A 47,569-nucleotide genomic window follows, 5' to 3' on the forward strand; every position below is an offset into this window, starting at 1 on the left:
GATGGCGGCAGTGAAGGCGGCACGCAGGTAGTAGCCGCGCGGGTTGGTGAGTACGCGCTCGCCATCGAGCCCCACGGTGTGGCGCAGGGCGCGGCTGTTGGCGGCCTTGGGGCGGATCTGCAGCACCTCGCCGTGGCGTGCGCTGATCTGTTCCAGTTCGCCGAGCAGGATGCGTTCGTTCAGTTCCTCCCAGTCGCGGCGCAGCAGCGCCTCCTCTGCCGCTGACGGACTCCATAGCAGGGCGCTGCCGACGTGCCGTTCGGCCAGTGGGATATTCTTGTCCGCCTGTACCGGCAGCCACAGCACGCGTGCCAGTTTGCGCCGCAGCCAGCTGTGTTCCCAGTCTTCCCCCGCCGTTTCCAGCGGTACGGTACAGACATAGGTGGATTCGCGCGGCAGGCCGCGGCCGTCTACCGGCAGGGTCTTGAGTTCCACACCGATGGCCTCAAAGTCAGGGGCGGCGAGCGAGCCGGCGCTGGCGCCGAGGGCCTGTTCGAGGAGCTGTCCCACCCAGCCCTTGTGGCGGCGCAGATCGGCCGGTACCGTTACCCCCAGTCCGGCAGCGATATCGCCCAGCGTGCGGCCGGCAAGGCGGTGCGCGCGGGCGAGCAATTCTGTTTCGTCGCGGGGAGGGGGTATGTGGGGCATGGCGTGAGTATGCTCAGCCGCCCCGTTCGTGTCGAGCCGTCAAGCCCGATACACTGTCATCCGACGCATCCGTCCGCAAAGGAGAACCCGCAATGAATGAACCTCTGAACGATACGGCCCTGGACACCCTGTTCCGCGCGGCCCGCAGCTTCAGTCACTGGCAGGACCGCTCGGTGAGCGAGGCGCAGCTGCGTGCGCTGTACGACCTGATGAAGTGGGGGCCGACCGCCGCCAACAGTTGTCCGGCGCGCATCGTGTTCGTGCAGAGCGCGGCGGCCAAGGCGCGGCTCAAGCCCTGCCTGGCGGAGGGCAATGTGGACAAGTCCATGTCCGCCCCGGTGGTGGCGATCATCGGCATGGACCTGGAGTTCTACGAGAAACTGCCGTGGCTGTTCCCGCACACCGATGCCCGTTCCTGGTATGCCGGCAAGCCGGACAAGATCGCCGCCAGCGCCACCCTCAATACCGCGTTGCAAGGCGGCTATTTCATCCTCGCCGCGCGCAGCCTGGGGCTGGATTGCGGCCCGATGTCCGGTTTCGACAACGCAAAATTGGATGCGGAGTTCTTCCCCGACGGCAAGGTGAAGTCGCTGTTCATCTGCGCCCTGGGCTATGGCGTGCGCGAGAAGCTGTATCCGCGCGGGCCGCGCCTGGCCTTTGAGGAGGCGTGCCGCATCGAATGACAGGCACGCGATGCGGGGTGCGAGCTACGCGCCGGCTCATCCCCCGCGCCTGGCATCTTGTGCCTCGTGTAAGGCCCCGGCGGCAAAGGAAAGGTGGCGGTTTCCGGTTGCAGGGTGACGTGGTCGAGGGCAAAGCGCTCGTGCAGCAGGCTCCCAAGCGGCGAGACGGGCGGGCACGATTGCATGCGGCCAGCGTGGTCGTGGCGGCAGGCAGCGAGTAGCTGTGGCCGGGACGGGTCAGCCGATCACCTGGCCACGATAGATGCGGCGCACGTCGGCGGATTTTCCTTCCGGCGCCTGCGCAGCGGCTGTCACCGGGGCGCCACGGTAGCGCGGTGCCGCCGGCGCGGCGGGTTCGGGAACCGCTTCCGTCGCCGTCAGGCTCTCCAGTTCGCGTCCCATCTGCCGCAGCAGGGTGTTGCGGGCGCGGGCGGCAAAGGCGATCAGTTCTTCCGTGGCATCCGTCTCGCTCAGCAGCACGGTCACACCGAACTCTTCGCGCACCATGCGCCGCATCATCAGCATCAGGCGGATGCGTTCGCGGGACAGTTCGTTGCCTGGGGTCGGGCGTGGGGTCTGCATCGTTCACTCTCCTTGGGGGCAATACCGATGACAGAGCAAAAGACGGGCCAGCGCGCCGACGCGCACCGGCGCGGCAATTCCGCTGCCGGGTGAACGATATCGGGGCAGCGGCGCCGCGCTGTGCCCTGGGGTAGTGCAGCGGCACGTCAGCTGCGCCGCTTGGCGCCGTTACGGTTTGGGCTTGAGCATCACCAGATACATGCCGAGGCCGGCCACCGCGGCCCACAGCACCATGGCGAGGGGGCCGAAGGTTTCCCACATCGAACCCATGAACAGCAGCATGACGAGGGCGAGGCCAAGGACGGCGTTGCCGAGCCAGAAGTTGGGGCCGAATTCGTTGTCGTTCATCGTGGCGCAGTTTCAGGCAGTGGGTTCTTCGCGCTGCCAGTGGCCGGACTTGCCGCCCTTCTTTTCCAGCAGACGCACGTTGTCGATGGTCATGCCGCGGTCGACGGCCTTGCACATGTCGTACACGGTGAGCAGGGCGACCTGCACGGCGGTGAGCGCCTCCATCTCCACGCCGGTCTGGCCGGCGGTTTCGCAGGTGGCGCGGCAGTGCACGGCATTGTTGCTCTCATCCAGTTCGAATTCGATGTCGACGTGGGTGAGGGCGATGGGATGGCACAGCGGGATCAGTTCGGCGGTCTTCTTGGCGCCCATGATACCGGCGATACGCGCCACGCCGAGCACGTCGCCCTTCTTCGCCGTCCCCTGCTGCACCAGCGCCAGGGTCGCCGGCAGCATGGTGATGCGCCCGGCGGCGACGGCGGTGCGCGCGGTGATTGCCTTGGCGCCGACGTCGACCATGTGGGCCGCGCCGGCAGGGTTGAAATGGGTCAATTCGCTCATGATCGTCGCCAAGTGGTTCGCTTCGGTCAACCATGATAGGCTCTCGGCAGTTTGGGGCGCAATTGAGCGGAGGCCATGACCATGACTGTCGCGGTGAAATTTTTTGCCAGCCTGAAGGAACAATTGGGCTGCGACGGCGCCACGGTGGAGATCGGCGAGGTGGCGACGGCGGCCGATGTCTGGCTGCAGGCCGCGGGTGGCAAGGCCATGCCAGGCAACGTGCTGGTGGCCATCAACATGGAGTATGCCGATCAGAATGCCACCGTGCACGACGGTGACGAGGTGGCCTTCTTCCCGCCGGTGACCGGAGGCTGAGATGAAGATCGAGGTGCGTGCCGCACCGCTGGAGCCCTGGCGCGAGGTGGCGGACTACGAGCAGGCGCAGAGCGCGCTGCACGGTGCCGCCGGGGCGGCGGCGGTGTTTGTCGGCACCATGCGCGACATCAACGAAGGCGCCCCAGTGACGGCGATGACCCTGGAACATTATCCGGGGATGACCGAGCGGCACCTGGAGAAGATCTGCCGCACGGCCGCCGAACGCTGGACACTGCTCGATACCCTGGTGGTCCATCGCGTCGGCGAACTGCACCCGGCCGATCCCATCGTCCTGGTCGCGGTATGGTCGGCGCACCGCAAGGACGCCTTCGAGGCCTGCCGCTACATCATGGAAGACCTCAAGTCCAATGCCCCGTTCTGGAAGAAGGAACGGCTGCCGGAGGGTGGCCACCGCTGGGTGGAAAAGAACACCGCCGGATATTGACCCCGAACTCTGCCATTCACCGGGAGTGCCCGGTGCATAGGAATCATCATGACGCGTCTGAGCGACGAACAACTGAATACTTTGCAACATCTGCTCACAGCGGAGCGCGCGCGCCTGCGCGGTGAAATTCGTGATCATCTGCTCGCCACCGACCGCGAGCAGTATGGCGATCTGGCGGGCCAGGTGCACGATGCCGGCGAAGAATCGGTCGCCGATCTGCTCGCCGACGTGAATGTGGCCGTGCTGGGACGGTTGATCATCGAACTGCGCGAGGTGGAGGCGGCGCTGGAGCGTATTGCCACCGGTGGTTACGGCCTGTGCGAGGATTGCGGCATCGATATTCCCTACGCCCGCCTGCAGGCCTATCCGGCGGCGCGGCGCTGCGTCGAGCACCAGGCCTTGCACGAAAAGCAGTATGCCGAAGAAGGCAAGCCGACGCTCTAAGGAAGGTCTGAATAAGTCCATCCTGGACTTTTCAGGTCGCTCCCGCCCCTCCCTGGGCTGCGCGACATAAGTCCATCCGTGGACAAAACCACGCCAAGCGCAAAGTGTGATTTTCGCTTGGCTTCATTTTTCAACGACTTATCGTCGTTGAAAAATGGCGGCACATCCCTGTGCCGCGGAAGCTCTGAACTTATTCAGAGCTTCCCTAAACAAAGGTACGAGATACAAGGGGCGAGGGGATGAACTCGCTATGCTCGTGTTGTTTTTGAACTCAAACAACGGTGCACGCCGCGCACGCCGTCCTCGTCCCTCGTATCTTGTCCCGCGTACCTTTTATTTTTTCCATCCCGGCACGTCGCGGATCTCGAACTCCATCGTTTCCAGATCGCCGAAGATGTAGCTGGCGCGCGGGCCGACGCCGGCGACGGTGCCGGGATTGAGCAGCAGGGTGGTGCCGCCCTTGACGTTGGCGATGGTCTTGATGGCCGGCCGGTGATCATGGCCGCAGCAGACGATGTCCCAGTCGCCGGTGAGGGCGAGGGCCTGGGCGTAGTGCGGGTAGTGCACCAGGAAGATGCGCTTGCCGCCCTGCTCGAGACCGGCGTCCTGGCCGTGATAGAAGATTACGCTGTTGGGTTCCTGCGCCAGCATGAACATGGCATAGGTGTCGCCCATGTTGTTGCCGTGGATGACATGCACCGGCAGGCCGAACTGCTGCAGCGGCCGCAGCGCGGTGGGCGCCACCACGTCGCCGCAGTGCCAGACCACCTGGGCCCCCAACTCCCTGGCTTCAGCCACGGCGGCGGTGAGCAGGGAGCGGTTGTCGTGACTGTCGGATACGAGGCAGATCTTCATGATTAGGGGGCATTGTCAGGCGATTGTGCGCTTAGGATACTCCAAACGGTAGGCACGGGGGACGAGGTCAAAGAAACGAGGGATTGAGTGCGCTGCGCGCGCAGTTTGAACAGCACTGCCTTCCTCGCATCTCGTATCTTGTCCCTCGTCCCTGGCGCCCGCAGGGCGCCCTACGGGCGGCGCTGACTCAGTCGTTCCAGCCACAACTCGATAAATCCCCAGAAACGTTCCTGCAGACGCCGGCGCCATGAGCGCTGGCGCCATTCGCCGGCGAGGAATTCACGGCTGTGGGTGAAATCGGCCTCGAACAGGGCGGCGACCTGCTCGGCCAGCGCGTGATCCTCGACCTCCTGGTTGGCTTCCAGATTCCAGCTGAAGTTCCAGCGGTCGATGTTGCTGGAGCCGATCGACACCCAGGTGTCGCACAGCAGGATCTTGGCGTGCAGGAAGCGCGGCTGGTATTCGAAGATGCGCACGCCGGCGGCGAGCAGCTTGGTATAGTAGCGCCGGCCGGCATGGCGCACGCCGGGGTGATCGGTGTGCGGGCCGGGTAGCAGCAGGCGTACGTCGCAACCCTGGCGCGCGGCCTGGTACAGCGCGCGGCGTATTTTCCATGACGGGATGAAGTAGGCGCTGGCGATCCAGATGCGGCGTTCGGCGCCGCGCAGGCGCTTGAGCAGGGAGCGCTTGATCTCCATGCGGATGGGCTCATTGAGGGTCACGCGGCCGGCGCTGTGGCCGGGGGCGGCGCCGGCCGCCGGGGGCGGCAGCGGCAGGGGCGGGGTGGGGTTGCGGCTGTTGCCTTGGTTGAGATGCCACACCTGTTCGAAGGCCGTGTGCCAGTCTGCCACGCAGGGGCCGCGCACCGCGAGCATCACGTCGTGCCAGTGCAGCGGTTCGGTGGGGGCAAACTCATCGGTGATGCCGGCGCCGCCGGTATAGGCCACCACGCCGTCCACCAGCAGCAGCTTGCGGTGATCGCGCCACAGGTTGCGGCGCAGCTTGCCGTAGTGCAGCGGATTGTAGAAGGCGAGGTGCACGCCGGCGTCCAGCAGGCGTTGCCGATCGGACGGCAACAGGCCGCGCGCACCGAAATCATCCAGCAATACATAGACTTGCGCGCCACGGCGGGCCGCGCTAGTGAGCGCATCGATGAACTCACTGGCTATCATCCCCGATTCGACCAGGTACATTTCCAGCAGTATGTATCGTCGTGCCGCCTTGATGGCGGTGAGCATGGCGGGAAAAAAATGGCTGCCATCGACCAGCAGGTCGAAGCGGTTGCCGCCGCGCCAGGGGAAACGTTTGCGGTTGAGGGGCAGGGGGGCCTGCATGGCGATCAGGGCGTGAACTGGCTGATCTGCAGCCGGCCGTCAACCACACGCAGCAGCAGCTCGCCGCGCAACAGCCGTTGCAGGTCGTGACCCACCAGTTGCGCGCGCCAGCCGTGGCGCAGTGCGGCATCGGTATCGTCGCCGAGCAGGCGCTCCACCTCCCGGCGCGGCGCCAGCGTGGGCACGCTCACCTGCTGCTCCATGGCGCGCAGGCGTACCAGTGCCATCATCGCATCCACCAGCGCCTCCTGTGGCGGCGTCAGGCGGACCACCGGTTCCAGTTGTGGCCAGTCGTCCTGCGGCATCTTGCGGCCCTGCTGGATCAGCTCCAGCAGGCGTTGACCGTTACGTTCCAGGATGCCCTTCTCCAGGCCGCGGATGCGCCCCAGCTTGTCCAGGCTGTCCGGCATCAGCTTGGCCATGTCGAACATCACTTCATCCTTCAGCACCCAGCGTCGCGGCCGATCCGAGTCCTGCGCCACCTGCTCGCGCCAGGCGGCGAGCTGCTGCAGCACGGCGAGCTGCACGCCCTTGAGGAAGTTGACGCCCTTGATGCGGCGCCAGGCCTCCTGCGGCGGGTTGTCGTAGGTGTGCGCATCGGACAGGGCGGCGAAGTCCTCCGCCAGCCAGGGCAAGCGGCCATTCTGCTCCAGCGCGGCGCGCTGCTTCTGGTACACCTGCACCAGGTAGCGCACGTCGTCGGCGGCATACTCCAGTTGCTCCGGCGTGAGCGGGCGCAGGCTCCAGTCGGCGCGGCTGTGCGCCTTTTCCAGTTCCACGCCGAGGGTTTCCTTCACCAGGGCGCCGTAGCCGATCTGATCGCCGTGACCGAGCAGGGTGGCGGCGAGCTGGGTGTCGAACACCGGCGCCGGCGGCGTGCCGCGCATGACGTGGAAGATTTCCAGGTCCTGGCGCGCGGCGTGCAGCACCTTGAGGATCGCCGGGTCGTACAGCAGGTCGAGCAGCGGGCCGAGGTCGTCGATGCCGAAGGGGTCGATGCACACGGCCCCGTCCGGGGTGGCGATCTGGATCAGGCACAACTGCGGGTAATAGCTCTTCTCGCGCATGAACTCGGTGTCGAGGGCGAACCAGTCATGCCGGCGCAGTTCGGTGCAGTAGGCGGCGAGGTCGGCGGGATTGTCGATATACGGTACGGACATGGGCAACTCGTGGTTTGCGGAAGGTGTGTCAAGTATACGGTCAGCCCTCGTGCATTGCTGCGGTGTCGGCGCGAAAGGTATCATGCCCGCCACATGCCGGATGCCGGATAGGGAAGCCATGCCGCAATTACTCAAGGTCTTCGTGGATATCTGCCTGCTGCGCGCCGGGCCGCAGGATCTGCCGGCGTCACGCTTTCTGCTGCTGCTGACCCTGGCATTGCACGTGCTGCTCGGTTTTGCCTTCGCCCTGTTTACCGTGCCGCTGCCGCAGGCACTGCTCGTCGCCGTCATCGGTACCGTCCTGCTGCTGGCCGTGGTGCAGGGGCTGCTGCTGGCGTACCGCAAGGCGGCGCGCCTTACACAGACCGCTACCGCCCAGGCCGGCAGCGAGATCGTACTCGGGCTGGCGGCCCTGCCGCCGACCGTGTGGTTCTATGCCGTCGAGGGTGCCGAGGCGCGGCTGCTGCCCTCGCTGCTGTCGCTGCTGATCATCGTCTGGAGCGTGATGGTGACGGTGCACATCCTGCGCCATGCGCTGGAGGTCAACCAGGGCATCGCCCTGTTGCTGGCCCTGGGCTACACCTTCCTCACCTACAGCGTGATGGGGCTGGTGGTTTAGTCACGGCAGGTACGAGGGACAAGGTGCGAGATACGAGGGAGGCGGGCGCGGTGCGCACGGTTGTTTTGCTACAGAACACCCGGGCGTAGCGGGCTCATCCCCTCCTCCCTTGTCCCGCGCATCGCGTACCTTTCTTCGTGGTCGGTTTGTAGAGGAAACAGGCGGAGCGCCTGTTCGGAGTTATATGCACATACATATCCTCGGCATCTGCGGCACCTTCATGGGCGGCATCGCGCTGCTGGCACGCGCCGCCGGTCACACGGTGTCCGGCCAGGATGCCGGCGTCTATCCGCCCATGAGCGAGCAGCTTGCCGCGGCGGGCATCGCACTTACCGAGGGTTATGCGCCCGAGGGTATTCCCGCCCATACCGATATGGTGGTGATCGGCAACGCGCTGTCGCGTGGCAATGCGGCGGTGGAGCACGTGCTGAACCGCAACATCCCCTACACCTCGGGGCCGCAGTGGCTGGCCGAGCATGTGCTGCGCGACAAGTGGGTCCTTGCCGTCGCCGGCACCCACGGCAAGACCACCACCGCCGCCATGCTGGCCTGGATCCTGGACCATGCCGGCATGGCGCCGGGTTTTCTCATCGGCGGCGTGCCGCACAATTTCGGCCTTTCCGCCCGCGCAGGCAGCACGCCGTTCTTCGTGGTGGAGGCGGACGAATACGACACCGCCTTCTTCGACAAGCGCTCCAAGTTCGTGCACTACCGGCCGCGCACCGCGATCCTCAACAACCTGGAATACGATCACGCCGACATCTTTCCCGACCTCGCCGCCATCGAGCGGCAGTTCCACCATCTGGTGCGTACCGTGCCGGGGCAGGGCCTGATCCTGGCGCCGGCGCAGGATGCCGCGCTGGCCCGGGTGCTGCAGATGGGCTGCTGGACGCCGGTGGAGAAATTCGGCGCGGCGGCGGGCTGGAACGCGCAATTGCGGGCGGACGATGGCAGCCGCTTCGATGTTTTCTGGAATGGCGTTCTACAGGGCGAGGTGCAGTGGGAACTGCTCGGCGCGCACAACGTCAGCAACGCCCTCGCCGCCATCGGCGCGGCGCGCCATGCCGGCGTGCCGGCGGCGCAGGCCTGTGCGGCGCTGGGGGAGTTCAGGAGCGTGCGGCGCCGGCTGGAACTGCGCGGCACGGCCGGTGGCGTGGCGGTGTACGACGACTTCGCCCATCATCCCACCGCCATCGAGACCACCCTGGCCGGTCTGCGCAACCGGGTCGGTGCGGCGCGCATCCTGGCGGTGCTGGAGCCGCGCTCCAACACCATGCGTCTCGGCGTGCACCGCGACACCCTGGGCCCGTCCCTGGCCGCCGCCGACCTGGTGTTCCTCTACCACCCCTCCGACCTGAGTTGGGACCTGGGCGCCGCCGCCGCCGCACTCGGCGAGCGGGGCATCGTCTACGCTGATATCGACGCCATCGTCGCCGCAGTGCGCGCCGCCGCCCGCCCCGGCGACCATGTGCTGGTGATGAGCAACGGCGGTTTCGGCGGCATTCACGCCAGGCTGCTGGCGGCACTGCAAGCAAAGTCTTAAACGCGAAGACGCCGAGAGCGCAAAGGACGCAAAGGGATGATGAGAAATTCTTCCAGCACCAGCCATGCGTTCCTGGCGTCTTCGCGTTTGCAGAGGGTTTCGGGATGAGCCGCGACGCCATCAGTCTGGCCATCACCGGCGCCTCCGGCGCGCCCTACGGCCTGCGCCTGTTGCAGTGTCTCATCGCGGCGGGGCAGCCGGTGTATCTGATGGTGTCCAGTCCGGCGCAGGTGGTGCTGGCGACGGAAACGGAGCTGAAGGTGCCGGGGCGGCCGGAGGAGATGCAGACCTTCTTCAGCGAACTGTATGGCGCCGCCCCCGGGCAGTTGCAGGTGTTCGGCAAGGAGCAGTGGCTGGCGCCGGTGGCCAGCGGTTCCAGCGCGCCACGCGCGATGGTGGTGTGTCCCTGTTCCACCGGCACGCTCTCGGCCATCGCCACCGGCGCCAGCAACAACCTCATCGAGCGCGCCGCCGACGTGATGCTGAAGGAGCGGCGCCAGCTCATCATCGTGCCGCGCGAGATGCCGCTGTCCGCCATCCATCTGGAACACATGCTCACCCTGGCACGCCTCGGCGTCACCGTGATGCCGGCGGCGCCCGGTTTCTATCACCGGCCGCAGCAAGTGTCCGATCTGGTGGACTTCGTGGTGGCGCGCATCCTCGATCATCTCGGCATCGAACAGCAACTCGCCCCGCGCTGGGGGGAATAGCCACGGCGATGCGCAGGTTGAACGTCCCCTTGTTTCCCCTGCATACCGTTCTGTTTCCCGGCGGCGTGTTGCCGCTGCGCATCTTCGAGCCGCGCTATCTCGACATGGTGAGCGAGAGTCTGCGTCTGGACAGTCCCTTTGGTATCTGCCTGATCCGCGAGGGGCATGAGGTGGGCGAGGCGGCCAATACCTACGACATCGGCACCCTGGCGCGTATCAACTGGTTCGAGCGGCGCGATGACGGCCTGCTCGGCATCAACGTCGAGGGTGGGCAGCGCTTTCGCATCCTCACCACCGAGGTGCAGCCGAACCAGCTGATCCGCGCCGAGGTCGAACTGCTGGCTCCGGAACCGGCAAGTGCCGTGCCGGCGGACTGCACGCCGCTGGTGGCCCTGCTGCAGGGCATATTGGATCAGCTCGATTTCCCCTACGCCAAACTGGAACGCCGCTACGAGGATGCGGCCTGGCTAGGGGCGCGTCTCACCGAGTTGTTGCCGCTCAAGCTGGAGCTGAAGCAATATCTGCTGCAGATGGATGACTCGCTGGCGCGTCTGGAACGCCTGTTGGCGATCATGGAGAGCGGCGACTTCGTGTGAGTGCGTTACACGTGGGGTCTTCCGCATCTCCCGTCCTCACGGTTGCCGCAACAGCATCACCTCACCACCATCCTGCCGTCGCTGCAGCGTGGGCTGCCAACCGGCCGCGGCGAGATCCCGTTGCAGCAAGCCCAGCGGCGTGACGAAATCGGCCAGCGTGCGCGGCACGGTAAAACTCCCCAGTACACGGCTGCTTTCCACCCAGGCGGTATTACCCAGCCACAGCGGCGTGTCGCCCGGTTGCAGGCGATGGCCGCTGGGCCACAGGCGCAGCACGCGCAAACGCCGGTCATCGGCATCCGCCTTGATGAGCAGCAGTTGCTGGTGTTGCCCGGCGTGTACCTGCGGCAGGATCGGCTGCTGTGCCGGCGAGGCCGCCAGGTTCAGCCATTGCAGCCAGCTGACGGCGTCGAGGGCGACCGGCTCGCGCCAGCCGAGTGGCTCCAGGGCCTGTTGCAGCGCCGCGGGTTCACCGGCGTATTGCAGGGTGAGGGGGTGGCTGTGGCGATGGCGCAGATCTTCCCGCTCCGCCGGCAGGGTGGCCCAGCCCTCCTGCCGCCAGAGGGCGGCGTCGATGTCGCGCAGTGCCGGTGCGCGGGCATGCGCGGCCAGATCGGTCGCGTAATGTGCGCTGCGGTACCACAGGCCGGCGGCAAGCAGGCAACCCAGCGCGACCAGCAGCAGCGGCCGCGCCGCCGGCCGGCCGCTGCCGTGGCGCAGCCAGGCGATGCCGAGCAGCGTGGCCCACAGCAGTCCCAGCGACAGGCCGAGGATCACCTCGGACAGCCGCTGGCTGGCGAGGTAGAGCTGGGCAAAGGCGATGCCGGTGAGCAGCAGGGCGGTACCGCCATACACCAGCCAGCGCCAGCGCTCACTGGCCTCGCGTGCCAGCAATACGGCGAGGAAGCCATACACGGCGGCGGCCAGTGCCAGCGACGGGGCCGCCGTGGTGTGGTCCTGCAGCCACCGTTGCAGCAGGGCAAACAGGCCGGCAAAGGCGGCCGCAGCCAGCCAGTGGAGCGCGGCCTGCCAGTGGTGCCGCGCCAGCAGCCACAGCATAACGCCGCCGATCAGCGGCAGCAGGGTGGCCAGTTTGCCCAGGGCCGCGAGGGGCAGCAGCAGTCGATTCGCCCAGGGCGTGTGCAGCGCGGCCAGGCCATCGCGTACGGTGGCATCCAGATCGGGCAGGGCCGTGCCGCCGAGGGCTTGCAGGGTCCACAGCAGGGTGATGCCGGCCAGGAGCAGCAACAGGCCGAGCAGGCTCAGACCGCGCGCCTCGGGGTGATCCGGATCGAGCAGGGCGGCCGGCAGGTGGCCGAGACGGGGGTGGCGGGCGGACCAGTCCAGCCCGTAGCGCAACACGCGGTAGGCGTGGCGATGCCACAGGCCGAACAACCGGCGTGTCAGCCACAGCGCCAGCAGCAGCAACATCAGCAGGGTGCCGAGCAGCAGCGCCAGCCGTGTCGCCACCTCGGCGGCGAGGCCGAGCGAGGCGGCGAACACCATGCCGGGCAGCACGTACACCGGCGCCCACAGCACGCCGGAGATCATGTTGACCACGGCGAAGCGCCGCACCGGCATTTCCAGCATGCCGGCCACCAACGGGATCACCGGCCGCAGCGGGCCGACGAAGCGGCCGAGCAGCACGCTCTTGCCGCCGTGGCGGTGGAAGAAATCGACGGCGCCGGCCATGAGTTCCGGGTGGCGGCGCAGCGGCCACATGACGCGGATGCGCTGGTGGTAGTGCCTGCCGAGCCAGAAGCTGATTCCGTCACCGGCGATGGCGCCGGCCGCGGCCCAGGCCAGCGTCGGCCAGAGTTCGAGCACGCCGGCGCCGATCAGCGCGCCGATGCCGAACATCAGCACTGCGCCGGGCAGGAACAACCCCACCACGGCCAGTGATTCGCCACAGGCGATGAGCAGCACGGCGACACCGGCCCACGCCGGGTGGGCGCGCAGCCAGTCGAGCACGATATCCAGCAGGCCGAAGTCCATGGCTTGATTCTAACGTGTTGCGGGGGGCGCCTGCGGCGGGCACACTGCCCGTTTGGACAGAGGTAGGGGGGCAAGGTACGAACTCGCTGTGCTCGTGATGTTTTGTAGCAAAACAACCGTGCGCGCAGCGCACACCGGCCTCGTATCCCGTACCTTGTCCCTCGTGCCTGTCCGTTTGGCGGAGGCGCGATGCCCATCCCGGCATCGGCAATCAAACAACATGATGAGAGGAGTCACAGCGTGAAACTGGAAACCATCGCCATCCACGGCGGCTATTCCCCCGAGCCCACCACCAAGGCGGTGGCGGTGCCCATCTACCAGACCACCTCCTACGCCTTCGACGACACCCAGCATGGCGCCGATCTGTTCGACCTCAAGGTGCCGGGCAACATCTACACCCGCATCATGAACCCCACCACTGCCGTGCTGGAGCAGCGCGTGGCGGAGATGGAAGGCGGTGTGGCGGCCCTGGCGGTGGCCTCCGGCATGGCGGCGATCACCTACACCGTGCAGGCGCTGTGCGAGGTGGGCGACAACATCGTCGCCACCACCCGCCTGTACGGCGGCACCTACAACCTGTTCGCCCACACCCTGCCGCGCATGGGTATCGAGGTGCGCTTCGCCGCCCACGACGACATCGACGGCCTGGCCGCGCTGATCGACGACAAGACCAAGCTGGTGTACTGCGAGTCCATCGGCAACCCGGCCGCCAACGTGGTGGACTTCGGCCGTCTCGCTGCCGCGGCGCACGCCAGGGGCGTGCCGCTGGTGGTGGACAACACCGTGCCCTCGCCCTATCTGTGCCGCCCCATCGAGCACGGCGCCGACATCGTGGTGCACGCCCTGACCAAATACATGGGCGGCCACGGCACCTCCATCGCCGGCATCATCGTCGACTCCGGCAGGTTCGACTGGAAGGCCAACGCCCAGCGCTTCCCCATGCTCAACACCCCGGACCCGTCCTACCACGGCGTGGTCTATACGGAAGCCTTCGGCCCGGCGGCCTTCATCGGCCGCTGCCGCGTGGTGCCGCTGCGCAACATGGGCGCCGCGCTGTCGCCGTTCAATGCCTTCCTGATCCTGCAGGGCATCGAGACCCTGGCCCTGCGCATGGAGCGTCATGGCGCCAACGCGCTCAAGGTGGCGCAGTTCCTCCAGGGCCATCCGCAGGTGAGCTGGGTCAACTATCCCGGTCTGCCCGACTCGCCCGACTACCCGCTGGTGCAGAAGTACATGCGCGACGGCAACGCCTCCGGCATCCTTTCCTTCGGCATCCAAGGCGGGCGCGAGGCGGGGGCGAAGTTCATCGACGCGCTCAAGCTCATCGTGCGCCTGGTGAACATCGGCGATGCCAAGTCGCTGGCCTGCCACCCGGCCACCACCACCCACCGCCAGCTCAACGACGCCGAACTGAAGTCGGCCGGCGTGACGCCCGACATGGTGCGCCTGTCCATCGGCATCGAGCACGTCGACGACATCATCGCCGACATCGAGCAGGCCCTGGCGGCGGCCCGGTAGGGCGTGCCACAGAAAGCAAAACGCCGCTGGTGACAGCGGCGTTTTGCTTTGCGGGAAGAGCAGACGCGTCTACTTGGTCAGACGCCCCAGCATCGCATCGATCTCGCGCTCGGCGGCGCACCAGTCATCCATTTCGGCGCCGCCGCCGAAGCCGCGGTGCAGGGCGCGGTAGTAGGCGGCCTCGCGGATCATGTGCTGGCGCATCTCTTCGCTGACCGTGACGGCCGCCGCCTTCTTGGCGCGCGGCTTGGGGTCGGCCGCCTTTTTCGGCGCCGTCTGCTTCGGGGCGGCCTTTTTCGCGGCAGCAGCCTTGGGCTTGGCTTCCGTGCTGGTGGATTTCCTGGATGGAGTGGTCGACTTTTTCTGCTCTGCCATGATGGTGCTCCCTGACCTGATATTAAGCGCGAACGTTATTTAACGTAGCTGACTTTTCGTATTGTGCTACGAAACCATGAAAGTGCAATGACAATTTTCTCCTGTGCAAGGCCGGGCCAGCGGCGCAGACGTGAAGGCACGCACGCCTTGTAGCGCATGGACGCGGCATAGTGGCATGAGGAGAACACGGGAATAAAATGCCGCCTCCCTGACTCCTAGCAACCAGGAAAGGAAGGGTTGCAGGCGCCGTTCTGCAGCCGTTCACAACAATAACCGAAGCAGGGGTCGCCGCGCGCCGGCGCGGCTGCACGAGGAGAAGCCACTATGAATTCCATGAATCACCACTGGTCCCGCCATGCCTGGCTGTTGCTGGTGGCCGCCGTATTGCTCGGCGGGACGGCCTGGGCGGACGACGAAATGCCGGGGCGTTCGCGCTATCCCACCGTGAAGCCGGTGGAGCTGGCGCAGCTGCAGGCCATGCGTCCCAACGTCATCATCGTCGATGCCCGTTCGCACTACGAGTACGAAACACTGCACATCAAAGGGGCGGTCAACGTCCCGCTGGGGGAACAGGGGTTTGTGGAGGGCGTCAAGGCGCTGCGGGCCGAATCCAGCCATCCCATCGTGTTCTACTGCAACGGCCGCACCTGCATGAAGTCCTACCAGGCGGCCCTGGAGGCGCAGAACAGCGGCATCGTCAATGTCTATGCCTATGACGCCGGCATCTTCGACTGGGTCAAGGCCTATCCCGACGACTCGGTGCTGCTGGGGCGCACGCCGGTGGATCCCGCCCGTCTGCTCGGCAAGGACAAGCTGCAGGCGCATACCCTGAAGCCGGCCGAGTTCGAAAAACGCATCGACGACAATGCGCTGATCCTCGATGTGCGGGACAAGTTCCAGCAGGAAGCCATCACCCTGTTCCCCATGCGCCAGCACTCGGTGCCGCTGGATAACAAGGCCTTGCAGAAATATGTCGATCAGGCGCGGCAGGAGGGCAAGACCCTGCTGATCTACGACGAGGCCGGGCATCAGGTGCGTTGGTTGCAGTATTACCTGGAGTCGGAAAAGGTGGCCTCGTACTATTTCCTGGCCGGGGGCGCCAAAGGCTATTTCGACCTGATGATGGGCGATATCGTCGGCCAGAACTCCCGACAGTAGCCTGCGCGGCGAAGGTCCGCTGCCTCAACGGCGACCCTGGCGGGCGGTGCGGGCAGGCGCTGGCCGGGGCAGTGTCAATCCGCCACGAAGGGGTTGCCGAGACGTTCGCGGCCGAAGGTGGACAGCGGGCCGTGGCCGGGGATGAAGGTGACGTCGTCGCCGAGGGGAAACAGCCGGGTGCGGATGGCGCGGATCAGGGCGTCGTGGTCGCCGCGCGGAAAATCGGTGCGGCCGATGGAACCCTTGAACAGCACATCGCCGACGAAGGCCAACTGCGCGGCGGGCTGATAAAACACCACGTGTCCCGGCGTGTGGCCGGGGCAGTGGATGACATCGAGCGACAGCGTGCCCACCTGCACCGTGTCGCCGTCGTTGAGCCAGCGATCAGGCAGAAACGCAGCCGTATCGGGAAAGCCGAACATCGCCGCCTGCTCCGGCAAGTTCTCCAGCCAGAAGCGATCTTCCTCCTGTGGCCCCTCCACCGGTATGCCCAGGCGGTCGGCCAGAAGGCGTGCGGCACCGACGTGATCGAGATGGCCATGGGTGAGCAGCAGCCTGGTCAGCGTCACGCCGGCCTGCCGTGCCGCGGCGAGCAGCCTTTCTTCATCGCCGCCCGGGTCGATGAGCGCACCCTCCATGGTCTGCTCGTCCCAGACGAGGGAGCAGTTCTGCTGGAAGGCGGTGACGGGGATGACCTTGTAGTTCATGAAGGCAGTCGCAAGTTTCAAGTTACAAGTGGCAAGCAAAAGACAAACCAGGCCTCTCTCTTGTCACTTGCAACTTGCCACTGTTCTACAGCGTGCGCAGCACCTTGCCTGCCGCTGCGATGGTGGCATCCAGGTCCGCCGTGGTGTGGGCGGCGGAGACGAAGCCGGCCTCGAAGGCGGAGGGGGCGAGGTAGACGCCTTCATTCAGCATGCCGTGGAAGAACAGCTTGAAGCGGTCGACGTTGCACTTCTGCACCGCCTGGCCGTAGCTGGTGATCTTTTCCTCCTCGGTGAAGAAGAGGCCGAACATGCCGCCGACGTGGTTCTCGCTCATGGGGATGCCGGCCTTTTTCGCCTCCGCCATGATGCCGTGGACCAGGTACTCGGTCTTCTGCGCCAGGTCTTCATAGAAGCCGGGCCGGGTGACGAGGTCGAGGTTGGCCAGGCCGGCGGCCATCGCCACCGGATTGCCGGACAGGGTGCCGGCCTGATAGACCGGGCCGAGGGGGGCGATCTTTTCCATGATCTCACGCTTGCCGCCGAAGGCGCCCACCGGCATGCCGCCGCCGACCACCTTGCCCAGGGTGGTGAGGTCGGGTTTGATGCCGTAATGACCCTGGGCGCCGCCGAGGGCGACGCGGAAACCGGTCATCACCTCGTCGAAGATCAGCACCGCGCCGTACTCGTCGCACACCGCGCGCAGGGTTTCGAGGAAGCCGGGCACCGGCGGGATGCAGTTCATGTTGCCGGCCACCGGCTCGACGATGATGCAGGCGATGTGAAAGCCGTCGGTCCTGAAGGCGGCCTTTACCGCCGCGGCGTCGTTGTAGGGCAGGGTAATGGTGTGTTCGGCCAGCGACGCCGGCACGCCGGGGCTGCTCGGCACGCCCAGGGTCAGCATGCCGGAGCCGGCCTTCACCAGCAGGGAGTCGGAGTGACCGTGGTAGCAACCCTCGAACTTCACGATCTTGTCGCGATTGGTGTAGCCGCGCGCCAGGCGGATGGCGCTCATGGTCGCTTCGGTGCCGCTGGAGACCATGCGCACCATGTCCATGGACGGCACCAGTGCGCACAGGCGGTCGGCCATCAGCGTCTCGCTCACCGTCGGCGCGCCGAAGGACAGGCCCTTGGCCGCGGCCTGTTGCACCGCTTCGATCACCTTGGGATGGGCATGGCCGACGATGGCCGGCCCCCAGGAGGCGACGTAGTCGATGTACTTCTTGCCGCTCTCCGACCACAGATAGGCGCCCTCGCCGCGCTGGAAGAAGATCGGCTCGCCGCCGACGCCCTTGAAGGCGCGCACCGGGGAGTTGACGCCGCCGGGGATGTGCTTCTGGGCGGCGGCGAAGAGTTCGTGCGAGTGGGGCATGGTGATACCTTTCCTAACGAGTAAAAAACAGTTCAACGCAAAGATGCGAAGGTCGCCAAGGGACGCCGCTTTTTTGTGGAAGCGCGGTTATACCGGGCGATGACGACACCTGGACAGCCCATGCCGCCTGATAAATCGGGCTCCCACAACGCAACATATCTTTGCGCCCTTGGTGTCCTTTGCGTCTTTGCGTTTAAGCCTTATTCGAACAGGCGGGACAGGCGCATTGCGGCGGCGCGAACATCACGCTGGCCGAATACATCGGAGATCACGGCGAGCAGGTCGGCACCGGCCGCGACCAGCCGCGCGCCATTGTCGGCGTTGATGCCGCCGATGGCAACCACCGGCACCCGGAGCCGCCCCTTGGCCTGGCGCAGCAGGTCGCATTCGGCGCGTACCGCGCCGGGCTTGACCGTGGATGGGAAAAAGCTGCCGAAGGCCACATAATCGGCGCCGGCAGCCTCTGCCGCGACGGCACGTTCCAGCTCGTTGTAGCAGGAGACGCCGATGATGGCGGCGGGACCGAGGGCGGCGCGGGCGCTGGCGATGTCGCCGTCGTCGCGGCCGAGGTGGACTCCGGCGGCGCCCACCGCAGCCGCCAGGGCCACGTCGTCGTTGATGATCAACGGCACGCCCAGCGGCCGGCACAGATGGACCAGGTCCTGGGCCTCCCAGCGGCGCTTGTCCGCATCACTGCCCTTGTCCCGGTATTGCACCATGACGGCGCCGCCGGCGATCGCGGCGGCCACCGCCGGGACCAGCCTTTCATCCGGGATGAGGCCGCTGTCGGTGAGGACATAGAGTCCGTGCGGGATATTTTTCATGGGCGCGAGAGTTCACGGCGTGGCGGTCGGGCGGGACAGCATAAAACATCCGCTCCGGACAGGCACCCTGTACGGGGCGGGCAGCCGTCGCAGCCAGTGCTTGAACAGCGCACGAACTCCCGACTACCCTTGCTGACATGAGTCCGGCCACCCTTCGCCTCTGTACCGCCCTGATCGGCCTGCTGTTGCTGGCCGGGACGCCCGCCTGGGCGGTGGGCGAACCGCCGTTGCACCAGGCCGGCGAACGGCTCGATTACCGCATCTCCTATCGCGGCGTGTTTACCGCCTATGTCTGGAAGGACCTGGCGGACATGGCGCTGTATGCCTTTCCCGGCCGCGAGCGGTTCAACGGCGCGCCCATCTGCCGGGCCACCATGACGGTGGATACGCGCAATTACGGTTTTGCCGAGTTTTCCTACCCGGTGCGCCTGCGCTACGACGCCCTGGCGGCGCCGGACCTGTCGTTCACCCATCTGGTCAGCGATCACGACGACGGTGTGGAAAACATCCATAACGTCATGTGGTTCGACTGGGAACACGAGCGCATCAAGTATTACCGCAAGCGCCTGTACGTGCCGGCCGAGCCGCGCCAGGTCGGGCCACGGTTCAGCTGGGAGACGGATGAGCACCGCTGGGAGGCCGATGGCAAGGAGCGGTTGCCGGCGTTTCTGACCGACTATGCGCCGGTCGGCGACGGGCTGAGTTATCTGATTCATGACCATACCCGACGGCGTATCAGGGAGGGTGCGGCGATGGACCCGCTCACCATGCTTTATGCACTGCGTACCTATGACTACGACGTACGTCCGGAACGCGAAATCGCTGTGGTGCACAAAGAGCAGATTGGCCGTTACGTGGTGCGGCTGCTCGGGCGGGAGACGATGCAGGCCAATGGGCAGACACAGGAGGTGTTGCATGTGCGTGTCAGGAAACACGATGCCGCCGTGGGCGCGCCGGGGCAGTTGGATGTGTGGCTGGCCGACGACCAGCAGCGCGTCATCACCCGCTTCGACATCGAGGCCAAGGTGGGGCTGATTCGTGTCGATCAGGTCGGCCGGCAGGGTTCCACCATGCTCGGCGGCTGTGTCGACGGCACGCCGCTGCAGTGGGCGTCACGCTGAAACCGTAAGCGGGTTGCCGATAGACAGCGGCCGGGACTTCGCTAGAATAGCCCGCTTCCGCTTGAATGGCGTCCCGCCTTTCTTTCATTCTTGCTCAAGCATACGCAGAGGTATCTCCATGGCTTTTTCCGTTCAGGTCGAGAACATCAAGTGTGGCGGCTGTGCCAACACGATCCGCAAGCGCGTGACCGAGATTGACGGCGTAAACGGCGCCGAAGTGGTGGTGGAGCAGGGGCTGGTGAACGTGGAAGCCGACGAAGCTTTGCGCCCGGCGGTGGTGGCGGCGCTGGCCAAGGCGGGTTATCCCGAAGCCGGTTCGGTGCAGGGTATGGCCTCGATCAAGGCCAAGGCCACTTCCTTCGTGTCCTGCGCCATCGGGCGCATGGACGATTAAGACCAGGTACGAGGATCAAGGTACAGGATACGAGGAAGGTGTGCGCTGCGCGCACGGTTGTTTGAGTCCAGAAACACTACGAGCGTGGCGAGTTCATTCCCTCGCATCTCGTCGCTTGTCCCTCGTACCGCTGTTCTTCATTCCTCTTCCGCCCGCGCCCAGAACAGCCGGTTGGGCAGCAACTGCCCCATGCCGATGCGGTAGCCGTTTTTCAGCGCCTCCCAGGTGTATTCCTGCGCCTCGTGGATGGCGCTGAAGGGCTCCAGCCCCTGGCCGAGCAGACCGGCGATGCTGGAGGCGAGGGTGCAGCCGGAGCCGTGGTAGCTGTGCGGCAGGCGCTCCCAGGTGAAGGTTTCCAGCTTGCGCATGTTGCCGTACAGCACGTTGTCCACGGTGGCGGTGTTCTCGTGGGTGCCGGTGATCAGCACCAGCTCGCAGCCGGCGGCGAGCAGTTCCTGACCGCAGGCATCCAGGGTGTCGGCCTCGGGGGCGAGGCGGCGCGCCTCCTGGCTGTTGGGGGTGAGCACGGTGGTCTGCGGCAAGAGCAGCTCCGTCATCGCATCAATCAATTCCGCATCGGCCAGTTCGCCGCCGCCGCCGGCGCGCAGGATCGGGTCGGTCACCACCGGGATGTCCGGGTAGTCGCTCAGGATGGTGTGGATCGCCTCGACGTTCTCCACGCTGCCCAGCATCCCCAGCTTGAAGCAGGCCACCGGCATGTCTTCCAGCACGGCACGCGCCTGCTCGATCACCAGCAGTGCCGACACCGGCTCGAAGCGGATTACGTTGCGCGTGTCTTGCACGGTGAGCGCGGTGATCACCGGCGCCGCCTGGCAGCCCATGGAGGCGATGGCCTCGATGTCGGCCTGGATGCCGGCGCCGCCGGTGGGGTCGTTGCCGGCGAAGGTCAGCACCACCGGGATGTCGTACTGGGTCATGTCTGTCCCCGATTCCTTGTAAAGTCAAAGGCGCTCAACGCAAAGGCGCAAAGTACGCAGAGGCCGCAAAGATTTTTTGTGGAGCCTGATTTATCGCGCGCCAGGCCGGTCCAGGTGTCGCTAGCGCCCGGCGTAGCCGGGCTCCCACAATGTAAAGCGCAAATCCCCCTTTGCGTTGAGTTTCTTTTCTAAGGAAGGTCTGAATAAGTCCATCCTGGACTTTTCAGGTCGCTCCCGCCCCTCCCTGGGCTGCGCGACATAAGTCCATCCGTGGACAAAATGGCGGCACATCCCTGTGCCGCGGAAGCTCTGAACTTATTCAGAGCTTCCCTAAAGCGTCCCCGCCAGACGCGCGATGTGGGTGGTCTGGGCGGAGAGTTCCAGCGAGCAGGTCCACTTGTAGGCCAGGTTGAGCGTTTCGGCGCAGGCGTAGACGCCGTGGCCGCGCACCACCGTGATCGGGTATTCGGCCAGCACCTCCGCCACCTTGTGCGGCGCCTCGGCGACGTAGTGGCTGTAGGGGATGGTGATCACCGGCACGCGCGGGAAGTAGAGCTGGCCCTCGAAGTCCGGCGGCAGGTAGTCCTGCCCGTTCAGGGTCAGGGCGACGGTGTGGGCGCCGTGGCTGTGCAGCACCGCGCGGGCCTTGGGATTGCGCTGGTAGACCTGGATGTGCAGCGGGGCATCGAGGGAGGCGCGCTCGCCCAAAGTGCCATCGATGTGGCAGCGCACCAGGTGGTCCGGCTCCAGCAGGTCGGCGCAGCAGCCGGTGGGGGTGACCCACACGGTATCGCCGTCGCGCACCGAGGCGTTACCGCTGTGGGAGTCGTTGATGCCGTACTGGCGCAGCCAGCGGTAGTGGCGCACCAGGTCTGCCTTCAGATTTTCCATCGCGCTATTCCATCACAAGACGTCCGCCTTGACGACACTGTCGTGTACTCGCGTATTTACGCAATTGACAATCATTCTCATCCGCATTTAATATCATGACCATGAAACACAGGGGCATGCCGTCGTGACATGGGTGGGCGCACCGCGCGGTCTGCAGCTTTCCGCGGCGGCGGTGAGTTTCGGTCTGCATGCGCTGGCGGTGGTGCTGGCCGTGTGGGTGGCGGCGCCGTCGCTGACGCCTCCGGCCGCGCCGCAACAGGTGGTGACGGTCTCCCTGCTGCAGAGCCGCCCGGCGCCGCCGGCCAAGATGGTATCGCCGGCCCCGGAGCCGCCGTCCAGACCGGCGCCCCGGCCGACACCGCAGAAGGTGCAGGCACCGTGGGTCGAGTCGCGGCAGGTGCAGGCGTCGCCCGAACCGCCGCCGGCCGTGCTGCCGCCGCCCGCGGCGGTGGTGCAACCCGCAGCACCGGCGACGGCGGAGGTGGCCGACGTGGCCGAAGAAGAGATGCCTTTGGTGGAGCCGAGCTTCCAGGCCGACTACCTGCGCAATCCGGCTCCCGCCTATCCGCGCCTCTCCAGGCGGCTGGGCGAGCAGGGCGAGGTGAGCCTGCGCGTGCTGGTCGACCCGCACGGCAAGCCGCGGCGCGTGGAGTTGGCGTCGTCCAGCGGCTCCGAACGCCTGGATCGGGCGGCGCTGGAGGTGGTGCAGCGGTGGAGTTTCGTCCCCGCGCGGCGCGGCAGCCGGGCGGTGGAGGCTTGGGTCATCGTGCCCATCGTGTTCAGTCTGGGGTGAAGAGATGAAAATTCGCGGTAACTGCTCCCCCCTTTAAAGTCAAAAGCGTTCAACGCAAACAACGCAAAGACGCAAAGGACGCGAAGAGCGCAAAGGGGAACGATAAAAATACAGTACGTGGTTCGGACTGAAGTCCGATCCACGGGTGGGTAGTTAGCAATTCGTGTTTATTGCGTTCATTTGCGGACGACTGAGGTTTTTGGAATGAATCTGGCTTTGGTGTTCGAGCAGGGCGACTGGGTGTTGATCGGGGTGTTCCTCACCCTCCTGCTGATGTCGTCGCTGACCTGGTATCTGATCATCGTCAAGGCGCTGTGGTTGAACCGCGTGCGTGGCGCCAACGGCCGCTTTGTGCAGTCGTTCTGGGACGCGGCGGACATCCAGGCGGCGGCCGGTGTGGCAGCGTCGGATGCGGTCTCGCCGTTGGCGCGGCTGGCGCAGTCGGGCATCGCCGGCCTGGAGCACTTCACCTGCCGGTCACGTGCCCGCGTCGGCGATGCCTGCGGGGTGGACGAGTTTCTGGTGCGCACCCTGCGCAACGCCATGAACCGCGAGGCCTCCCACTCTTCCTCAGGCATGACCCTGCTGGCCTCGGTGGGCAGTACGGCGCCCTTCGTCGGCCTGTTCGGCACCGTGTGGGGCATCTACCACGCCCTGATGGAAATCTCCCGCGCCGGCAGCGCCAGCATGGAGATGGTGGCCGGGCCGCTGGGCGAGGCCTTGGTGGCCACCGCCGCCGGTCTCGCCGCCGCCATCCCCGCGGTGCTGGCCTACAACGCCTTCAACCGCGCCAACCGCGTACTGGCCGAGGAGATGGACGGCTTTGCCCACGACCTGCACGCCTTTCTCATCACCGGCGCCTGCGTGACGCCGGCCCACTGCGCCCTGGTGGCGCAGCGCGCGGAAGCGCGCGCGGGGGCGGCGTGATGGCCTTCGGCGGACTGGGCGGCGGGCGCGAGCAGCCCATGGCGGAGATGAACGTCATCCCGCTGGTGGACATCATGCTGGTGCTGCTGGTGATCTTCATCATCACCGCGCCGGTGCTGACCCATGCGGTGAAGGTGGACCTGCCGCAGGCCAGCAGCGCGCCCAACGAGACCACGCCCGACACCATCACCCTCGCCATCGACGCCGCCGGCCGGCTGTACTGGAACGACGCGCCGATGGAATACGACGCCCTGCAGGATCGCCTGGCCAAGCTCGTCCGCATCGATCCGGAAACAGAAGTGCACCTGCGCGCGGAGAAGACCACGCCCTACGACAACGTCGCCCGCGTCCTGGCCGCGGGGCGTAACGCCGGCATCGTCCGGCTGGGTTTCGTGATGGAACCGGAACGACGGAATTAGGGAAGGTCTGAATAAGTCCATCCTGGACTTCTCAGACCACGCCAAGCGAAAAGTGTGATTTTCGCTTGGCTTCATTTTTCAACGACTTATCGTCGTTGAAAAATGGCGGCACATCCCTGTGCCGCGGAAGCTCTGAACTTATTCAGGGCTTCCTTAGGGGAGCTCTGAATAAGTCCAGCGCTGCCGCGAGGGGCTCACGGAAAGCCACTCCGCCTTCTTCGCCGGCAGGCTGGGCTCTTTGACCCGAGTGCACCCCTACACCGTGGGCGAGCGGTTCAGCGTGTTTGGTGCGGTCAAGAAGCTGACCGATGGGCAATATATCGCCGGCCTGCGCCAGGGCATTGACGCCGGACCCGCGCCCAGCTTCGCGCTGGGGCGAGGTAGCGCTTCTCGCGGAGGGGGCGCCACGGCGGGAGGCTGCCCGTATCTCGACCGTGCCGCGGTCACTGCCGGCGCTTCGGATCCGGTGCGGCCGTGACGTGGAAATGCGTTGTAAACCGTATTGACAGGTGCCTTGCTTTCTGTTGATATGTAAATACGAATCGTTATCATCTAGTTTTATAGGTCAAACAAAGGAGAGAGATTCATGCGCTGTGTCCGTTCCATTCTTCTGTCCGCCGCGCTGGCCATGGCAGTGCCGGCGCTCGCCGCCGAATACCCCATCGGTACCCCCCATCATCGCCACGGCATGGAGATCGCAGCGGTATACCTGCAGCCGGTGGTAATGGAACCGGAAGGGATGATGCGCGCCGCCGCCGAGTCGGATGTCCACATCGAGGCGGACATCCGCGCCTTGGCCGACAATCCCAACGGCTTTGCCGAGGGCGACTGGATCCCCTACCTGGTGGTCAAGTACGAGATCACCAAGCAGGGCGGCGCGACCATCAAGGGCGACATGATGCCGATGGTGGCCAGCGACGGCCCGCACTACGGCGACAACGTCAAGCTGATGGGGCCCGGCAAGTACACCGTGAAGTACGAGGTGGCCCCGCCCACGGCCAATCCCATGGCCCACTTCGGCCGTCATACCGACCGCCTCACCGGCGTGCGCCCCTGGTTCAAGCCGTTCACTGTCGAATACGAGTTCGTCTACGCCGGCATCGGCAAGAAGGGGGGCTACTGATGAGTGCGGTAACGGGAACGCTGCGCCTGTTGCCGGTGCTGGCCGCGGTATTTGCCGCCGCTCCGGCGGTGGCCGCACCGACGGTGGATGAGCTGCTCAAGCGCATCGAGCAGCTGGAGCGCCGGCAGCAGGCCGAGGACGAGGCGCTACAGAACGATTACCTGCGCGAGCAGGATCCGGAGGTCATCACGCGGCTCAAGGACGTGGAGATTCGCACCCTCAGTCTGCAGAAGCAGGCGCGCATGGTCGAGGCCCTCGACGGCGTGACTGCCGGTGTCGGTCTGGTGGCGGTGGCGCAGCGGGCCAATGGCGACGCCACGGCGGACGGCAACGGCGAAAGCCAGCTCAACTATCGCGGTGACGTTTCGGTCACCCTGCCCGGTGGTGAGTACGGTCGTTCCCATGGTCGTTTGTTCGCCCATTTCCGCCTCGGCCAGGGCGATGGGTTGGCCAAACTGAACGACAGCTTCAGCGCACCCAATGCCACGGCCTTTGCCGATGCCAACGGCGCCGGTAGTCCGGTGCTGGCCCAGTTGTGGTACCAGATGGATGTGCCGCTGGGGGATGACGGCACCGGACGCTGGCCCAAGCAGCACATGGAGATCACCGTCGGCAAGATGGACCCCTTCCTGTTCTTCGATCAGAACAGCATCGCCGATGACGAGACCGCGCGCTTCATGAACGGCGCCTTCGTCCACAATCCGCTGCTCGATGTGGGCGGCGATGTGGCGGTGGATGATTACGGCTTCACCCCCGGCCTGCGTCTCGCTTACCACAACGAGCAGGGCGCGCCGGAGTCGTGGCGCGTGTCCGTCGGCGTGTTCGGCGCCGGTAACGGTGCCGCGTTCAACGACAGCTTCGATTCCCCCTTCGTCATCGTGCAGGCGGAAACCACGCGCAAGCTGTTCGGCGGCCTCGAGGGCAATTACCGCCTCTACGGTTGGAGCAACGGCCAGGCCAGTGAATTCAACGACGGTCAGGTGACCGAGCGCCACAGCGGCTGGGGTCTCTCCGCCGATCAGCGCGTCGGCGACTACACCACGCTGTTCGGCCGTTATGGCGCCTCCACCGCCGGCAAGGTGAAGTTCGATCAGGCGCTGACGCTGGGCGCCGAGTTCGGCGGCAGCTACTGGGGGCGCGGCGGCGATGCCATCGGTGTGGCGGTGGGATGGCTGCAGCCCAGCAACGACTACGAGGCGGCCACCGGCTTCAATCGGGCCGAGGAACTGGTGGAGCTGTTCTACCGCTGGCGCCTGAACGAGCAGGTGGCGCTGACGCCGGATGTGCAGTGGGTGCGCAACGCCGCCGGCAATGGCGACGCCAGGGACATGATGGTGGTCGGTGTGCGCGCGGCGGTGAATTTCTAGGGAAGGTCTGAATAAGTCCATCCTGGACTTCTCAGACCACGCCAAGCGAACAGTGTGATTTTCGCTTGGCTTCATTTTTCAACGACTTATCGTCGTTGAAAAATGGCGGCACATCCCTGTGCCGCGGAAGCTCTGAACTTATTCAGAGCTTCCCTAGTACCGATGCGGGCCGGGCAGCGCCCGGCCCGCCTTTTGGCATGAGGGCGATGTGACATGGCGATGTGGACGGATTGGTTGCGGGTGAGTGTCGTGGGGCTGGTGGCGCTGTGGCTGGTGCTGGGCGGCGCTCAGGCGCATGGTGCGGAGCTGCTCACCTTCGAGGTGGTGGCGCAGGACGGCCGGCTGATCCCCGACACGCTGCGTGTGCCGGCGAAGACGCGCTTCAAGATCGTGATCAGGAATCAGGGCAGCGACGCCGTCGAGTTCGAGAGCATCGAACTGCGCAAGGAGAAAGTGTTGGCGCCCGGCGTCACCTCGTTCGTGGTGATCGCCCCGCTCAAGCCCGGCACCTACCGCTACTTTGACGAATTCCATCCCGACACCGGCCAGGGCCGGATCATCGTGGAGTAAACCCCATGGGGCAGGCACTGTTCATCGTTTGGCGTGAAAGCATAGAGGCATTGTTGGTGATCGGCATCCTCTGGGCCTGGCTGCGGATGCGCGGCGAACTGGCGCGCGGGCGCTGGTATCTGGCCGCCGGCGCGGCGGCCGGTCTGTTGTTGGCCGGTGCGCTCGCCGTCGCCATGACCGTGGTGCAGGACGAACTGGCCGGTGCGGTGCTGGAGTATTTCCAGGCCGGCATGGTGTTGCTCGCCGCCGCACTGATTACCCATATGGTGTTGTGGATGCGACGCCATGGCCGTGCCATGAGGCAGCAGCTGCACGCCGGTGCCGCGGCGGCCTTCGATCGTGCCGGCGCCTTCGGCATCGCCGTGCTGGTGGCCATTGCCGTGGCGCGCGAGGGCGCCGAGACGGCGATTTTTCTTTACGGCCTCAGCTTCAATGCCGGCAGTGAGCTGTGGCAGGGGGCCGTCCTCGGCGTGGTGCTGGCGCTGCTGACGGTGATGGTGCTGGCACGCGGCCTGCGCCTGTTCAGCTATGCAGTGTTCTTCCGCGCCAGCAGCGTGCTGCTGTTGTTGCTGGCCTGCGGTCTGCTGGTCAGCGGGGTGGAACGGCTGATCGGACTGGAAATGCTGCCGGCGCTGGTGGACCCGCTGTGGGACAGCACCTTCCTGCTGGACGATGCGGCGGGCCCGGGTAACGTGCTGGCCACCTTCGCCGGTTATCGCGCGCGGCCTTCACTGGTGTTGCTGCTGCTGGTGGCGGCCTACTGGCTGTTCGTGCTGTGGCCGCGCCACCCGGCATCGGCGACGGTGCGGGCACATGACTGAGACGGCATGCCTGGCGGCGGAGGGGGGCGTCCGCTGCCATGGCTGGCCGGCCGCCTTCGGCATCACCATCGGCCTCATCCTGATCACGGCGCTGTTCAAGTGGATGTCGCTGCCGCGCGTGTTGCATCTGCCGGCACCGTCCGATTGCGCGCTGCACGAGCGCACCTGCGCGGCGGCGTGGAGCAGCGGCCGGCTGTACCTGACGCTGGGGCCGCGGCCGCTGCGGTGTCTCGTCCCCCTGCAGGTGGAGATGCAACTGGCCGGTGCCAGACCTGAGGCGGTGGAGGTGGATTTCCAGGCGGTGGATGTGACGGAGGCCTTTCATCGCGCGGTGCTGCGGCCGGTGGGCGAGCGGCTCTACGCCGGTGAGGCGGTGTTGCCGCTGTGTTCCACCGGCCGTGTGCACTGGCAGGCGCAGGGTGTGATCGACTATGGCGGGCGGCGCGTTGTCGCGGCGTTCCTGTTTGAGACGGAAGGTTGAATCCCATGCGCAATGCCCAGCCCATCCTGCTGTCCGCCGCCGGCATCGCCCGTTCGCGCCTGGCGCGCCTCGGTGAACTGATGCGGCGTCACCGCTGCTGGATCCAGGGGATGCAGTGGGCGGTGGTGACCTTTTATCTGGCCCTGGTGGTGGCGCCGGCCTTCATGGAGCTGCCGCCGCCCGATGCACGCCTGCTCGACAACCTGGTGCTGTTCGCCCAGTTCCTGTTCTGGGGGATCTGGTGGCCCTTCGTCATCCTGTCGATGTTCGCCGTCGGCCGGCTGTGGTGCGGTGTGTTCTGCCCCGAGGGCGCGCTGAGCGAGTGGACCAGCCGCTTCGGCGCCGGGCGGCCGGTGCCGCGCTGGATGAAGTGGGGCGGCTGGCCCTTCGTGGCCTTCGTGCTCACCACGATCTATGGCCAGATGGTCAGCGTCTACGAGTACCCCAAGGCGGCGTTGCTGGTGCTGGGCGGTTCCACCGTGGCGGCGATGGCCGTCGCCCTGGTCTACGGCCGCGGCCGCCGCGTGTGGTGCCGCCACCTGTGCCCGGTGAACGGGGTGTTCGCCCTGCTGGCGCGGCTGTCGCCGCTGCACTTTCGGGTCGACCGCGCCGCCTGGGATGCGGCCCCGGTGCTCCGACACACCCCGGTGGATTGCGCCCCGCTCATCGACGTGCGGCGCATGACCGGCGCCGGCGAGTGCCACATGTGCGGCCGCTGCGCCGGGCATCGCCAGGCGGTGACGCTGGCGCCGCGCTGGCCCGGCAGCGAGGTGGGCAGCACGGCCACCGGGCCGTGGGAGGCGCGCCTGCTGGTGTTCGGCCTGCTCGGCGTGGCCTTCGGTGCCTTCCAGTGGTCGGCCTCGCCCTGGTTCATCGCCATCAAGCAGCAGCTCGCCGAATGGCTGGTGCTGCACGACAGCTTCTGGCTGTTGCAGGACAATGCGCCGTGGTGGCTGCTCACCCACTACCCCGAGGCCAATGATGCCTTCACCTGGCTCGACGGCCTGCTGCTGCTCGGTTATATCGGTGCCCAGGCGCTGCTGGTGGGCGGCTGGATCTGGGCCGGGCTGCATCTGGCCGGACGCCTGTTGCCGGGGACGGCGCGGACCAACGCCCTGCGCCTAGCCCCGGCCCTGATCCCGCTGGGCGGGGTGTCGGTATTCGTCGGCCTGTCCCTGCTCACCACCGGCCAGTTGCAGGGTGAGGGCATCGTGCTCGACTGGGCGGTGCCGGGGCGGTTGCTGCTCATCGCTGGCGGCATGGCTTGGAGTCTCGTCCTGGCGGCGCGCCTGTTGCGCCCGGTGGCCGCGGCACGCCGCGGGTGGGTGCTGACCGTGCTGGCCCTGACCATGGCGCCGGTGCCGCTGCTGTGGGGGATACAGTTTTACCATTGGTAATGAGAATCGGGCGGATTTCCCTTGCGGCAAGGCCCGGTTTGCCGTAAAACCTTCGCCTTTCCTGTGCATTCCTGTTGTCGATTCTGTCGAGTGTGTCCATGAATACTCCCGCCACCGGCGGCCTGCTGCTCGTCGGTCAGCCCAATGTGGGCAAGTCCGTGCTGTTCCACGCCCTCACCGGGCGCTATGTGGTCGTTGCCAACTATCCCGGCACCACCGTCGAAGTGTCGCGCGGCAATGCCCGCGCGCTGGGCGACATGCCGGTGCTGGATACCCCGGGCGTCATTTCGCTGCCCTCGCGCACCGGCGACGAGCATGCCACCACCCGTGCCCTGCTCACGGAACAGGACGTGGTCCTGCTGCAGGTGGGCGATGCCAAGAACCTGCGCCGCAGTCTGCAGCTGACCGCCCTGTTCGCCGAGATGGGCCGTCCCATGGTGCTGGCGGTGAACATGGTGGACGAGGCGGAGGCGCGTGGTGCCCATATCGACACGGCGGCCCTCGCCACCGAGCTGGGGCTGCCGGTGGTGGCCACCGTGGCCACCCGCGGCAAGGGGGTGGCGCAGTTGCAGGACGAGATCAAAAAGGCCCCGGTGCCGCGCTTTCACTTGGAATACCCGGCCGAGATCGAGGCGGCGCTGGATGTGATGGCGCCGCTGTTGCCGGCGGATGTCCTGGCGCCGCGCGCCCTCGGTCTGCTGTTCCTGGCCGGCGACGGCGAGCTGGAGAGCTGGCTCACGGAGCGTATCGGCGCCGAACAGGTGGAGATGCTGCGCGTCCACCGCGACGCCCTGCAGCAGTCCTTCGTCGAGCCGCTGGCGGCGGTGTTGCAGCAGACGCGCATGGCCTTCGCCGACCGCGTCGCCAGCCGGGTGATCCGCGCCGTGGATAAGGGCGGTGCCGGTCTGGCCCAGCGCCTCGGCTACCTGGCGGTGCACCCGGTGTGGGGCTGGCCGGTGTTGCTCACCGTGCTGTACGGCATCTACTGGTTCGTCGGCGAGTTCGGCGCCGGCACCCTGGTCGGCCTGCTGGAGGAGGACCTGTTCGGCGGCATCATCAATCCCTGGTTCCAGGGGCTGGTGGAGAGCCATGTCCCCTGGTCCTGGGCACATGACCTGCTGGTGGGCGAGTACGGCCTGTGGACCATGGGCATGACCTATGCCCTGGCGCTGATCCTGCCCATCGTCACCACCTTCTTCATCGCCTTCGGCGTGCTGGAGGACTCCGGCTATTTCTCGCGCCTCACCGTGCTGTCCAACCGCAGCTTCAAGGCGCTGGGCCTGAACGGCCGCGCCGTGCTGCCGATGATCCTCGGCCTCGGCTGCGTCACCATGGCGACGCTCACCACCCGCATCCTGCAGACGCCGCGCGAACGCCTGATCGTCACCTTCCTGCTGGCCCTGGCCATTCCGTGCTCGGCCCAGCTCGGTGTGGTGATGGGCATCCTGGCCGGTATTTCGTTCAGTGCGACCCTGATCTGGTTCTGCATGGTGCTGCTGGTGCTGGTCACCGTGGGCTGGCTGGCCAACCGCCTGATGCCGGGTAAGCGTATCCCGCTGATGACCGAGCTGCCGCCGCTGCGCCTGCCGGTGCCGGGCAACGTGCTGACCAAGACCTGGGCGCGCCTGAAATGGTACCTGGAGGAGGTGATCCCGCTGTTCCTCATCGGCGCCTTCGCCCTGTTCGTGCTGGACCGCCTCGGCGTGCTGCCCTGGCTGATGCAGGCCGCCGAGCCGCTGGTCACCGGCTGGCTCGGCCTGCCCAAGGAGGCCACTGCCGCCTTCCTGATGGGCTTCCTGCGCCGCGACTTCGGCGCCACCGGCCTGTTCGCCATGGGCTCGGCACTCAGTGCCCAGCAGATGGTGGTGGGCATCGTCACCCTGACCCTGTTCGTGCCCTGCTTCGCCAGCCTGCTGATGATCGTCAAGGAGCACGGCCTGCGCCGTGCCGCCCTGATGCTGGCCCTGATCATGCCACTGGCCTTCTTCATCGGCGGCCTGTTGCACCACGCCCTCAGCCTCGTCGGCTGGGGAGGATAATGATGTCCAAGCCCAAGACCCTCACCGACGTCCCCGCCCGCAGCCATGTGCACATCGAGGGCTTCACACCCGACACCAGCCATGAGTTGCGCGAGCGCCTGCTCGCCTACGGCCTGATCCCCGGCCAGCACATCCGCGTGCTGGCGCAGAAGCCGGTCACCGTGCTGCAGATCGAACACACCGAGCTGGCGCTGGAAAAGGTGCTGGCGGTCTGCGTGCTGGTGTCCAGGCTGGCCTGAGACGCACCATGAGACTCGGGCGCTGGCCGGCCTATGCGGTAGTTGCGGTGCTCATCGCCGCTGCACCGTATGTGTGGCATGTGCATGCCGAGCACCGCTTTGCCGCAGTGACCGCAGGCAAGGTGTACAAGTCGGCTGCCATCCCGCCGGAGAAGATCGGCACTTACCTCACCGAGTACGGCATCCGTACCGTCATCGACCTGCGCGATCCGGGCGGTGAGCGAGACGCGCTGCACCCGGAGAGCCGTATCGAGATCGAGGCCGAGGCGGCGGCCGTCGCCGCCGTCCCCGGCGTGAACCACGTCAACATCCCCTCGCGCCAGGTGCCGGACGCGGATACGCTGGCCCAGTTCTTTGCCGTGCTCGACGACCCGGCGGCCTATCCGGTGCTGATCCACTGCCACCACGGCACCGGTCGTGCCGAGATATACTCGGCCCTCTACCGTATCGAGTACGAGGGCTGGGACAACGGCGCGGCGCGGCAGGGAACTCGGCCCGTGACCGAGTTCCTCGGTTATCGCAGTTCCTTCGCCGATGGTCAGCCCAAAGGTGATTTTCTGATGCGTTACCGGCCGCGGTACGCCATCGCCGTAGACAGTAATATCAAGTAGGTAGTTGACAACGATTCTCATTTGCTGTTGAATCGCACAACTGTTGAATTTTGTTTAGCCAGCGCCCCGGCTCTTCCCGCCGCCAGCCAGCCAAGTACGAACCTTATCGGAGAACTTGGTATGGCCCGACGCAGCTTCCCGCCGCGCGCCCTGAGTGCGCTGCTGACCTTTCCCCTTATTCCCTGCATGACCGCGGCCCAGGCCGACGAGGCCCCGGCCCACCTGGAACAGGTGACCGTCACCGCCAAGGGCTACGCCTCCGACGCCCTGGAGACGCCCGCGGCCACGGTGAGCGTGGAGCGCGAGGATATCCAGCGCCGCAATGCCAACAATGTCGGCGAGGCCCTGCGCGGCCTGCCGGGGCTCGCGGTAGCCAGCGACGGCGCCCAGGGCCAGAACCCGGTGATCCGTGGCCTGAAGAAGGAGAGTGTGGTGCTGCTGGTGGATGGCATGCGCCTCAACTCCGCCCAGCCCGCCGGGGCCATCGCCTCATTCATGTCTCTGGGGCTGGCCGACCGTGTCGAGGTGGTAAAGGGGCCTTCCTCGGTGCTGTACGGCACCGGGGCGCTGGGTGGCACCATCAATGTCCTGTTGCCGCAGGCCCGTTTCGAACCGGGTACCGCCTTCGACCTCGCCGCCGGCTACGACAGCGCCAGCCGCGACAGCCGCGGTACTGCCGTAATGAACACCTCCGCGGGTGATCATGCCCTGATGGCCGGCGCCTCCCTGGCCCGCATCGGCGACTACGAGTCGCCCGACGGCAAGGTGGCGCGCACCGGCTACGACTCCGACAGCTACATTGGCCAGTACCGCTACCGCCTCGACAACCACCAGCAGCTGCGTCTGTCGCTGCAGCAGCACACCGATGAGGACGTGTGGTTTCCCGGTTCCACCAAGCCGCATCCGAGCCTGGCGGTGGACAGCACCACCGTTCACTCGCCCAAGACCCAACGCCGCCTGACGGAGGTGGGCTACAGCCGCCAGGGCTCGGGTGATGCGCCGCTCAATATGGATGTGCGGATTTACCGTCAGGAAATGCAGCGCCAGATATTCTCCTGGGCCGAGCCGCTGAACCGGAATATCGCCGGGACCCGCGTCAGCTTCGATACCGATGGCCTGGATGCCAAGGCGGACTGGCTGGTGCATCCGCAGCACCTGCTGTCCTTCGGCGTGAACAGCTGGCAGATGCAGGCCTCGCCGGAACGCTACCTGGCCAGCCCGACGCCACTGTCGCCGCTGGTGCGCAATGATCCGTTCCAGGACGCGCGCATCGAGGCGCTGGGCTTCTACGTGCAGGACGACATGCAGTTCGGGGCGCTCAATGTGCTCGCCGGCCTGCGCCACGATACGGTGAAGGGCAGCGCCGCGGCGATGGCCAATCCCACCGGGCCGGGCACCCTGACCAGCGGCCTCGATCGCAGCGACAGCGCCGTCTCCGGCAGCCTGGGCGCCATCTACCAGATCACGCCGCTGCTGCGGCCCTATGCCAATGTTGCCCGCGGCTTCCGCGCCGGCGAGATGCGCGAGCGCTACGAGTCCTCGCCGCGCGGCGACGGCTATTACTATGTGGGCAATCCGCAGATCAAGCCGGAAATGGCCGATCAGCTCGAACTGGGGCTCAAGGGCGCGAACGAGCATCTGAGCTACACCGTCGCCGCCTACCGAACCCGCATCAGCGATTACATCACCGGCCGCGTCACCGGCGCCGTCCATTCCAGCGGCGCGCCGATCAAGGCGACGGAAAACATCGGCAGCGTCACCCTCACCGGCCTGGAGGCCGAGGCGCGCTGGCAGGCGGCACCCGGCCAGTGGCTGAGCGTGGCCTACTCCCTGGTGCGCGGCGACAACGACGACCTCGACGAGCCGCTGTTCCAGATGCCGGCGGATGAACTGTCGCTGGGCTGGGAGGGCCGCATCGCCGCCGGCTGGACGGCGGACACCACCGTGCGCTTCGTGCAGAAGCAGGATCGCGTCGCCACAGTGTTCAGCAACGGCAGCGAAAACGTCACCCCCGGCTTTACCACCGCCGACATCGGCGCCACCTGGCGCTATGCCAAGGACCAGTCGCTGCGCATGGCGGTGAAAAACCTGGCCGACAAGGCCTATCACGAGCACCTGACCGAGGGCGTCTCCGGTCAGGAGATCAAGGCGCCCGGCCGTAGCGTGGCGCTCACTTGGCAGGGGAGTTTCTGATGTCTGAATATCGTGCATTCCTGCGCCGCTACGGCTGGCCGCTGCTGTCTGGTGTGCTGTTATTGATGCTTGTGGCAGTGCTGGTGCTCTTCGGCCTGCTCGGCCGTGTCGCCGACGCGCCCTCCAGCGACGGCCGCGTGCGCCTGCTGCTGAATAATACCGAGCGCGACTTCGTGCTCAACGAAATGCGCCACCTGCTCGCCGCCAGCCAGACCATTCTGCAGGCGGCGCTGGACGGCGACATGGCACAAGTCGCCACACAGGCGCGCAAGATGGGCATGGCCGATGTGCAGAACATCCCGCCCGAGGTGCGCGGGCCGCTGCTGGGCAAGCTGCCGCTGGAGTTCAAGCAGCTGGGCTTTTCGGTGCACGAAGGGATGGATGCCATCGCGGTGGATGCGGAGTCATTGGCGGATCCGGATCACACCTTGCGACAGCTGGCGGAGTTGATGAATCGCTGTGTGGCCTGTCACGCCACTTATACAGTGATGCCGCCGGTAGAGTAATGAACCAGCGTGCCGCCGTGCCTTATCGACACGGCGGCACGCTGGTGGTGTCAGCCGCAGGGGATGCCGCAGGCGAGGGTGAACAGCCGGCCGGCGAGCACCTTGCGTTCCTCGCGGTCGGTACTCAAAACCTCTTCTGCCGTCAGTTCGCCCTGCTCCATGAGACGGTAGACCTCGTCGCCGGAAAAGCAGGCGATGGGTATGCCAGTGTTGCCGTCGAGGATGCGCAGCACCGGGGTGCTGCGCTCCAGCCATGCGTCCAGTTGCCAGGTCATGTTTGTTTCCTCCGGGTTAAGGGCTTGATGGTTCAGAGCACGGCGGCCTCTTCTTCCATGGCGCCGAGCAGGGTGGACCAAGCGGTGCCTTGCCGGGCGGGGGCATCGATGGCAGCCAGCAGCGCGCCGCTGGCGTCGTGCAGTTCCAGGGCAAGGCAGTCGCCGCACCGGGTGGGCTTGCGCACCAGCCAGTTGCCGGCAATGGCTGCTGCCGTCAGGGTCAGGCTGCACTCTTCATTGCGCAGCCGCAGCGAACCCCCTTGGCGCGAGGCGTAGAAGCCCCGGCCACGGTAACGTTGCACGACACCGTGGTTGACCACCGTCAGGCGCAATGACTCGCGGTCGAGGGCGTCGATGCAGTCCAGCAGGGTAAGGAAGGCATCGGGCTGCACCGGCCTGGCATGGGCCGTACCGAGGGCGGCCAGCAGGCGGTTGCGCGATGCCGCCGGCAGCCCCGGGATCGGCCCGGCGGGAAAGTCCAGCGGCAACTGCCACCACAGGCGCAGGCATTCGTGGTCGAGGGGCGTGAGGGCTTGCGGACTGGCGGGGGCAGGAAGAGGGGCCAGGCGTTGTTCCCGACGCTGGTCGCCGCTGTAGAAGGGCAGAATGGCCGCACGCCCCAACAGGGCCGTATGTTCTGCCTCGATGCTGTGCAGCAGATCGCCGCGCTGGTCGAAGAAGCGCAGGGCGGCTGCCGGACGCTCGTCGCTGCCCGGGGCGACAGCGAAGCCGCAGTGCCAGTAGTCGAAGTGAAACTCCAGTTCCTGCTGCGGGCCGTACAGACGCAGGGTATTCCCGACAGTACCCGTTTCGCGCACCGACCAGGGCTGTTCCAGCACCGCGCCGGCATTGGCGGTGATGCTGCGCAATCCGCCGGCCTGGCGCAGGCGGCAGAGCAGGGGCATCCAGTCGGGGGTGAGGCGGCGGGTATGGCGGCCACAGGACAGGGCAAGAAACTCCGCTTCGCTCAGGCCCAGGTAGCGCGGGCGGATTACCGGAACGGTGCAGACAGTTTGCGGACGGGTGTTGAGAGAGGCGGTCATGGCGATGCTCTCCTAGTTACGCACGGTGGTGCGGTTGCGGCGGCAGCCGGTGCAGTTGTTGCGGCAGGCACCGCCTTGTGGCGCGTTTTGCGGGGTGGTGGCCGGGCGCAGGGGCTGGGGGGTTACGGCAGGTTTGTTTTTGCCAGTACACATGATGATCTCCTCATCTTCATGGTTCCTGGCTGGCGCGGGCTGGCTGGGTGTGTGTGGTTATTTGGTCAGCAGCAGTTTGTCATTGCCGGTGATGCGCAGACGGTATTCCTCGCCGCGATGGAGGATGACCAGTTCCCGGCTGTGGCCCAGCAGCTCGGCGCTGTACACCCGCTGGGTGGTCCGCCGCTCGCCGGACGGAGTAGATGTTTGTGTCATCGCAAGGCTCTCCTTCAGCAATCCCGAAGACGAATAGATGATAATGGTTCTCATTTGCGTTGTCAATGTGGTGTTGTCTATTTTGCAGTTGACAATCAATCTCATTTGCAAATATGCTTCCATCAAAACCGAGGAGGTATGACATATGTACGTGTGTGTTTGCCGGTCCGTCACTGATTCCCACATCCAGCGCGAGGTGGAGGCAGGGGCGCGCAGCCTGCGCGACCTGCACCAGCGACTTGGTGTCGCCAGCCAGTGCGGCCGTTGCGGCCGCTGCGCCAAGGCCGTGCTGGAACAGGCGCTGGACGCCCCCGCCGGCATCGATGCCGCGCTGGCACCCGCCTGAGTTTTCGCTATAACTAGCAGGACCACCCCAACCAGAAAGGAGTCCCCATGAAGGGAGACGCGAAGGTCATCGGTTATCTCAACCGTTTGCTGGTCAATGAGCTGACCGCCATCAACCAGTATTTCCTCCATGCCCGCATGTACAAGAACTGGGGTCTCAAGGCACTCAACGAAAAGGTCTATCACAAGTCCATCGACGAGATGAAACACGCGGACAAGCTCATCGAACGCATCCTGTTCCTGGAAGGGCTGCCCAATCTGCAGGACCTGGGCAAGCTGCTCATCGGTGAGAAGCCGGCGGAGATGCTGGCGCTGGATCTCAAGCTGGAGCTGGAGGGCCTGCCCCTGTTGCGCGAGGCCATCACCCATTGCGAACAGGTGCAGGACTACGTCACCCGCGAACTGTTCGAGGACATTCTCGAAGAGGAGGAGGAACATGTCGACTGGCTGGAGACCCAGTTGGGGCTCATTGAGCAGATGGGTATCGAAAACTACCTGCAGGCGCAAATGGGAGGTGCGTCATGAAAGGGGATGCCAAGGTCATCGCCCACCTGAATGACCTGCTCGCCGGCGAGCTGTCGGCGGCGGATCAGTACTTCACCCACTCGCGCATGTACGAAAACTGGGGGTTGAAGAAGCTCCATGAGCGCATCGCCCACGAGGTGCAGGACGAGCTGGGGCATGCTGATGCCCTGATCAGGCGCATCCTGTTCCTGGAGGGGACGCCGGACCTGTCGCGGCGCGAGCCGCTCAAGATAGGTCGTGATGTCCCCGAGATGCTGCGCAACGATCTGGACCTGGAGATCGCCGTGGTGGCCCATCTGCGGCGGGTCATCGCCTCCTGCGAGTCGGTGCAGGACTATGTCACCCGCGAGGTGCTGGAGGCCATGCTCGACGATACCGAGGAAGACCACGCCCACTGGCTGGAACAGCAGCTCCACCTGATCGATCTGGTGGGGCTGCACAACTACCTGCAAAGCCAGATGTCCTGATCCGGCCTGGGCTGGGAGATACCATGGGGCCGAGCCGCCTGGCGGTTCGGCCCCATGTTTTTTTGCGCCCGGAAATTATTCTGCGGGAGACCTGCTGCCGGTTTTTCCATACTTCCCTCGCTCCGGCATGGGGGATCTTTTTATTTGCCGTCTTGTTGATCCAGGTCAAGAACATCGCGCCTTTATGGCTATCTTTCACTTCAACATAGACATAGACTTAGTCCATCTTGTTTAGACTTTGTTTAATGTCTCCTCACAACCTAAAGGGGTATAACCATGAAAAGGAAGCTCGTTTCTTTGGCGATTTCCACGGCCGTGTTGGCCGCCGGCAGCGTTGCTGCCCAGGCGGCGGGTGAGCCCATCGAACCCATCCGTCCGGTGCAGCAAATCAACCTTGCGCAGGTGGAGCTGGGCAAGAAGCTGTATTTCGACCCGCGCCTGTCCAAGTCCGGCTTCATTTCCTGCAACTCTTGCCACAACCTGAGCATGGGCGGCACCGACAACCTGAAGACGTCCATCGGCCACAACTGGCAGCGTGGCCCGATCAACGCGCCGACCGTGCTCAACTCCAGTATGAATCTGGCTCAGTTCTGGGACGGTCGCGCGGCCGACCTCAAGGAGCAGGCCGGCGGCCCCATTGCCAATCCGGGCGAGATGGCCTTCACCCACACTCTGGCCATCGACGTGCTGCAATCCATTCCACAGTATGTGGTGGAGTTCAAGCAGGTGTTCGGCAAGGACAAGATCGACATCGACATGGTGACCACCGCCATCGCCGAATTCGAGAAGACCCTGGTGACCCCCAATTCCCGTTTCGATCAGTGGCTGCTGGGCGACAAGGACGCGCTGACCGCCAAGGAGCTGGCCGGCTACAAGCTGTTCAAGGACAGTGGTTGCGTGGCTTGCCACAACGGTCCTGCCGTCGGCGGCAATTCGTTCCAGAAGATGGGGCTGGTCGAGCCGTACAAGGCGAAGAGTCCGGCCGAGGGGCTGAGCGCCGTGACCGGCAAGGATGCGGACCGCTTCAAATTCAAGGTGCCTACCCTGCGTAACGTGGAACTGACCTATCCGTATTTCCATGACGGCGAGGCGGAAACCCTGACCGAGGCCGTCGATGTGATGGGCCGTTTGCAGTTGGGCAAGAAGTTCACCAAGCAGGAGAACGAGCAGATCGTCGCCTTCCTCAAGACCCTGACCGGCGATCAGCCCCAGTTCCTGATGCCGATCCTGCCGCCGTCTACCGACAAGACTCCGGCACCGAAACCGTTCGATTGATAAATTGTCGCTATTGAGAAGCAGCACTCAGGCCCGGTGGTACCGGGCCTGAGTTTTTGGCGGTTTCAGAACGGCTTGACCACCGCCAGCAGCACCACGGCGATGAGGATCAGCACCGGAAATTCGTTGAACCAGCGGTAGAACACATGGCTGCGGGTGTTGCGGTCGGCGGCGAACTCCCGGAGCAGGCGGCCACAGTACCAGTGATAGCCGTAGAGGATGGCCACCAGGGTGAGCTTCAGGTGCAGCCAGCCCATCTGCTTGTAGGCCACCCAGGCGTAGTCCCACAGCATCCAGCTACCGAGCAGCAGCACCACCACCGCGCTGGGGGTCATGATGCCGCGGTACAGCTTGCGCTCCATCACCTTGAAGCGCTCGATGCCTGCCTGGTCGGCGGCCATGGCGTGGTAGACGAACAGGCGCGGCAGGTAGAACAGGGCGGCGAACCAGGTCACCACGGCGATGATGTGAAAGGCCTTTACCCACAGCATCAGAGCATCTCCACGATCTTCTGGCGCAGCTGCGCCGCGTCCACCTCGCCCAGCTTCTGCTGCACGATGCGGCCCTCGGGGTCGATGAGGAAGGTGGTGGGTGTGAGTTTCACGTCGCCGAAGGCGCGGGCCGCGGCGCCGTCACTGTCCAGGGCTATGGTGTAGGGCATGGCGCGTTGCCTGGCCATGAAGCGTACCTGCTCCGGCGGGTCATAGGCCATGGCGATGGCGACGATATTGAACCCCTTGGGTCCGAGTTCCCGATACAACTCACTGAAGTGGGGAATCTCGGCGACGCAGCCGGGGCAGGTGGTGGCCCAGAAGGTGACCAGCAGCGGCTTACCGCGGTACTGATCGAGCTTCACCTGGCTGCCGTCGAGGGTGGTGACGGTGATGGCGGGTGCCGGCTTGAGGCCGGAGGGACTGAACCAGAGGTAGCCCAGCAGGCCCAGCAGGGCCACGGCGAAGGCGGCGATGATCAGGTCTTTGCTCTTCATGACGGCATCGGCAGTTGTGATAGGGATTCGGTCGGTTCGACTGCATCGGGTGCACACTGTTCCCGCATCGGGGCGCCGCGACTATAGCACAGGGTGGCGGACGGCACCGCGGCGGGTTCTGCGTTTGGTGCGCGGGGCCACTTTTTCTTTGAAGCTCCCGGGCTTATCATGCCCACCTTCAACTCTCTGCGCACAGGACCAGTCATGATCAAGGCGGGCATCGTAGGCGGCACAGGCTATACCGGCGTCGAATTGTTGCGGCTGCTGGCCAGTCATCCCGAGGTGGAGCTGAAGGTCATCACCTCCCGTTCCGACGACGGCACCGCCGTGGCCGACATGTTTCCGAACCTGCGCGGCCGCGTCGACCTGCGTTTCACCGCCCCCGACATGGCGGCCTTGAAGCAGTGCGATGTGGTGTTCTTCGCCACGCCCAACGGCACCGCCATGCACATGGCGCGCGAGCTGCTGGATGCCGGTGTGCGTATCATCGACCTGGCGGCCGACTTCCGTATCCCGGACATCGCCCTGTGGGAGAAGTGGTACGGCATGACCCACGCTTGTCCCGACCTGGTGGCGCAGGCGGTATACGGCCTGCCGGAAATGAACCGCGCGGCCATCAAGGGGGCGCGGCTGCTGGCCAATCCCGGCTGTTATGTGACGGCCGTGACCCTGGGTTTCCTGCCGCTGCTGCAGAACGGCGTGGTGTCGCCCAGCGGCCTGGTGGCGGACGCCAAGTCCGGCGTCAGCGGCGCCGGGCGCAAGGCCGAGGTGGGCATCCTGTATTCCGAGGTGGAGGGCAGCTTCAAGGCCTACGGCGTCAAGGGCCACCGCCATTTGCCGGAGATCAGCCAGAACCTCAATCACGTCGCCAGCCAGCCGGTGGGTCTGACCTTCGTGCCGCATCTGCTGCCCATGGTGCGCGGCATCCACGCCACCCTGTACGCGCGGCTGGAGAAGCCGGATACCGACTTGCAGGCCCTGTTCGAGCAGCGCTTTGCCAACGAGCCGTTCGTCGATGTGATGCCCGCCGGTTCCTTCCCCGAGACGCGCACGGTGCGCGGCAGCAACATGTGCCGCATCGCGGTGCACCGGCCGCAGGGCGGCGACACCGTGGTGGTGCTGTCGGTGATCGACAACCTGGTGAAAGGGGCCTCCGGCCAGGCGGTGCAGAACATGAACATCATGTTCGGCTGTGCGGAAACCGCCGGCATCGACCAGATCGCCGTCCTGCCATGACTCGCCTGGTGGTGACGCCGCACCGCCCCTGGCGCATGCGGCTGGTGATCGGGGGGTTGGTGATTGGCGCCGTCCTGTCCGGTTGGGGGTTGTTCGAATACGGCCGTTACCGCGCCGGCTTCGATACCCTGACCGCGCAGCAGGAGCTGGGTGAGCTCAACCGGCAGAATGCCGAGCTGCACCAGGAGATCGTTGCCCTGCGCGAGGAAAAGGCGGTGCTGGAACGCAGCATCCAAATCGATCGTCAGGCCTATAAGGCGCTGGAGGCGACGGTGGGCGGATTGCAGGCGGAGATCGCGGAATATAAGAGCGAGCTGGCCTTCTACCGCGGCATCGTCTCGCCCAAGGATGCCCAGCAGGGGCTGCGGGTCGAGTCTTTCGACATCACGGCCAATGGTGTGGAGAACAGTTTTCGCTTCAAGCTGGTGTTAACCCAGGTACTGAAAAGTGATAGGTTGGCCCGGGGCAGAGCGACTTTCGAGGTGGAGGGCTTGCAGGAGGGGCAGAACAAGACCCTGTTGCAGCACGAGGTCACGACCGATGCGACCAAGTTCTTCACCTTCAATTTCAAGTATTTTCAAAACTTCGAAGGCGATCTGACGCTGCCGGCCGGGTTCATTCCCCTGCGGGTGGTGGTGAAACTCGACCCAAGCGGCGGTGCCGACAAGGTCGAAAAGATCGTCGAATGGCCGGTAGAGGAGGCATGACGGAATATGTTTGGAAAATCGAAGTCGACGACCACCAAGAGTGCCAAGATCGACACCTTGATCGGGCAGAACACCGAGTTGCGCGGTGATGTGGTCTTCAGCGGCGGGCTGCACGTCGACGGTACCCTGAAGGGCAATGTCATCGCCGACCAGGACAGCGGTTCGGTGCTGAGCGTGTCCGAGCGCGGCCTCATCGAGGGCGATGTGCGCGTCCCCAACGTAGTGCTCAACGGCTGTGTGGTGGGCGATGTCTATGCCTCCAACCATATAGAGCTGGCGCCCCAGGCCCGGGTCAAGGGCAACGTTTATTACAAGATCATCGAGATGGCGCGCGGTGCCGAGGTGAACGGCAATCTGGTCCATCGCGGCGAAGGCAGCGTCGAGGCTCCGGCCCCCCAGCCGTTACTGACCCGGGAACCGGTTGCCGGTGATTCTTGACTAAATAGCTAGGGATAATGATAATGGGTTCGCTCGAACCCCCCGATTTGTTGTGGAGACAGACCATGAGTGATGTAGATAGCCCGCTGATTTTCACCGCCAGCGCCGCCGGCAAGGTGAAGTCGCTGATCGAGGAAGAAGGCAACAGCAACCTCAAGCTGCGCGTCTTCGTGACCGGCGGCGGCTGTTCTGGTTTCCAGTACGGTTTCACCTTCGACGAAGTGATCAATGATGGTGATACCACGGTGGAGAAGGATGGTGTGACCCTGCTTATCGACCCGATGAGCTTCCAGTATCTGGTCGGCGCCGAGATCGACTACACCGAAGGTCTGGAGGGCGCCCAGTTCGTGATCCGCAATCCGAATGCCACCACCACCTGCGGCTGCGGTTCCTCCTTCTCGACCTGATCGTCTTCCGCACCCCACAGCCCCGGTACCGCACAGCGGACCGGGGCTTTTTGTTTTCAATGACTTGGCGGCGCAGTTGGACAGGGCTTCGCGGCCGGCCCCGATCTGGTATTCTTATGCCCCTTTGTATTGTGCGCGGAGGACAGGATGAGCGAATATCTGCCGGGACTTGAGGGTGTTCCTGCCACCCGTTCCAATATCTCCTTCATCGACGGTGAGAAGGGGATCCTGGCCTATCGTGGCTACCCCATCGAGCAACTGGCCGAGCACAGCTCCTTCGAGGAAACCACCTTGCTGCTATTGGACGGGCGCCTGCCGACGCCCGCCGAACTGACCGAGTTCGATGACCATCTGCGTCGCAATCGGCGGGTGAAGTACAACATCCGCGAGATGATGAAGCACCTGCCCACCACCGGCCATCCGATGGAACTGTTGCAGACTGCCGTGGCCAGTCTGGGCATGTTCTATCCCGGCAACGAATGCCTCACCGACGCCCAGCTGTGCGATGACCTCAACTACATCCACAACATGACGGTGAAGATCATCGCGCGCATGCCGGTGCTGGTTACCATGTGGGAGCACATCCGTAACGGCTATGACCCCATCGCTCCGCGCTGCGACCTCAGCTACGCGGAAAATCTGCTCTACATGTTCAGCGGCGACGACCCCGACCCGCTGCTGGCCGATATCATGGATACCTGCCTGGTGCTCCATGCCGAGCACACCATCAATGCCTCCACCTTCGCCGCCCTGGTGGCCGGGTCCACCCTGGCGAGCCCCTATGGTGTGGTGGCCGCGGCCATCGGCACCCTGTCCGGTCCGCTGCACGGCGGTGCCAACCAGAAGGTGGTGAGCATGCTCAAGCAGATCGGCTCGCCCAACAAGGTGAAGCCCTGGCTGGAGCAGAAGCTGGCGGCCAAGGAAAAGATCTGGGGTTTCGGACACCGCGAGTACAAGGTGAAGGATCCGCGCGCCAACATCCTGCAGAAGCTGGTGGAAAAGCTGGCCCAGGAGCGTGGTGTCAGTGCCGAGTTCGAAACCGCACTGGCACTGGAAGAGGCCGCCGCCGAGCGTCTCGGCGCCAAGGGTGTCTATCCCAACGTCGACTTCTACTCCGGTATCCTGTACGCGGAGATGGGCATCCCGTCCGACCAATTCACATCCATCTTTGCCGTGGCCCGTTCCGCCGGCTGGCTGGCCCACTGGCGCGAGCAATTGGCCGACAACCGCATCTTCCGTCCCACCCAGGTGTATACCGGCGAGCCGCTGCGCGACTACGTCCTCATCGATCGGCGTTGAGACGACCGCGGTAGATGCCGCCCAGTACCACCGGGTGACGCGCGCCGGTCACGGCCGGCAGGTTGCCGGCCTCGCCGCACAGTGTCTGCCGTGCCAGCCAGGCGAAGGCCATGGCCTCCACCGCCTGGGGTTCGACGCCATGATGCAGGGTACTGTGTACGGCGCGTGGTGCGAGGTGAAAGCCAATCCGTTGCATCAGGGCGCCGTTGCCGGCGCCTCCGCCGCACACCAAGATTTCATCCGCATTCGCGGCATGGTCGGCGATGGCCTGTGCCACGCTGCGTGCCGTCAGTTCCAGCAGGGTGGCCTGCACATCCTGCGGATCTTCTGTTCCCTCCAGTTGTGCCTCCAGCCACTCCAGGTGGAAACGTTCCCGCCCGGTGCTCTTCGGCGGCGGCGCGGTGAAATACGGGTCGGCGAGCAGGCGCCGCAGCAGTGCCGGCAGCACACTGCCGCCCGCAGCCCAGGCGCCGCCGGCATCATAGGGAGTGCCACGGTGGCGGGCGGCCCAGCCGTCGAGCAGGACGTTGCCGGGACCGGTATCGAAGCCGGTGACGGGAATGGCCGTATCCCGCGGCAGTACGGTGATGTTGGCCATGCCGCCGAGATTGAGGATGACGCGGTTGCGGCCAGCGTGGCGAAACAGGGCGGCATGAAAGGCCGGCACCAGCGGGGCGCCCTGGCCGCCGGCAGCGATGTCGCGGCGGCGGAAATCGGCCACCGTGGTAATGCCGGTGCGTTCGGCGATGATGTTGGGGTCGCCCAATTGCAGGGTATAGGGATGCGGGCCTGCGGGATGATGGCGCACGGTCTGGCCGTGGCTGCCGATGGCGGCGACGGTGTTGGCGTCAGTGCGGCTGGTGTTGAGCAACTCCCGGACAGCTGCGGCATATAGCTCACCGAGCATGACATCCAGTTGTGCCAGCCGGTGCAGTTCGATGTGACTGGCGTGGCACAGGGTCAGCAGTTCGCTGCGCAGTTCGGCGGGATAGGGATGGTAATGGCTGGCGATGGCACGGGGCTGTGCGGCGGTAAAATCCACCAGCAGGGCATCGACACCATCCAGGCTGGTGCCGGACATCAGACCGATGTAGCGCGCGTCGGCCAAGGTTGGCGTCAGCGGTTGTTCATGGCCAGCATGGTCTGTTTCACGGCCTCCAGCTGGGCCAGACGCAGCTGGGCCTGCTGCTGGAACTCCTCGCGGTATTGGGCGGGGAGCGGTGCGGCGGTGGGCAGCTTGACGGTGAGCGGATTGCGGTGCACGCCGTTGACCAGGAATTCATAGTGCAGGTGTGGGCCGGTGGCGACGCCGGTCTTGCCGACATAGCCGATGATCTGGCCCTGTTTGACGCGGGTACCGCTGCGCAGGCCGGGGCGGAAGCGGGACATGTGGGCGTACAGCGTGCGGTAGGCGCCGCCGTGCTGCAGGATCACTGTTTTTCCATAGCCGCCCTTGGTGCCCATGAACTCGATGCGACCGTCGCCGGAGGCCTTGATGGGGGTGCCGATGGCGGCGGCGTAGTCCACGCCGCGGTGAGGACGTTTGATGCCCAGTACCGGGTGGAAGCGTTCGGGCTGGAAACCGGAACTGATCCGGTTGAAGTCGACCGGGGAACGCAGGAAGGCCTTGCGCATGGACAAGCCGTCCGGAGTGTAGAAATTGGCATTGCCGTGCGTGTCGGTGAAGCGGATGGCGCGATAGACCCGGCCCTGATTGATGAACTCCGCAGCGAGGATATTGCCGTCACGCAGGTGTTCGCCATCGAGGTAGGTCTGCTCGTACAGCAGGGTGAAGCTGTCGCCGCTGCGGATGTCCAGGGCAAAGTCGATGTCCCAGCCGAAGATGGTCGCCAGTTCCATGATCAGGCCGTCCGACAGACCGGCCCGCTGGCCGGCGGCGAACAGTGAAGTGTCGATGGTGGCGCTGCTGTAGGCGAGGCGATTTTCCACCTGGCGGGTGATGTGCCTGGCGGTGAACCCCCCGTCGCTGCGCTCCAGTGCCAGGGTGGTCAATTCGTCGATGCCATAGTGCAGGGCATTCAGCTGTCGCCGGGCTTCGTCCACCTGGAAGCGCAGCACCTGGCCTGGCAGCAGCTGGCGCAGGGTGGTGGTCATGGCCCGATCGGCGTTCATCACAGCATGCAGCTCGGTGGCGCCGAGCTTGAGGCGGTCGAAGATAGCCGACAGGGTATCCCCAGGACGCACCGTTATCTCTTGCCAGGGCGCCTCTGCGACCTGCGCCGTGGGCTCTGTGGAGATGGTGGCAACGGCGGTTTCCGGCAGGGGCAGGCTCAGCGCCTGCGTAGTGGCTTCATGGCGTATGGCGGCGGCATTGTCGGCCGGCTGCAGCAGGGCCAGCACGCCAACCACGGCGGCGGCACCGAGGATCATGGCGTGGATGCTGCGGCGGCGCAGCGGGCTGCGCTGGGGGGGCGGCCCCAGAGATTTGCAGTCCTTATTTAAGATGTTGTTGTAATCCACGGAAATATCTCGGAAAACTTTCGCTTAAATTAACCCCGCAAGGGGGGCTTGGTCAATGCCGCCGGATGCCGGAGTGAGGGTAGGGGGTCGTATGGTACCTTACCTGTCCGCCGACAAAATGCGTCGTAGGCATCAATAACGCCGGCCGTTGTAAC

The 47,569-nt window shown here is 65.5% G+C and carries 56 protein-coding genes (1 of these 56 cut by a window edge); 35 read left to right on the forward strand and 21 right to left on the reverse strand.

The genetic code is table 11. The features are described 5' to 3' along the window. A protein-coding gene (gene mutH, locus EP379_RS02910; RefSeq protein ID WP_127475678.1) for a DNA mismatch repair endonuclease MutH crosses the window boundary here: on the reverse strand, positions 1–648 show its 5' portion. The gene continues 30 nt to the left of window position 1, outside the view; only the first 648 of its 678 coding nucleotides appear in the window; its start codon is at positions 646–648; the stop codon falls past the left edge of the window. 92 nt (positions 649–740) lie between these two features. Between mutH and EP379_RS02915 the strand changes: the two genes are divergently transcribed. Beyond that, positions 741–1,331 carry a malonic semialdehyde reductase gene (locus tag EP379_RS02915; protein WP_127475680.1) on the forward strand — a complete coding sequence of 197 codons (591 nt, stop codon included), beginning with the start codon at positions 741–743 and terminating at the stop codon, positions 1,329–1,331. 237 nt (positions 1,332–1,568) lie between these two features. On the opposite strand, the gene EP379_RS02920 is transcribed toward EP379_RS02915, so the two are convergent. From EP379_RS02920 to moaC, 3 genes are all read right to left on the reverse strand, one after another. After that, positions 1,569–1,913 carry a hypothetical protein gene (locus EP379_RS02920; RefSeq protein WP_127475683.1) on the reverse strand — a complete coding sequence of 115 codons (345 nt, stop codon included), beginning with the start codon at positions 1,911–1,913 and terminating at the stop codon, positions 1,569–1,571. Between the two features lie 168 nt (positions 1,914–2,081). Beyond that, on the reverse strand, positions 2,082–2,261 hold the full coding sequence (locus EP379_RS02925; RefSeq protein ID WP_127475686.1) for a hypothetical protein: 180 nt from the start codon (positions 2,259–2,261) through the stop codon (positions 2,082–2,084). Positions 2,262–2,273: 12 nt separating this feature from the next. Next, on the reverse strand, positions 2,274–2,762 hold the full coding sequence (gene moaC / locus EP379_RS02930; RefSeq protein ID WP_127475689.1) for a cyclic pyranopterin monophosphate synthase MoaC: 489 nt from the start codon (positions 2,760–2,762) through the stop codon (positions 2,274–2,276). A gap of 75 nt (positions 2,763–2,837) precedes the next feature. Between moaC and moaD the strand changes: the two genes are divergently transcribed. From moaD to EP379_RS02945, 3 genes are read left to right on the forward strand one after another with little or no spacing between them, the layout of a single operon-like run. After that, positions 2,838–3,077, forward strand: a complete 240-nt coding sequence (gene moaD, locus EP379_RS02935) for a molybdopterin converting factor subunit 1 (RefSeq protein ID WP_232023961.1) — start codon at positions 2,838–2,840, stop codon at positions 3,075–3,077. Position 3,078: 1 nt separating this feature from the next. After that, positions 3,079–3,522: a molybdenum cofactor biosynthesis protein MoaE gene (locus EP379_RS02940; RefSeq protein ID WP_127475690.1), complete on the forward strand. Its 444-nt coding sequence runs from the start codon at positions 3,079–3,081 to the stop codon at positions 3,520–3,522. A 48-nt stretch (positions 3,523–3,570) separates the two neighbouring features. Beyond that, positions 3,571–3,966, forward strand: a complete 396-nt coding sequence (locus EP379_RS02945) for a TraR/DksA family transcriptional regulator (RefSeq protein ID WP_127475692.1) — start codon at positions 3,571–3,573, stop codon at positions 3,964–3,966. A 333-nt stretch (positions 3,967–4,299) separates the two neighbouring features. On the opposite strand, the gene EP379_RS02950 is transcribed toward EP379_RS02945, so the two are convergent. The 3 genes from EP379_RS02950 to rnd form a co-directional block, all read right to left on the reverse strand. Next, entirely contained in the window at positions 4,300–4,821 is a 522-nt protein-coding gene (locus EP379_RS02950) for a metallophosphoesterase family protein (protein WP_127475695.1), read from the reverse strand. 170 nt (positions 4,822–4,991) lie between these two features. After that, complete coding sequence (locus EP379_RS02955) at positions 4,992–6,155, reverse strand: phospholipase D-like domain-containing protein (protein ID WP_127475697.1); 1,164 nt, start codon at positions 6,153–6,155, stop codon at positions 4,992–4,994. A gap of 5 nt (positions 6,156–6,160) precedes the next feature. After that, positions 6,161–7,315: a ribonuclease D gene (rnd, locus tag EP379_RS02960; RefSeq protein WP_127475700.1), complete on the reverse strand. Its 1,155-nt coding sequence runs from the start codon at positions 7,313–7,315 to the stop codon at positions 6,161–6,163. Positions 7,316–7,433: 118 nt separating this feature from the next. On the opposite strand from rnd, the gene EP379_RS02965 reads away from it, so the two are divergent. The 4 genes from EP379_RS02965 to EP379_RS02980 all read left to right on the forward strand — a co-directional run bounded on the left by EP379_RS02965 (position 7,434) and on the right by EP379_RS02980 (position 10,783). After that, complete coding sequence (locus tag EP379_RS02965; protein WP_127475702.1) at positions 7,434–7,934, forward strand: hypothetical protein; 501 nt, start codon at positions 7,434–7,436, stop codon at positions 7,932–7,934. A 184-nt stretch (positions 7,935–8,118) separates the two neighbouring features. Then, positions 8,119–9,477, forward strand: a complete 1,359-nt coding sequence (gene mpl, locus EP379_RS02970) for a UDP-N-acetylmuramate:L-alanyl-gamma-D-glutamyl-meso-diaminopimelate ligase (RefSeq protein WP_127475705.1) — start codon at positions 8,119–8,121, stop codon at positions 9,475–9,477. A 104-nt stretch (positions 9,478–9,581) separates the two neighbouring features. Continuing rightward, positions 9,582–10,187 (forward strand): flavin prenyltransferase UbiX, encoded by a 606-nt coding sequence (locus EP379_RS02975; protein WP_127475707.1) that lies wholly within the window; start codon positions 9,582–9,584, stop codon positions 10,185–10,187. An 8-nt stretch (positions 10,188–10,195) separates the two neighbouring features. Next, positions 10,196–10,783: an LON peptidase substrate-binding domain-containing protein gene (locus EP379_RS02980; protein WP_127475710.1), complete on the forward strand. Its 588-nt coding sequence runs from the start codon at positions 10,196–10,198 to the stop codon at positions 10,781–10,783. Between the two features lie 36 nt (positions 10,784–10,819). On the opposite strand, the gene EP379_RS02985 is transcribed toward EP379_RS02980, so the two are convergent. Beyond that, positions 10,820–12,778 carry a VTT domain-containing protein gene (locus tag EP379_RS02985; protein WP_127475713.1) on the reverse strand — a complete coding sequence of 653 codons (1,959 nt, stop codon included), beginning with the start codon at positions 12,776–12,778 and terminating at the stop codon, positions 10,820–10,822. Between the two features lie 240 nt (positions 12,779–13,018). Between EP379_RS02985 and EP379_RS02990 the strand changes: the two genes are divergently transcribed. Further along, entirely contained in the window at positions 13,019–14,296 is a 1,278-nt protein-coding gene (locus EP379_RS02990) for a bifunctional O-acetylhomoserine aminocarboxypropyltransferase/cysteine synthase (protein ID WP_127475716.1), read from the forward strand. A 69-nt stretch (positions 14,297–14,365) separates the two neighbouring features. Here the strand turns inward: EP379_RS02990 and EP379_RS02995 are convergent, their stop codons facing one another. Further along, positions 14,366–14,671, reverse strand: coding sequence for a DUF2934 domain-containing protein (locus EP379_RS02995; protein WP_127475718.1), 306 nt, complete (start codon positions 14,669–14,671; stop codon positions 14,366–14,368). A 324-nt stretch (positions 14,672–14,995) separates the two neighbouring features. Here EP379_RS02995 and EP379_RS03000 point away from each other — a divergent pair, with 324 nt between their 5' ends. Continuing rightward, on the forward strand, positions 14,996–15,829 hold the full coding sequence (locus EP379_RS03000; RefSeq protein ID WP_197722844.1) for a rhodanese-like domain-containing protein: 834 nt from the start codon (positions 14,996–14,998) through the stop codon (positions 15,827–15,829). A 74-nt stretch (positions 15,830–15,903) separates the two neighbouring features. Here EP379_RS03000 and EP379_RS03005 read toward each other — a convergent pair whose 3' ends face one another. From EP379_RS03005 to thiE, 3 genes are all read right to left on the reverse strand, one after another. Continuing rightward, entirely contained in the window at positions 15,904–16,536 is a 633-nt protein-coding gene (locus tag EP379_RS03005; RefSeq protein ID WP_127475720.1) for an MBL fold metallo-hydrolase, read from the reverse strand. A gap of 85 nt (positions 16,537–16,621) precedes the next feature. Beyond that, positions 16,622–17,905, reverse strand: a complete 1,284-nt coding sequence (gene hemL, locus EP379_RS03010; RefSeq protein WP_127475723.1) for a glutamate-1-semialdehyde 2,1-aminomutase — start codon at positions 17,903–17,905, stop codon at positions 16,622–16,624. Between the two features lie 200 nt (positions 17,906–18,105). Next, positions 18,106–18,729, reverse strand: coding sequence for a thiamine phosphate synthase (thiE, locus tag EP379_RS03015; protein ID WP_127475725.1), 624 nt, complete (start codon positions 18,727–18,729; stop codon positions 18,106–18,108). A gap of 137 nt (positions 18,730–18,866) precedes the next feature. Between thiE and EP379_RS03020 the strand changes: the two genes are divergently transcribed. Together EP379_RS03020 and EP379_RS03025 are read left to right on the forward strand one after the other, a co-directional pair. Next, positions 18,867–19,850 carry a DUF3108 domain-containing protein gene (locus EP379_RS03020; protein WP_127475728.1) on the forward strand — a complete coding sequence of 328 codons (984 nt, stop codon included), beginning with the start codon at positions 18,867–18,869 and terminating at the stop codon, positions 19,848–19,850. A gap of 118 nt (positions 19,851–19,968) precedes the next feature. After that, a complete protein-coding gene (locus tag EP379_RS03025) occupies positions 19,969–20,244 on the forward strand; it encodes a heavy-metal-associated domain-containing protein (RefSeq protein ID WP_127475731.1) in 276 nt (91 codons plus the stop codon). A gap of 137 nt (positions 20,245–20,381) precedes the next feature. Here EP379_RS03025 and thiD read toward each other — a convergent pair whose 3' ends face one another. Then, the gene (thiD, locus tag EP379_RS03030; RefSeq protein ID WP_127475733.1) at positions 20,382–21,182 is read right to left on the reverse strand and encodes a bifunctional hydroxymethylpyrimidine kinase/phosphomethylpyrimidine kinase; all 801 of its coding nucleotides are present in this window, start codon (positions 21,180–21,182) and stop codon (positions 20,382–20,384) included. A 330-nt stretch (positions 21,183–21,512) separates the two neighbouring features. Then, the gene (locus EP379_RS03035; protein ID WP_127475735.1) at positions 21,513–22,073 is read right to left on the reverse strand and encodes a class II aldolase/adducin family protein; all 561 of its coding nucleotides are present in this window, start codon (positions 22,071–22,073) and stop codon (positions 21,513–21,515) included. Between the two features lie 124 nt (positions 22,074–22,197). On the opposite strand from EP379_RS03035, the gene EP379_RS16610 reads away from it, so the two are divergent. The 14 genes from EP379_RS16610 (at position 22,198) to EP379_RS03110 (ending at position 35,559) form a co-directional block, all read left to right on the forward strand. Continuing rightward, a complete protein-coding gene (locus tag EP379_RS16610) occupies positions 22,198–22,866 on the forward strand; it encodes an energy transducer TonB (RefSeq protein ID WP_232023962.1) in 669 nt (222 codons plus the stop codon). A gap of 204 nt (positions 22,867–23,070) precedes the next feature. Continuing rightward, positions 23,071–23,793 (forward strand): MotA/TolQ/ExbB proton channel family protein, encoded by a 723-nt coding sequence (locus EP379_RS03045; protein ID WP_127475738.1) that lies wholly within the window; start codon positions 23,071–23,073, stop codon positions 23,791–23,793. Next, entirely contained in the window at positions 23,793–24,212 is a 420-nt protein-coding gene (locus tag EP379_RS03050) for an ExbD/TolR family protein (protein ID WP_127475741.1), read from the forward strand. The genes EP379_RS03045 and EP379_RS03050 overlap by 1 nt, the downstream gene beginning before the upstream one ends. Positions 24,213–24,798: 586 nt before the next feature. Beyond that, entirely contained in the window at positions 24,799–25,335 is a 537-nt protein-coding gene (locus EP379_RS03060) for an iron transporter (RefSeq protein WP_127475746.1), read from the forward strand. Further along, the gene (locus tag EP379_RS03065; protein ID WP_127475749.1) at positions 25,335–26,702 is read left to right on the forward strand and encodes a carbohydrate porin; all 1,368 of its coding nucleotides are present in this window, start codon (positions 25,335–25,337) and stop codon (positions 26,700–26,702) included. Before EP379_RS03060 ends, EP379_RS03065 begins: the two co-directional genes overlap by 1 nt. A gap of 213 nt (positions 26,703–26,915) precedes the next feature. Further along, positions 26,916–27,272 (forward strand): cupredoxin domain-containing protein, encoded by a 357-nt coding sequence (locus EP379_RS03070; protein WP_197722845.1) that lies wholly within the window; start codon positions 26,916–26,918, stop codon positions 27,270–27,272. Positions 27,273–27,277: 5 nt separating this feature from the next. Next, the gene (locus EP379_RS03075) at positions 27,278–28,093 is read left to right on the forward strand and encodes an FTR1 family iron permease (protein WP_127475752.1); all 816 of its coding nucleotides are present in this window, start codon (positions 27,278–27,280) and stop codon (positions 28,091–28,093) included. Continuing rightward, the gene (locus EP379_RS03080; protein ID WP_127475754.1) at positions 28,086–28,574 is read left to right on the forward strand and encodes a hypothetical protein; all 489 of its coding nucleotides are present in this window, start codon (positions 28,086–28,088) and stop codon (positions 28,572–28,574) included. The genes EP379_RS03075 and EP379_RS03080 overlap by 8 nt, the downstream gene beginning before the upstream one ends. Before the next feature lie 5 nt (positions 28,575–28,579). After that, positions 28,580–29,971 (forward strand): 4Fe-4S binding protein, encoded by a 1,392-nt coding sequence (locus EP379_RS03085; protein WP_127475756.1) that lies wholly within the window; start codon positions 28,580–28,582, stop codon positions 29,969–29,971. Between the two features lie 98 nt (positions 29,972–30,069). Further along, the gene (gene feoB / locus EP379_RS03090; RefSeq protein ID WP_127475758.1) at positions 30,070–32,010 is read left to right on the forward strand and encodes a ferrous iron transport protein B; all 1,941 of its coding nucleotides are present in this window, start codon (positions 30,070–30,072) and stop codon (positions 32,008–32,010) included. Positions 32,011–32,012: 2 nt separating this feature from the next. Continuing rightward, positions 32,013–32,249, forward strand: a complete 237-nt coding sequence (locus EP379_RS03095; protein ID WP_172600362.1) for a FeoA family protein — start codon at positions 32,013–32,015, stop codon at positions 32,247–32,249. A gap of 8 nt (positions 32,250–32,257) precedes the next feature. Continuing rightward, a complete protein-coding gene (locus EP379_RS03100) occupies positions 32,258–32,860 on the forward strand; it encodes a dual specificity protein phosphatase family protein (RefSeq protein ID WP_127475762.1) in 603 nt (200 codons plus the stop codon). A 120-nt stretch (positions 32,861–32,980) separates the two neighbouring features. After that, on the forward strand, positions 32,981–35,053 hold the full coding sequence (locus EP379_RS03105) for a TonB-dependent receptor (RefSeq protein WP_127475765.1): 2,073 nt from the start codon (positions 32,981–32,983) through the stop codon (positions 35,051–35,053). After that, positions 35,053–35,559, forward strand: coding sequence for a hypothetical protein (locus EP379_RS03110; protein WP_197722846.1), 507 nt, complete (start codon positions 35,053–35,055; stop codon positions 35,557–35,559). The genes EP379_RS03105 and EP379_RS03110 overlap by 1 nt, the downstream gene beginning before the upstream one ends. Positions 35,560–35,609: 50 nt before the next feature. On the opposite strand, the gene EP379_RS03115 is transcribed toward EP379_RS03110, so the two are convergent. The 3 genes from EP379_RS03115 to hemP all read right to left on the reverse strand — a co-directional run bounded on the left by EP379_RS03115 (position 35,610) and on the right by hemP (position 37,246). Next, entirely contained in the window at positions 35,610–35,834 is a 225-nt protein-coding gene (locus tag EP379_RS03115; RefSeq protein ID WP_127475767.1) for a hypothetical protein, read from the reverse strand. Positions 35,835–35,866: 32 nt separating this feature from the next. Further along, positions 35,867–36,877 carry a ChuX/HutX family heme-like substrate-binding protein gene (locus EP379_RS03120; RefSeq protein ID WP_127475769.1) on the reverse strand — a complete coding sequence of 337 codons (1,011 nt, stop codon included), beginning with the start codon at positions 36,875–36,877 and terminating at the stop codon, positions 35,867–35,869. Between the two features lie 210 nt (positions 36,878–37,087). Next, entirely contained in the window at positions 37,088–37,246 is a 159-nt protein-coding gene (gene hemP, locus EP379_RS03125) for a hemin uptake protein HemP (protein ID WP_127475771.1), read from the reverse strand. A gap of 145 nt (positions 37,247–37,391) precedes the next feature. On the opposite strand from hemP, the gene EP379_RS03130 reads away from it, so the two are divergent. The 4 genes from EP379_RS03130 (at position 37,392) to EP379_RS03145 (ending at position 39,858) form a co-directional block, all read left to right on the forward strand. Then, positions 37,392–37,592 (forward strand): (2Fe-2S)-binding protein, encoded by a 201-nt coding sequence (locus tag EP379_RS03130; RefSeq protein ID WP_127475773.1) that lies wholly within the window; start codon positions 37,392–37,394, stop codon positions 37,590–37,592. Between the two features lie 47 nt (positions 37,593–37,639). Further along, positions 37,640–38,116, forward strand: a complete 477-nt coding sequence (gene bfr / locus EP379_RS03135) for a bacterioferritin (RefSeq protein WP_127475776.1) — start codon at positions 37,640–37,642, stop codon at positions 38,114–38,116. Beyond that, on the forward strand, positions 38,113–38,583 hold the full coding sequence (bfr, locus tag EP379_RS03140; protein WP_127475778.1) for a bacterioferritin: 471 nt from the start codon (positions 38,113–38,115) through the stop codon (positions 38,581–38,583). The genes bfr (EP379_RS03135) and bfr (EP379_RS03140) overlap by 4 nt, the downstream gene beginning before the upstream one ends. A 276-nt stretch (positions 38,584–38,859) precedes the next feature. Beyond that, positions 38,860–39,858, forward strand: a complete 999-nt coding sequence (locus EP379_RS03145) for a cytochrome-c peroxidase (protein ID WP_127475780.1) — start codon at positions 38,860–38,862, stop codon at positions 39,856–39,858. Between the two features lie 65 nt (positions 39,859–39,923). Here EP379_RS03145 and hemJ read toward each other — a convergent pair whose 3' ends face one another. After that, positions 39,924–40,349: a protoporphyrinogen oxidase HemJ gene (gene hemJ, locus EP379_RS03150; RefSeq protein ID WP_127475782.1), complete on the reverse strand. Its 426-nt coding sequence runs from the start codon at positions 40,347–40,349 to the stop codon at positions 39,924–39,926. Further along, positions 40,349–40,846: a peroxiredoxin family protein gene (locus EP379_RS03155; RefSeq protein ID WP_127475784.1), complete on the reverse strand. Its 498-nt coding sequence runs from the start codon at positions 40,844–40,846 to the stop codon at positions 40,349–40,351. The genes hemJ and EP379_RS03155 overlap by 1 nt, the downstream gene beginning before the upstream one ends. A gap of 204 nt (positions 40,847–41,050) precedes the next feature. On the opposite strand from EP379_RS03155, the gene argC reads away from it, so the two are divergent. The 5 genes from argC (at position 41,051) to EP379_RS03180 (ending at position 44,933) form a co-directional block, all read left to right on the forward strand. Further along, on the forward strand, positions 41,051–42,082 hold the full coding sequence (gene argC, locus EP379_RS03160; RefSeq protein ID WP_127475786.1) for an N-acetyl-gamma-glutamyl-phosphate reductase: 1,032 nt from the start codon (positions 41,051–41,053) through the stop codon (positions 42,080–42,082). Beyond that, the gene (locus tag EP379_RS03165; protein WP_127475788.1) at positions 42,079–42,789 is read left to right on the forward strand and encodes a DUF6776 family protein; all 711 of its coding nucleotides are present in this window, start codon (positions 42,079–42,081) and stop codon (positions 42,787–42,789) included. The genes argC and EP379_RS03165 overlap by 4 nt, the downstream gene beginning before the upstream one ends. Positions 42,790–42,795: 6 nt before the next feature. Then, entirely contained in the window at positions 42,796–43,227 is a 432-nt protein-coding gene (locus EP379_RS03170; RefSeq protein WP_127475794.1) for a bactofilin family protein, read from the forward strand. Between the two features lie 65 nt (positions 43,228–43,292). Further along, the gene (gene erpA, locus EP379_RS03175; protein WP_197722847.1) at positions 43,293–43,634 is read left to right on the forward strand and encodes an iron-sulfur cluster insertion protein ErpA; all 342 of its coding nucleotides are present in this window, start codon (positions 43,293–43,295) and stop codon (positions 43,632–43,634) included. Between the two features lie 147 nt (positions 43,635–43,781). Further along, on the forward strand, positions 43,782–44,933 hold the full coding sequence (locus EP379_RS03180) for a citrate synthase (RefSeq protein WP_127475799.1): 1,152 nt from the start codon (positions 43,782–43,784) through the stop codon (positions 44,931–44,933). Here EP379_RS03180 and EP379_RS03185 read toward each other — a convergent pair. Beyond that, positions 44,917–46,041, reverse strand: coding sequence for an anhydro-N-acetylmuramic acid kinase (locus EP379_RS03185; protein ID WP_127475802.1), 1,125 nt, complete (start codon positions 46,039–46,041; stop codon positions 44,917–44,919). The two genes, EP379_RS03180 and EP379_RS03185, sit on opposite strands and share 17 nt — an antisense overlap. An 8-nt stretch (positions 46,042–46,049) precedes the next feature. Then, on the reverse strand, positions 46,050–47,414 hold the full coding sequence (locus EP379_RS03190) for an OapA family protein (protein WP_127475804.1): 1,365 nt from the start codon (positions 47,412–47,414) through the stop codon (positions 46,050–46,052). Between the last annotated feature and the right edge of the window lie 155 nt (positions 47,415–47,569).

The sequence above is a fragment of the Sulfurivermis fontis genome (genome assembly GCF_004001245.1).
Taxonomy (GTDB): domain Bacteria; phylum Pseudomonadota; class Gammaproteobacteria; order Thiohalomonadales; family Thiohalomonadaceae; genus Sulfurivermis; species Sulfurivermis fontis.

Bases quoted from the DNA above. Each gene is read 5' to 3' on its own strand.
- EP379_RS03170 (WP_127475794.1), top strand. From the start codon at position 42,796: ATGTTTGGAAAATCGAAGTCGACGACCACCAAGAGTGCCAAGATCGAC.
- EP379_RS02980 (WP_127475710.1), top strand. From the start codon at position 10,196: ATGCGCAGGTTGAACGTCCCCTTGTTTCCCCTGCATACCGTTCTGTTT.
- EP379_RS02950 (WP_127475695.1), bottom strand. From the start codon at position 4,821: ATGAAGATCTGCCTCGTATCCGACAGTCACGACAACCGCTCCCTGCTC.
- EP379_RS03100 (WP_127475762.1), top strand. From the start codon at position 32,258: ATGAGACTCGGGCGCTGGCCGGCCTATGCGGTAGTTGCGGTGCTCATC.
- EP379_RS02925 (WP_127475686.1), bottom strand. From the start codon at position 2,261: ATGAACGACAACGAATTCGGCCCCAACTTCTGGCTCGGCAACGCCGTC.
- EP379_RS03155 (WP_127475784.1), bottom strand. From the start codon at position 40,846: ATGAAGAGCAAAGACCTGATCATCGCCGCCTTCGCCGTGGCCCTGCTG.
- erpA (WP_197722847.1), top strand. From the start codon at position 43,293: ATGAGTGATGTAGATAGCCCGCTGATTTTCACCGCCAGCGCCGCCGGC.
- EP379_RS03130 (WP_127475773.1), top strand. From the start codon at position 37,392: ATGTACGTGTGTGTTTGCCGGTCCGTCACTGATTCCCACATCCAGCGC.
- moaD (WP_232023961.1), top strand. From the start codon at position 2,838: ATGACCATGACTGTCGCGGTGAAATTTTTTGCCAGCCTGAAGGAACAA.
- EP379_RS02965 (WP_127475702.1), top strand. From the start codon at position 7,434: ATGCCGCAATTACTCAAGGTCTTCGTGGATATCTGCCTGCTGCGCGCC.
- EP379_RS03095 (WP_172600362.1), top strand. From the start codon at position 32,013: ATGTCCAAGCCCAAGACCCTCACCGACGTCCCCGCCCGCAGCCATGTG.
- feoB (WP_127475758.1), top strand. From the start codon at position 30,070: ATGAATACTCCCGCCACCGGCGGCCTGCTGCTCGTCGGTCAGCCCAAT.
- argC (WP_127475786.1), top strand. From the start codon at position 41,051: ATGATCAAGGCGGGCATCGTAGGCGGCACAGGCTATACCGGCGTCGAA.
- EP379_RS02920 (WP_127475683.1), bottom strand. From the start codon at position 1,913: ATGCAGACCCCACGCCCGACCCCAGGCAACGAACTGTCCCGCGAACGC.
- rnd (WP_127475700.1), bottom strand. From the start codon at position 7,315: ATGTCCGTACCGTATATCGACAATCCCGCCGACCTCGCCGCCTACTGC.
- EP379_RS03180 (WP_127475799.1), top strand. From the start codon at position 43,782: ATGAGCGAATATCTGCCGGGACTTGAGGGTGTTCCTGCCACCCGTTCC.
- mpl (WP_127475705.1), top strand. From the start codon at position 8,119: ATGCACATACATATCCTCGGCATCTGCGGCACCTTCATGGGCGGCATC.
- EP379_RS02915 (WP_127475680.1), top strand. From the start codon at position 741: ATGAATGAACCTCTGAACGATACGGCCCTGGACACCCTGTTCCGCGCG.
- EP379_RS02995 (WP_127475718.1), bottom strand. From the start codon at position 14,671: ATGGCAGAGCAGAAAAAGTCGACCACTCCATCCAGGAAATCCACCAGC.
- EP379_RS02940 (WP_127475690.1), top strand. From the start codon at position 3,079: ATGAAGATCGAGGTGCGTGCCGCACCGCTGGAGCCCTGGCGCGAGGTG.
- EP379_RS03065 (WP_127475749.1), top strand. From the start codon at position 25,335: ATGAGTGCGGTAACGGGAACGCTGCGCCTGTTGCCGGTGCTGGCCGCG.
- EP379_RS03045 (WP_127475738.1), top strand. From the start codon at position 23,071: ATGAATCTGGCTTTGGTGTTCGAGCAGGGCGACTGGGTGTTGATCGGG.
- EP379_RS03115 (WP_127475767.1), bottom strand. From the start codon at position 35,834: ATGACCTGGCAACTGGACGCATGGCTGGAGCGCAGCACCCCGGTGCTG.
- EP379_RS03025 (WP_127475731.1), top strand. From the start codon at position 19,969: ATGGCTTTTTCCGTTCAGGTCGAGAACATCAAGTGTGGCGGCTGTGCC.
- bfr (WP_127475776.1), top strand. From the start codon at position 37,640: ATGAAGGGAGACGCGAAGGTCATCGGTTATCTCAACCGTTTGCTGGTC.
- EP379_RS03110 (WP_197722846.1), top strand. From the start codon at position 35,053: ATGTCTGAATATCGTGCATTCCTGCGCCGCTACGGCTGGCCGCTGCTG.
- EP379_RS03060 (WP_127475746.1), top strand. From the start codon at position 24,799: ATGCGCTGTGTCCGTTCCATTCTTCTGTCCGCCGCGCTGGCCATGGCA.
- EP379_RS03080 (WP_127475754.1), top strand. From the start codon at position 28,086: ATGACTGAGACGGCATGCCTGGCGGCGGAGGGGGGCGTCCGCTGCCAT.
- EP379_RS02975 (WP_127475707.1), top strand. From the start codon at position 9,582: ATGAGCCGCGACGCCATCAGTCTGGCCATCACCGGCGCCTCCGGCGCG.
- moaC (WP_127475689.1), bottom strand. From the start codon at position 2,762: ATGAGCGAATTGACCCATTTCAACCCTGCCGGCGCGGCCCACATGGTC.
- EP379_RS03020 (WP_127475728.1), top strand. From the start codon at position 18,867: ATGAGTCCGGCCACCCTTCGCCTCTGTACCGCCCTGATCGGCCTGCTG.
- hemJ (WP_127475782.1), bottom strand. From the start codon at position 40,349: ATGCTGTGGGTAAAGGCCTTTCACATCATCGCCGTGGTGACCTGGTTC.
- EP379_RS03005 (WP_127475720.1), bottom strand. From the start codon at position 16,536: ATGAACTACAAGGTCATCCCCGTCACCGCCTTCCAGCAGAACTGCTCC.
- EP379_RS03120 (WP_127475769.1), bottom strand. From the start codon at position 36,877: ATGACCGCCTCTCTCAACACCCGTCCGCAAACTGTCTGCACCGTTCCG.
- EP379_RS02945 (WP_127475692.1), top strand. From the start codon at position 3,571: ATGACGCGTCTGAGCGACGAACAACTGAATACTTTGCAACATCTGCTC.
- EP379_RS03105 (WP_127475765.1), top strand. From the start codon at position 32,981: ATGGCCCGACGCAGCTTCCCGCCGCGCGCCCTGAGTGCGCTGCTGACC.
- thiD (WP_127475733.1), bottom strand. From the start codon at position 21,182: ATGACCCAGTACGACATCCCGGTGGTGCTGACCTTCGCCGGCAACGAC.
- EP379_RS03165 (WP_127475788.1), top strand. From the start codon at position 42,079: ATGACTCGCCTGGTGGTGACGCCGCACCGCCCCTGGCGCATGCGGCTG.
- thiE (WP_127475725.1), bottom strand. From the start codon at position 18,729: ATGAAAAATATCCCGCACGGACTCTATGTCCTCACCGACAGCGGCCTC.
- EP379_RS02985 (WP_127475713.1), bottom strand. From the start codon at position 12,778: ATGGACTTCGGCCTGCTGGATATCGTGCTCGACTGGCTGCGCGCCCAC.
- EP379_RS02955 (WP_127475697.1), bottom strand. From the start codon at position 6,155: ATGCAGGCCCCCCTGCCCCTCAACCGCAAACGTTTCCCCTGGCGCGGC.
- EP379_RS03035 (WP_127475735.1), bottom strand. From the start codon at position 22,073: ATGGAAAATCTGAAGGCAGACCTGGTGCGCCACTACCGCTGGCTGCGC.
- hemL (WP_127475723.1), bottom strand. From the start codon at position 17,905: ATGCCCCACTCGCACGAACTCTTCGCCGCCGCCCAGAAGCACATCCCC.
- EP379_RS03000 (WP_197722844.1), top strand. From the start codon at position 14,996: ATGAATTCCATGAATCACCACTGGTCCCGCCATGCCTGGCTGTTGCTG.
- bfr (WP_127475778.1), top strand. From the start codon at position 38,113: ATGAAAGGGGATGCCAAGGTCATCGCCCACCTGAATGACCTGCTCGCC.
- EP379_RS03070 (WP_197722845.1), top strand. From the start codon at position 26,916: ATGGCGATGTGGACGGATTGGTTGCGGGTGAGTGTCGTGGGGCTGGTG.
- EP379_RS03145 (WP_127475780.1), top strand. From the start codon at position 38,860: ATGAAAAGGAAGCTCGTTTCTTTGGCGATTTCCACGGCCGTGTTGGCC.
- EP379_RS03050 (WP_127475741.1), top strand. From the start codon at position 23,793: ATGGCCTTCGGCGGACTGGGCGGCGGGCGCGAGCAGCCCATGGCGGAG.
- EP379_RS03085 (WP_127475756.1), top strand. From the start codon at position 28,580: ATGCGCAATGCCCAGCCCATCCTGCTGTCCGCCGCCGGCATCGCCCGT.
- hemP (WP_127475771.1), bottom strand. From the start codon at position 37,246: ATGACACAAACATCTACTCCGTCCGGCGAGCGGCGGACCACCCAGCGG.
- EP379_RS03075 (WP_127475752.1), top strand. From the start codon at position 27,278: ATGGGGCAGGCACTGTTCATCGTTTGGCGTGAAAGCATAGAGGCATTG.